Here is a 54,860-nt window from a genome sequence, read left to right on the forward strand (position 1 = left end):
CAAGGGTGGTTGTCTTTGACCGGGCCATGCGGGGATGACACGACGACCCGCACCACCCGTCATCCTTGGCGGCTCGCCCGTCCGGCGAGGACTCTTTTCTCTTCCTCACCCGCTCACACCCCACCTCACACCCCTGACGGCTCCAGCCTCACACCTCTGACGGCCAGGTGTGCACCGCCTCACCGCTGTGCATCAACTCCACGTACCGCCCCAACATCACGCTCAACGCGACCTCCCGGGACACCCCTCGCGCCTCCAGCGACGCCACCGCCTCCCGCTGCCACTGCGACCCCGTGCGCCGCGTCAGGCACCGGGCCTCGATGACCCCGAGGTACCGCTCCCGCGCCGAATCCGAGACGCCGCAGTCCTTCAGCCCCTCGTGGGCCAACGGGAGCAGGCGGCGCAGCACCAGTTCGTCCGGTGGCACCCAGCCGATGCCCGGCCAGTACAGCTGTGCGCCCATCCCGTGCCGCGAGCCCGCGTAGAGGTTCTCCTCCGCCGCGTGGAACGACATCTGGGTCCACAGTGGACGTTCGAGCGTGGTCAGCGCCCGCTGCGCCCCGTAGAAGAACGCCGCGTTCGCCATCGTGTCCAGGACCGTCGGGCCGGCCGGCAGCACCCGGTTCTCCACCCTCAGGTGGGGGACGCCGTCCACCACGTCGTACACCGGCCGGTTCCAGCGCCACACGGTCCCGTTGTGCAGCCGCAGCTCGTTCAGCGACGGCGTGCCGCCCGCGTCCAGCACGTCCAACGGGTCTTCGTCGCCGGTCTCCGGCAGCAGCGCGGGGAAGTACCGCACGTTCTCCTCGAACAGGTCGAAGATCGAGGTGATCCACCGCTCGCCGAACCACACGCGCGGGCGCACGCCCTGGTTCTTCAGCTCGATCGTGCGGGTGTCGGTCGCCTGGAGGAACAGCGGGACGCGCGTCTCGTGCCACAGCGCCCGCCCGAGCAGGAACGGCGAGTTGGCCGCGATCGCCACCTGCACGCCCGCCAGCGCCTGCGCCGCGTTCCAGTGCGCCGCGAAGTCGTCCGGTGCCACCTGGAGGTGCAGCTGCACCGACGTGCACGCCGCCTCCGGCACGATGGACTCCGCGTAGCTGAACAGCTTCTCGGCGGACGCGCCGGGCATCGGCGAGCCCTCCATCGACAGCACCGTCTCCTCGCCGCGCTCGGCGAAGATCCGGTCGTTGAGCAGGCCGTAGCGCGGGGTGCTCGACAGCCACTTGCGGTCGAAGTGCTCGTGCCGCAGCGTCGGCAGCACCCCGATCATCACGATCGACGCGCCCGCGTCGTGCGCCTTGTCGTCGGCCGACGACAGGGTCGCGCACAGCTCCTTCTCCAGGTCGAGCGTCTCGTCCCCGGCCAGCTCCCGGGGCGGGACGTTGACCTCCAGGTTGTGCTGTCCCAGCTCCAGCGTGAACGACGGGTCGCCGATCTTCTCCAGCACCTCGGCGTTGGCCATCGCGGGACGGCAGTCGTCGTCGACGAGGTTCAGCTCGATCTCCAGCCCCATCTGCTGGCGGGGGAAGGAGAAGCTGTCCTCGGCCAACATCGTCCCCAGGGCGTCCAAGCAACGCTGGACCCGCTCGCGGTAGCGCTGGCGGTCCTCCCTGGTGAACGTCCGACTGGACACATTGCTACCCATGCCGCCTCCCAATCGGTCGGGCTGCTCCGGCGGGCTCAGCGGAGGCCAACCGTGACACAGCAGCCACCGCCTTGCCAGCGTCCAAATCGGTGCTCTCTGTCACATGCCGGTAACAATCAGCGAGTACTTGCAGGTGGTGGCCCTGCGGTTCAGCCCTCTGGACTACGAGGGGTGTTCACCTGTCGGGAATGGGAGACTGCCCGGTGTGATCGAGATCGACGACCCGGCGGACCCCCGACTGGACGACTTCCGCGACCTGTCGACCGCCGACCGCCGCCCGGACCGGCCCGGTGGCCGGGGCCTGGTGATCGCGGAGGGCGTCGTCGTGGTCGAACGGCTGCTGGCCTCGCCGTACCCGGTCCGCGCGATCCTCGGCGTGCGCCGCCGGATCGAGGCCCTCGGCGAGCTGCCCGCCCCCGCCTACGCCACGTCCGCCGAGGTCATGGCCGAGGTGGTGGGCTTCCACCTCAACCGGGGCGTGCTGGCCGCCGCCGACCGCGCGCCGCAGCCCGCCGCCGACCACCTCGCCGCCACCAGCCGGACCCTGGCCGTCCTGGAGGGCGTGGGCGACCACGAGAACCTGGGTTCGCTGTTCCGCAACGCCGCCGCGCTGGGCATCGGCGGCATCCTGCTCGGGCCGGGGTGCAGCGACCCCCTGTACCGCCGAAGCGTCCGGGTCTCGATGGGCCACGTGCTCCGCGTCCCGTTCGCCCATCTGCCCGACCTCGTCGGGGGCTTGGACATGTTGCGCCACAACGGTTTCACCGTTGCCGCACTCACCCCGCGACCTGCTGCGGCGAACCTGGCCGACCTCGACCTGAGATCGGGCCGGACCGCCGTCCTGCTGGGTTCCGAGGGCCCCGGCCTCACCGAGGAGGCCCTCCGCGCCGCAGACGTCGCCGTGCGCATCCCCATGGCGACCGGCGTCGACTCCCTCAACGTCGCCACCGCCGGCGCCATCGCCTTCTACGCGATCTCCTGAACCCCTTCTCCCCCACACCGCCCCCGCACCGCTACTTTCCGAAAGCTTCTGCCCGATCGCCCGACCGACTACGGTCGAGCCAGCACCCCTGAGGAGGACATCCGTGGAACTGCGGGTCCAGGACGGCCGCGCCGTGCTGGCGGGCCACGACGACGCGGGCGAGCGCGAGGTGGACCCCCACACGCTGCCGCTCGGCGCGGGACTGGCCGACGCGCTGCACGAGTGGGCGAAGGTCGCCGAAGCGGTGCTGCGCGCCGACACCTCCGCGGACGGCTCGGCGGGCACGCTGGTGGCGCGGCGCGGCCGGCAGCTCGCCGGCCGGGTGGCCGCCGACATGGGCACCCCGGTCTCCTACACCGACCCGGTGACCGGCGAGCAGCACCTCGTGGCGGCCACCGCCGACCGCCCCACCAACTCTTCCTCCAACTCCTCCGGGACCGCCGACTCCGCCGACGCAACCGACTCGGGGACCGAACCCGACCCCCTCGCCGAACCGGGCGCGGAAGCGGCGGTGCCCCAGGAGAAGACCCCCTGGGGCACCGGTATAACGGTCAGCGTCTTCACCGCCGCCGTGGTGACGTTCATGGTCGTCACGCTGTCCCTCGGCCTGGGCGAGACCAGCCAGTGGCTCGCCCTGCTGGCGAACGTCCTGGTGGTGGGCGGCATCGCCCCTTCGGTCTGGCTGGCGCGCAAGGTGCTCGTCTGGCGCTGGGTCGCCTACGGCGTGGTGGCCGGCGTCCTGATCGCGTGGTTCTCGCTGATCATGACGCTCCTCTGACGAACCCCACCACCCCGCTCACACCACCGCCTCAACCCACCCCGCTCTCACCAACGCCTCGACCCACCCCCACCCCGCTCACGCCCACGACCCGATGCCCACTCACGCCAGCGACTCACGCCAAGCCGTGTGCAGCGCCGCGAACCGCCCACGCCCGTCGATCAGCTCCTCGGGCGTCCCGTCCTCCACCACGCGCCCACCGTCGAGGACCAGCACCCGGTCCGCGATCATCACCGTCGACAGCCGGTGCGCGATGATGAACGCCGTGCGCGAGGCCAGCACCGTCTCCAGCGCGCCCTGCACCAGTCGCTCCGACGGCACGTCCAGGCTCGACGTCGCCTCGTCCAGCACCAGCACCGCCGGGTCGGCCAGGAACGCCCGCGCGAACGCCACCATCTGCCGCTGCCCGGCCGACAGCCGACCGCCGCGCTTGCGCACGTCCGTGTCGTACCCGTCGGGCAGCGCCGCGATGAACTCGTGCGCCCCGACCGCGCGGGCCGCGTCCTCCACCTCCGCCCTCGTGGCCGACGGGCGGCCCAGCGCGATGTTGTCCGCCACCGAGCCGTCGAACAGGAAGTTCTCCTGCGTCACCATGACCACGGCCTGGCGCAGGTCGGCGTCGGCCACCGACCGCAGGTCGACCCCGTCGAGCAGCACCGACCCGTCGGACGGGTCGTAGAACCGGCCGACCAGCTTGGCCAGCGTCGACTTGCCCGCGCCGGTCGCGCCCACCAGCGCCACCGTCTGCCCGGCCGGCACGGTCAGGTCGAACGGCGGCAGCACGACCGGCGTCTCCGCCGAGTACCGGAACTCCACCCCGTCGAAGGCGACCTGCCCGCGCACGTCGCGCAGCGGCACCGGGTCGTCCGGCTCCGGCACGGTCGGCCGCTCCTCCAGCAGGCCGGAGATCTTCTCCAGCGCCGCCGTGGCCGACGCGTAGGAGTTGGCGAACATGGCGATCTCGTCGAACGGGTCGTAGAACCGGCGCACGTACAGCGTGAACGCCGCCAGCACGCCCAGTTCCAACTGCCCGTCCGCGACCCGGAACGCGCCCCACGCGAGGATCACCGCGAGCGAGACGTTGCCGATCACCCGGACCAGCGACGTGAAGGTCGCCACGACCTTGAACGCGTCGGTGTTGGCGTCGCGGAACTTCGCGTTCAGCTCGCCCATGATGGCCTCGTTGCGGCGCTCGCGGCGGAACGCCTGCACCGCGCGGATGCCGTTCATGGTCTCCACGAACTGGACGATGATCTTGGCGATCGCACCCCGGGTGCCCCGGTACGCCCGCCCCGACCGGCGCTGGAACCAGCGGATGAGCAGCAGCAGCGGCAGGAACCCGAACAGCACCACCCCGGCCAGCGGCGGGTCCAGCGCCAGCATCACGATCGAGATGCCGACCACCGACAGCATCGACGTGAAGAACCCGTCCAGCCCCTGCTCCAGCAGGTCCTGCAACGAGTCGACGTCGCTGGTCAGCCGCGAGATCACCTTGCCGGAGGTGTACTTCTCGTGGAACGACACCGACAGCCGCTGCGCGTGCCGGAAGATCCGCTCGCGCAGGTCGAGCAGCAGGTCCTGCCCGATCCGGCCGGACAGCCGCACGAACGCCCAGCGCAGCACGGTCGCGGTCAGCGCGCAGCCCACGTACCCGCCGACGCACCAGGTGAGCACGCCGGGCCGCCCCTCCAGCGCCGCCGGCACGCCCCGGTCGATGGCCGCCGCGATCAGCAGCGGCCCGGCCAGGTTGACCAGGTTCTCCGCGACCACGATGACCAGCGCCAGGACCGCCGCACGGGCGTGCGGTCGCAGCAGCGACCCGAGCAGCCTGCGCGACCGCGCCTTGAGCTTCACGCCGGTCGTGCGGTCGAGCTCCTCGACGTCCTCGGCGGCGACCCCGCGCCACTTCTCGTCCTGTCCGGGCTCGCCCGGTCCGACCTCGGTCGGCCGCGCGCCCACCGCCCCGGTGCTCACGCCGCCACCTCCTCGTCCTCCATGGTGGCCAGCAGGTGCCGGTACTCCTCGTTGTCGGCCAGCAGCTCCCGGTGCGCGCCGACCGCCGCGATCCGGCCGTCCACGAGCATCGCCACCCGGTCCGCCAGCTGCACCGTGCTCGGCCGGTGCGCGACGACCAGCGCCGTCACGCCTTTGAGCACCCGGCGCAGCGCGGCCTCGACCTCGGCCTCCGTGTGCACGTCCAGCGCGGACAGCGGGTCGTCCAGCACCAGCACCGCCGGGTGGCCGACGACCGCGCGCGCCAGCGCCAGCCGCTGCCGCTGCCCGCCGGACAGCGACAGCCCCTGCTCGCCGATCCGGGTGTCCAGCCCCCACGGCAGCGCGTCCACGAACTCCTCCGCCCGCGCCACCCGCAGTGCCTCGCGCACCCGCCGCTCGTCCACGTCCGCGCTGCCCAGCGCGATGTTCTCGGTCACGCTCGCGGAGAACAGGATCGGCTCCTCGAAGGCCATGCCGACCACCCGGCGCAGGTCGCCCAGGGCCAGGTCGCGCACGTCGACCCCGTCCACGGTCACCCGCCCGGAGGTCACGTCCGCCAGCCTCGGCACCAGCGCGGTGACCGTGGTCTTGCCGGACCCGGTCGCGCCGACCAGCGCCACCGTCTCGCCCGGCCGGATGTCCAGGTCGATGCCGCGCAGCACCTCCCGGCCGCCCGGCGAGTGCGCGAAGTGCACGCCCTCGAACCGCACGTGCCCGCGCACCCGCCCCGGCAGCGCCGAGGGCGACGCCGGCGAGGTGATGGCCACCTCCGCGTCCATCACCTCGAAGAACCGCTCGGACGCCGACGCGGTCTGGTTGGTCTCCGCCAGCAGCCAGCCGATCGAGTCGATGGGCCAGCGCAGGTAGGCGCTGACCGCGACGGCCGCGACCAGCGTGCCCGCCGTGACCGTGCCGTCGGCGATGCCGACCGCGCCGAACGCGAGCTGACCGGCGATGGCCAGCTCGGGCAGCACGATCAGCACCGCCCAGAGCAGTGCGAAGATCCGCACCTTGGCCAGCTCGGTCTCCCGCAGGTCGCGGGCCTGCCGCAGGAACTTCCGGGTCAGGTGCGGGCCCCGGCCGAACGCCTTGAGCACCCGGATGCCCAGCACGGACTCCTCGACCACCGTGGTCAGGTCACCGGACTGGTCCTGGGCCAGCCGCGCCACGACCTTGAACTTCGACTCGAACAGGTAGGACAGCACCACCAGCGGCAGCGTGCAGGCCAGCACGATCGCGCCCAGCACCGGCGACAGCCAGAACAGCACGCCCAGCCCGATGAGCACCACCAGCGTGTTCACCACCAGGAACGTGATGACGAACGCGACGAACCGGCGGACCGTGTTCAGGTCCGTCGTGGCGCGGGACAGCAGCTGCCCGGACTGCCACCGGTCGTGGAAGCCCACCGGGAGCCGCTGGAGGTGCCGGTACACGTCCGCGCGCATCCGCGCCTCGACGTCGGACGCCGGGCGCGCGATGAACCGCCGCCGCGCGAAGAAGAAGCCCGCCTCCGCGAGCCCCAGCGCCAGGACCAGCCCCACCATGGCCGGCAGGGCACCCAGGTCGCGGTCGGCGATCGGGCCGTCCACGATGCGTTGGGTGATGAGCGGAATGCCGAGGCCGCACAGCATGGCCAGCAGCGCCGCGACCATGCTGGCCGTCATCTGCCAACGGACCGGTCTGAAGTACGGCCACAGCCGGCGCACGGTCGCGGCGGTGGAGGTGCGTCGAGCAACGGTGTTGGATGGTGACTCCGCCTGCTCAGTCACTTCTGTCGTCCCCCTCAGGTTCGTCCCCACGGTACGAACCCCACTCCCGGTAAGCATCCGTTTTTCCCGCCCGACGACCATGCGGGCTCCAGTTAGGTGGAGGTCAAGATGGACGTGCGTTTCCTGCGCACCGAACCGACCATGGCGTTCCCCCGAGGCCGGTTGCTCGCCGTGCGCGGCGGCCGGCTGACCGTGCTGGCACCCGACGGCTGGGACCCGGTCGGCGGTCGGGCGGACCACGCCGAGCCGATCACCCGCGAGCAGGCGGAGGACTGGTGCGAGCGCGAGGGCTGGCCCTCGGACCTGCTGGACGCCGTGCCGACCCCGTGACCCGGGGTGGCTCTACCGCCTGCGCAGCATCGCCGGGGCGGTGAGCAGGCCCGCGAGCCCGTAGCTGGCTCCGGCGAGCAGCGTGAGCACGGTCCACTTGTCACCGAGCCCGGAGAACCGGTCGGGCAGCCCGAAGTAGTGCGCCAAGCCCAGCAGCACCGGTCCGATCAGCACGATCGGCCACACCGGGCGGACCTTGAGCACCCACAGCACTGGCCCGGCCAGCAGCGCGCTGACCACCAGCGCCACCGGCAGGCCGACCACGACCAGCAGCAGGAAACCGCTCAGCGAGGTCTCGTCGACCACGCGCTCCAGCAGCCCGTCCCGGTACGCCCAGATCCACGCGATCAGCAGCACCGCGCCGACCGCCGCCGAGACGACGACGCGTAACAGCACCCGGAACGCGAAGCCGCCCGCCGTGGGGCGCGGGATGTCAGTCACGGCCGGCATTGTGGCCGACGGGACGCCGCGCTGTCACCGGTGCGGCGAGCGCGAACCCCAGCGCGCCGGCCAGGACGCCGCTCGCCGGGATCGAGATCCACACGGTGGTCAGGGTCAGCACCGCCGCGAACGCCATGCCGACCGCGGCCATGCCGAGGGGGCGGGCCACCCGCAGCAGGGTCAGCGCGAACCACCCGAGCAGCACGCCGACCACCAGGCTGACCGGGATGGCGAACAGGCCCATGGCCAGGCAGTTCCAGTTGTCCTTGCTGCACACGGCCCCGGCGGCGATGAACTCGCGGACCGCCCACCAGCCGGCACCCAGCGCGGCCCCCACGCCCGCGCCCACCAGCACTCGACCCAGCATGAACGGTGTTTACCCACCTCACCGCCCCACCAAACGAAGCGCACGGGCTCCGCACCCCACCCAACGGAAGTCCCCGTCCCACGGAAGACCCGCCCAACGGAAGACTCCGCCGAACGGGAGGCCCCCACCGAGCCGGCGGGGGCCTCCTCGTCGTGCAGCGGTCGGTCAGCCCCGGTTGGAGCGGACGCCCAGCAGGACGTCCTCCCAGGACGGGACGATCGGGTGGTTCTTCTTGCCGCGCTTGGGCGGCTCCTTCTTCGCGGCGGCGGCCGGGTTCGGCTGCTGCTGCGCCGGCGGTGCCGGGGGCTGCTCGGCGGTCGGGACCGGTTCGGGTTCGGGCTTCGGCTCCGGCTTGGCCTCCGGCGCCTGCTTCGGACCCTGCGCGGGCGCGAGGCCCTGCCCCTTCTGCGGCTGCTTCTGCGCCTGCTTCTGGGCCGGGACCGGCGGCGGGGTCGGCTCCTCGCGGGCGAGGATCTCCGGCTCCGCCTCCTTCTCCAGGTTCAGGGCCTGCCGGGCGAGCTGGGTGACCGGCCGGACGGTGCGCAGCGTGCGGTTGGGGTTCGGGTCCATCAGCTCGACGGCCCCGTCGTCCAGCGCGGTCACCGTGCCGCCCTGCGCGCCCGGGTGGAACGCCCAGTGCGCCCGGTTGTCCGAGCGGCCCGCCGTCCAGTGCAGCTGCACCACCCAGCGGCCGTCCTCACCGCGCCACGAGTCCCAGCTCACGTCCGCGTACTCCTGGCCGCGCAGGCCGAACGAGTGCGCGACCACCTCGCCGAGGGTCTGCACGTCCGGGCCGTCCTCGCGCACCGGGTGGGCGCGCTGGGCCAGCTCGGCGGTGCGGGACCGCTCCAGCAGCACGGGGTAGGCGTAGCGCTCGACCCGACTGGCCGAGATGCCCGCCGCCGCCGCGACCTGCTCGACGGACTCGCCGGCGCGGATGCGCGCCTGGATCTCCCGGGGGCGCATCTGGCTCTCCGCCTCGATCTCGATCTGGCCGAGTCGGGTGAGGTCGCCGCGCGCAGCCGCGCGCAGCCGTTCGTCGGCGGGGAGCACGAAGCGCTCGCCGCGATCCGGGTCCTCGAGGATGACGGACTTGCCGTCCTCGTCGAGCCCGATGAGCCGCAGCGCTCGCATCATGGCCTCCCGTGTGACTTCACCTCGCCAGGTGCCGACGTTAATGCGGCGTGCCGCCTTGACGGGGGAGACTCGCCGTGACTATCGATATCTTCATGTGATCTTGCCGTATGTCGCTCGTGTTCGCACGTCTGTTACCGCAAGGTTCACCTCGGCGGCCACCCCCCACGTCCACCGCTTCGGGAACGCGAACGGGGGCTCCCCACCCGGTCGGTGCCGGACGGGGAGCCCCCGTGTTCGCCGTGGTCACGCGTCAGAGCTGGGAGACCACCCAGTCGACGGCCTTGGTCAGCGCGGTCACGTCGGCCGGCTCGATCGCCGGGAACATCGCCACGCGGAGCTGGTTGCGGCCGAGCTTGCGGTACGGCTCGACGTCCACCACGCCGTTCGCCCGCAGCACCTTGGCCACGACCGCCGCGTCGACCGAGTCGTCGAAGTCGATCGTGCCGACGACCTGCGACCGGTGGGCCGGGTCCGCCACGTAGGGCGAGGTGTACGAGGTCGACTCGGCCCACGAGTACAGCCGCGACGAGGAGTCGGCGGTGCGCTCCACGGCCCACGGCAGGCCGCCGTTGCCGAGGATCCACTTGATCTGGTCGTCGAGCAGGAACAGGGTCGCCAGCGACGGCGTGTTGTAGGTCTGGTCCTTGGTGGAGTTGTCCAGCGCGGTGGTCAGCGACAGGAACTCCGGCACCCAGCGGCCCGACGCGCCGATCTCGGCGACCCGCTCCAGCGCGGCCGGCGACATGAGCGCGATCCACAGGCCGCCGTCGGAGGCGAACGACTTCTGCGGCGCGAAGTAGTAGACGTCGAAGTCCCGCGCGTCGACCGGCAGGCCGCCCGCGCCGGACGTGGCGTCGATGGCGACCAGCGCGCCGTCGGAGCCGGCGGGCCGGGACACCGGGACCGCCACGCCGGTCGAGGTCTCGTTGTGCGCCCAGCCGACCAGGTCGGCGCCCTCGGCGTAGGCGATCTCCGGCGCGGTGCCCGGGTCCGACTTGACCACGATCGAGTCGCCCAGGAACGGGGCGTCGGAGGTGACCTTGGCGAACTTCGAGGAGAACTCGCCGTAGGTGAAGTGCTGCGCGCGCTCGCGGACCAGGCCGAACGCGGCGGCGTCCCAGAACGCGGTGGTGCCGCCGTTGCCGAGCACGACCTCGTAGCCCTCGGGCAGTGCGAACAGCTCGCGCAGGCCGGCGCGGACCGAGCCGACCAGGGACTTCACCGGCTTCTGCCGGTGCGAGGTGCCCAGCAGCTTCGCGCCCTCGGACGCCAGGGCCGCGAGGGACTCGGGGCGGACCTTGGACGGGCCGCAGCCGAACCGGCCGTCGGACGGCCGGAACTCGGCGGGCAGGACCAGGGTGGTCGGGTCGGCGGTCTGGGTCATCGCGGAGCCTCCGAGGTACCGGGGGAGGGGGTGACCGGCGCCGTTGCCGGGGTGGACAGTGTTGCAGCCACGTGACCCCGAGGTGACGGCCGGGTGTCGCTGCTCACGTTTCCCCGGCCGCCGGCCCCGGTCGGTCGCGTTCGGACCGCCACCGGAAGGCGACCGGGCACGGCGCGTGCGGTCCGTCACCACGCCCACGCCCGGGTGGAACGACGTGGAGGTGACCCCCGCGCACCCGCCGCTGCGGGGTCGGGCCGACGAACTCGGCCACCTCGTCCGGGTCGGGGTAGTAGCGGGTGGAGTGCCGGACCGCCTCGGTGGCGGTGGCCTCGCCCAAATCGGTCGCGGACTGCTGCACGACCACGATGGCGGACCGCCAGGCGCGCGGCGCGGTGGCCGGGTCGACGCCCGGCGCGAGCACCTCGCCGGTGTCGACGTCGAGGTCGACACCGGCGACGGCGGGACGTCCGCCGCAGGACTTGCGCGGGCCCCTGACCCGTGTCGCGTCCATGCCGCCGACCGTCCAACGGCGCGGCGGCCACGGGTCAGGCGATCTCGTCCCAGCCCTCGACCTCGGACGGCTTGCGCGGCCCGGGACCGACGTAGGACGCGGACGGCCGGACCAGGCGGCCGGTGCGCTTCTGCTCCAGGATGTGCGCCGACCAGCCGGCGGTCCGGGCGCAGGTGAACATCGCGGGCATCATGTGCGGCGGGACCTGCGCGAAGTCCAGGATGACCGCCGCCCAGAACTCGACGTTGGTCTCGATCGCGCGGTCCGGGCGGCGTTCCCGCAGCTCGGCCAGCGCCGCCTGCTCCAGCGCCGCCGCGACCTCGTAGCGGGCCGCGCCGAGTTCCCGGCAGGTGCGGCGCAGCACCCGGGCGCGCGGGTCCTCGGCCCGGTAGACCCGGTGCCCGAAGCCCATCAGCCGCTCACCCCGGTCGAGGATGCCGGCCACCACGCCGCGCGGGTCGCCGGTCCGCTCGACCTCCTCGATCATCGGCAGCACCCGGGCCGGCGCACCGCCGTGCAGCGGGCCGGACATCGCGCCGATCGCGCCGGACATCGACGCGGCGACGTCCGCGCCGGTCGAGGCGATCACCCGCGCGGTGAACGTGGACGCGTTGAGGCCGTGCTCGGCGGCCGACACCCAGTAGGCGTCCAGGGCCTTGACGTGCGCCGGGTCGGGCTCGCCGCGCCAGCGGGTGAGGAAGCGCTCGGTGATCGTGCGGCACTCGTCGATGCGCTTCTGCGGCACCGCCGCCCGGCCGATGCCGCGCGCGGACTGCGCCGCGTACGACAGGGCCATCACCGACGCGCGGGCGAGCTGCGCGCGGGCGTCCTCGTCGCTGATGTCCAGCAGCGGCTGGTAGCCCCAGATGGGCGCGACCATGGCGAGCGCGGCCTGCACGTCGACCCGCACGTCGCCGGTGTGCACCGGGATGGGGAACGGCTCGGCGGGCGGCAGGCCCGGCCCGAACCGGCCGTCCACCAGCAACGCCCAGACGTTGCCGAAGGTGACCTGCCCCGCCAGGTCCTCGATGTCGACGCCCCGGTAGCGCAGCGCGCCACCGTCGCGATCGGGTTCGGCGATCTCGGTCCGGAAGGCGACCACGCCCTCCAGGCCCGGACGGAAGCCGTCCTGCTCGGTCTGCTGCACCACGCTGTGCGCTCCTTGTCCGCGAGGCTCAAGAGTCGGGAGAACCTTGCTCCCCCGCAGACCCGCCGGCAACGACGGTCACCCGTGGCGTCGGTCACGATCCAGGAACCGATTCAGAAGCGAGCAGACCGGCCGCCCGGTCGTCTCCACCTGGCGACGGACGATCCCCCGGCCCGGGGTGGGCGCCGACCTCGTGGTCACGACGGCCGACGCCCACCGGGCACGCGTTCAGCCCACGCTGGTGACCTTGAGCTGACGCCCCGGGCTGACGTCGCCGGCGCAGCCGGACTGGCCGTCCAGCGGCAGGTACAACGGCGCGGTCTGGTCCGGCGGGAACACCTCGATGCCCCACACCGGCGTCTTCCGGCAGGCGTCCGGGTCGAAGTTGTCGACGTTGACCGAGCCGACCACCGACACCGCCGTCGCGCCGTGCGGCAGGGTGACCAGCGGTCCCGGATCGCCCTCGCGCACCGCCGCCGCGCCCACCCGGTTGCCCGAGGAGTCCACGTAGGACACACCCGGGAAACCCCGGAGCACGCAGGTGGCGAGGGCCCGGTTGGTGAACAGGACCTCCCGGTAGACGGTGCCGGCCGCCCCCTCCACGTGCCCGAACGCGATGTCCAGGTCGACGGACGCGCAGCCGGCGTGGACCACGCCCGCGGTCGGGATTTCGACGGCGCGCGTTTCGACGACCGGGTTTTCGGCGGGCCCATTTCCGGCGGCCCCGTTGCCGCCCTGGGCGACCGCCGTTCCGGTGATGCACCACAATGCCGCGCCAATGGCGGCGATTCCCCACAACCTCTTCATCACGATCTCCCCCGAGAATCGCGGACGGGGATTCCGTCCACCCCTCCAGACGTGTCGCGTGCCACAGGGGTTGCTCCGGCCACGGGCATCCCGGCGGCGCGACGGGCCGCCGGGCGGCGATCGCGTGGAATCGCGCAGGTCACGTCACACGACCGGTCGACCCCCGTTGTGCCGTCAACCGGGCGGGTTCCGTCACCGCTCCGGTCGATCCGCCGTGACCGTGGAGAGCGCGCCCGGCGGCGTCCGGTCGGACCGCCCCGGATCGAGTGACGTTCTGACTCGATCTCGTGCTCGATTCCGAGAACGCGCTCACACCGACAGTCACGAGCCGGGTGGTCCTCATCACCGCGCAGGCGGTTTCGCGCACGCGCGGAAACCCGTACGGTCGCTGGATCGTTGGGTGCCACGAGTGCCTTGCCGGGTAAGCCCGTTCGGGAGGTCAGGATGTCGGAGACGACGAACATCGCGCTGCCGTCGATGCGGGTGTCCTACGAACAGGGCTCGCTCACGGAGGGCGACCTCGCCGCCTCCTGGCACGAGCAGTTGCAGCTCTGGCTGGACCAGGCCACCGGCGCGGGGCTGCCCGAGCCGAACGCGATGGTGCTGGCGACCTCGGACACCGAGGGCCGGCCGTCGTCCCGCACCGTGCTGGCGAAGGGTCTGGACGCGCGCGGCCTGGTGTTCTTCACCAACTACACGTCCACGAAGAGCCACGACCTGATGGCCACCCGCTACGCGTCCGCGACCTTCCCGTGGTTCGCCATGCAGCGCCAGGCGCACGTGCGCGGCACGGTGGAGAAGGTCGGCGCGGAGGAGACCGCCCGGTACTGGGAGAGCCGCCCGCGCGGGTCGCAGATCGGCGCGTGGGCGTCCCCGCAGTCCCGCGTGGTGTCCGGCCGCCCCACCCTGGAGAGCGCGCTGAACAAGATCGAGCGGCAGTTCGCCGACTCGGACCGCGTACCGGTCCCGCCGCACTGGGGCGGGTGGCGCATCCGGCCCGAGGAGGTCGAGTTCTGGCAGGGCCGGCGCGACCGGATGCACGACCGCCTCCGCTTCCGCCTCGGCCGCGACGGCTGGGAGCTCCAGCGGATCGCCCCCTGATCCCGCTTACCCCTTCTCCCGGCACGTCTTCGGGCACGTCTTCGGGCACGCCGTAGAACGCGCTGCCGCGCCGTGCGGCCGGGTGCCCGCGCAGTGGTCCACGTCTCGGTGAAGCACTTGTTAGTTGTCGTACGCTAACGAGAGTGAGACGTCTGCTGGGCAAGGTCGCGATCGACACCCGTCCGCTGCGCATCCCGGCGTTCCGCCGGCTGTGGCTGTCGACCGTGGTCACGGCCATCGGCAGCCAGCTCACCGCCGTGGCGGTGCCCAAGCAGGTCTACGACATCACCGGCTCGTCCGGGTGGGTCGGCGTGTCGGCCGGCGTGGCGCTGGTGCCGCTGCTGGTGTTCGGCCTGTGGGGCGGCGCGATCGCCGACGTGGTCGACCGGCGCAAGCTGATGGTCGTCACGAACATCGGCATCGCCGTCACGTCGGTGCTGCTGTGGGTGCAGGCGGCGGTGGACGCGCGCAACGTGTGGCTGGTCATCGTGCTGCTGGGGCTGCAACAGGTGTTCTTCGCGGCCAACGCCCCGGCGCGCTCGGCGTCGATCGCCCGGCTCGTGCCGGAGGACCAGCTGCCCGGCGCGGTCGCGCTCGGGTCGACGGTCATGGTGTTCGGCGGCGTGTTCGGGCCGATGCTGGCCGGCGCGCTGATGCCCGTGGTCGGGCTGGCGACGCTGTACCTGGTCGACTCGATCGCGCTGACCGCGACCATCTGGGCGGTGTGGAAGCTCCCGCCGATGCCGCCGCTGGACGGCGTGGTGCGCCGGGCCGGGCTCGCCGACGTGGTGGACGGCTTCCGGTACCTGGCCGTGCAGAAGATCGTGCTGGCGTCGTTCCTGCTCGACATCATCGCCATGGTGTTCGGGATGCCGCGCGCGCTGTTCCCGGAGATGGCCGAGGTGACCTTCGGCGACCCGCCCGGCGGCGGCCTGGCGCTGGGGTGGCTGTTCGCGGCGATCCCGCTGGGCGCGATGGTGTGCGGGCTGGTGTCCGGGTGGACGTCCCGGGTGTCGCGGCACGGGGTCGGCGTGGTGGTGTCGATCGTCGTGTGGGGCCTGGCGATGGTCGGGTTCGGCCTGTCGAACGCCCTGTGGTGGGCGGTGGTGTTCCTGGCGGTCGGCGGCGCGGCCGACATGATCAGCATGGTGTTCCGCACGTCGATCCTGCAGACCGCCGCACCGGACGAGATGCGCGGCCGGATGCAGGGCGTGTTCGTCGTGGTGGTGGCCGGCGGTCCGCGCGTGGCGGACCTGCTGCACGGCACCACGGGCGCCCTGGTGGGCCCCGGCACGGCGACGGCGTGGGGCGGTGTCGCCGTGGTGGTGGGAACGGTCCTGGCCGCGATCGCGCTGCCGGCGGTGTGGCGCTACCGGGTCAACGTCGGCTCCGGCGAACGAACCTCGCCCACGAGCTGACGGGGACGCTGAGCGTGGGGACGGGGTGTTTGGAGTCCCGCGTGAGGACGCGGTCGGGGGAGTGGCCGACCTCGACGCAGTTCGCGGTGCTGTTGCTGCGGGAACTCTTCCGCCAGGTGACCTCGACGCAGTTCGCGGTGTCCGCGCTGTGAGAACTCTTCCGCCACATCGTCATGCGGCCGATGATGTCACGCCAGGCGTCGGAGGAGCCGGATCGATTCGCCGGGGTCCAGTGCCGCAGTCCGCAGGGCGTGCCAGGTCGCCTCGAACACCTCGATCTGCTCCGGCTCGTCCAGGAACAGGCTGGAGACCTTGTTCTCCAACAGCACCAGGCTCGGGTCGTTGTCGTACTGGAGGATCACGAACGGCCCGCTGAGCCCGGCGTGCAGCCCGGTCTCCGGCAGGAGTTGCACGGTGACGTTGTCCAGCTCGGCGGTGTCCGCGATGTGCCGCAGTTGACGGGCCCGTGCGCCGGCTCTGCCGAACGGCCGTTCCAGCGCGCCTTGGTCGATGATCACGTGGAACCTGAGCGGGTCGCTCCGGCTCAGCAGCCCCTGCCGGGCGATCCGGCTCGTCACGAGGGCATCGACCTGGTCGGCGGAGAGGTTGTGGCCGGTCGCCCGGATGAGTTCGCGCGCGTACTCGGCGGTTTGCAGAAGGCCGGGGATGACGAGCGGCTCGTAGTTGAACAGACCGGTGGCCTCGTGCTCGAAGTCGGCCCAGGTCTGCCAGTCGTCGGGCAGGTTGTGGTTGGTCGTGCGCAGGAGGCCGCGCTGGTCGGCGTGCCGGGCGAGGTCGGGCAGGTGGACGCGTTCCTTCTTCGTGACGCCGTAGAGGTCCAGCAGCTTCTCCAGGTCGTCCAGGTAGACGCCGATCTCCGAGGTCTCGATGCGGCTGATCTTGCTGCCCGACATCCCGACCGCCTCGCCGGTCGCGTGCGTCGACAGGCCGGAGGCGGTGCGCAGCCCAGGTGCGGGCCCTGCGGTGCGTCCTGGACGACGCCATCGCCTGCGTCGAGGCAGACCTCCACGCCGTCGCGCAGGTCGTCGCCGGGCGGGCCTGAACCTCAAGGCTTGCCCAAGCGGGCGTCCGCGAACTATCCCGGTCAGGTGTGATCCGGCACACTCATCCGGCATGGCGGAAGCGACGAGCGCACCGGCGCAACCGGAACTGAAGCGGGCCATCGGGCCCAAGCTGCTGCTGTTCTTCGTGATCGGTGACATCCTCGGCACCGGCATCTACGCACTGACCGGCAACGTCGCCGGCAAGATCGGCGGCGCGCTCTGGCTGCCGTTCCTGATCGCGTTCGTGGTGGCCTTCCTGACCGCGTTCAGCTACCTCGAACTGGTCGGCAAGTACCCGCGCGCGGCGGGCGCGGCCCTGTACACCAACCGGGCCTTCAAGATCCAGTTCCTGACCTTCATGGTCGCGTTCGCCGTCATGAGCTCCGGCATCACGTCCGCCTCCTCGGCCGCGCTCGCGTTCGGGCGGACCTACCTCCAGTCGGTCATCGAGGAGTTCTTCTCCGACACCTTCACCGTCTCCGCGACGCTCGTCGCCGTCCTGTTCATCCTCGGCCTCGCCGTGATCAACTTCCGGGGCGTCTCCGAGTCCGTCAAGGCCAACGTCGTCCTGACCTGCATCGAGCTGTCCGGCCTGGTGATCGTCATCGCCATCGGCGTCTACGCGGTCGCGTCCGGCGACGGCGACGCGAGCCGGCTCACCCAGGTCGACCCCGCGCCCGGCCAGTCGACCCTGGTGGCCGTCACCTCCGCGACCGCCCTGGCGTTCTTCGCCATGGTCGGGTTCGAGGACTCGGTGAACATGGCCGAGGAGTGCCGCGACCCGGTCCGGATCTTCCCGCGCGCCATGCTCTGGGGGATGGTGGTGGCCGCCGTCGTCTACGTCCTGGTCGCCATCACGTCGTCGCTGCTGATCCCGGCCGACGAGCTGGCCGGTGCCGGCAGCTCCGCGCTGCTGCGGGTGGTCCAGGTCGGCGCACCGGGCTTCCCGCTCTGGGTGTTCTCGCTGATCGGCCTGTTCGCCGTGATCAACTCGGCGCTGATCAACATGCTGATGGCCAGCCGGCTGATCTACGGGATGTCCCGCGAGCGGATCATCCCCAAGGTGTTCGGCACGGTGCACCCGTTCCGGCGCACGCCGTGGATCTCGATCGTCTTCACCAGCGGGGTGGCGATCATCCTGGTGTCCACGACCGACATCGCCAAGCTCGGCGGCACCACCGCGCTGCTGCTGCTCGTGGTGTTCACCATCGTCAACGTCGCGGTCCTGGTGCTGCGCAAGGAGAAGGTCGACCACCGGCACTTCCGCGCGCCGACCTGGGTGCCGGTGCTGGGCGTGGTCACCTGCGCCTACCTGGCGAGCCCGCTGTCCGGCAGGCCCGCCGACGACTACCTGATCGCCCTGTACCTCCTGGCTGCCGGCCTGGTGCTGTGGGTGGTCAACCGGCTCGTGCACGGCAAGACCGAGTTCGACGCCGAGAAGTTGTCCAAGTAGCTACCGCTCGGCGCGGTGGTGCTGGTGCCGGGCCAGTTCCACCGCGTCGTGCGCGCAGAACACGTCCACGCGGTCGCCGTGGTCGCGGACCAGCTCCCGCAGCCTGTCCTGATTGGACAGCCGCAGCTCCGGCAGCGTGTCCATGCGGCCCTGCATGACCGCGAGACCCGGCGGGCAGTGCGGTGCCGCGGCCATCTCGCCGTGGAAGAAGTAGGCGTCGCCCGCGTGCAGCAGCCAGCGGTCGCCGGTGTTCACCGCCACGCCCGTGTGACCCCTGGTGTGGCCTGCCAACGGCACCAGCAGGATGTCCGGTCGGAGTTCGCGGACGCCGTCGAAGCCGAACCACCGCTCGCCGCGCGGTTCGTGGGTGACCCACTTCGGGCCGTGCGACCACTGGGCGTCCGGGTAGCGGGTGCGGTCGTTGCCCCTCTTGCCCGGGTGCAGGGCGGCGGCCAACTCCTCCTCCAGCACGTGCACCTCGGCGTGCGGGAAGTCGCGCAGGCCGCCCCCGTGGTCGAGGTCCAGGTGCGTCAGCACGACGTGCCGCACGTCCTCGGCCCGGTACCCGAGCGCCTCGACCCGGCGCAGCGCGGTCTCCCGCTCGTCGAGCACCGGGCGGGACAGCAGCCGCCAGTGCCGGGCCAACGTCGGCCGGGGGTTGCGGACGTCCTGCACGCCCATCCCGCTGTCGACCAGCACCAGGCCGTCGTCGGCCTCCAGCAGCAGGACGTGGCAGACCAGCGTGGCGGGCCGGAAGACCGAGCCGCTCCCGTCGACCAGGCCGCCGCCCAGGGGTCGCATGGTGCCGCAGTTGAGGTGGTGGACCTTCATCCGGTGGGCCTTCCGAGGAGGACGCCGAGGCGCGCGCCGACGGCGTGGAGCGGGGCGAGGTCGCGGCGGGTGCGGGCGAGCAGCACCGCGCCCTCGACGGTGGCCAGCACGACGGCGGCCAGCTCGTCCGCGTCGGGCCGGTCGAGGTGCTCGGCGATGGCCCGCTGCCACGAGTCGTACACCTCGGCGCACGCCGCGCGGATCGGCTCGCTCTGCGCGCCCGCGTCCAGCGCGACCGTGGCGATCGGGCAGCCGTGGGCGAAGTCCGACTCCAGCAGTTGTGCGCCGAGCAGGCCGAGGACGGCGCGCAGCGCGTCCACCGGGTCCGGCTCGGCGGCCAGTGCGGACCGCAGCTCGGCGCAGAGCTGCGCACCGGCCAGCGCGACCGCCTCGGCGGCGAGCTGCTCCTTGCCGCCGGGGAAGTGGAAGTACAGCGAGCCCTTCGGCGCTCCGCCCTCGGCGAGCACCTGGTTCAGGCCGGTGGCGTGGTAGCCCTGCGCGTGGAACAGCCGGGCCGCCGTGCGGACCACGCGCTCGCGGGTGTCGGTGCGTCGTGCCATGCAGCGGACTATACAGACTGGTCTAGTTGGCAACGCGTCTTGATCGGCACGACCCCCGCGAGCGGTGCGAGGATGGCCGCCATGGTCGAAATCGTCTTTGGCCCGGCTCGCGCTGTCATCGCCCCGCAGGGAGCGGCCCTCCGGTCGTTCGAGGTCGGCGGGGTGCCGTACGTCGAGACCTACGACGACGAACCGCCCATGGGCAGCGGCGCGGTGCTCGTGCCGTGGCCCAACCGCACGGCCGGCGGTCGCTGGACCCTCGACGGCGAGCCGCAGCAGTTGGAGATCACCGAACCCGCGCGCGGCAACGCCATCCACGGCCTGGTGCGCCGGGCGGCGTGGTCCGTCACCGCGCAGACCGGATCGTCGGTGACGCTGGAGGTGCCGGTCAGCGGCCCGGGGTGGCCGGTGGAGCTGCGCACGGCCCTCACCTACGCGCTCGACGGCGTCGGGCTCACCGTCACCCACGAGGTGCGCAACGCCGGCACGGCGCGGACGCCGTTCGGCGTGGGCACCCACCCCTACCCGCGCGCCGGCACGTCGGAGACCGACGAGTCGTCGCTCTCGCTCGCCGCGACGACCGTGCTGCCGCTGGACCCCGAGACGTCCATCCCGTCCGGCCCGGCGGTGCCGGTCGAGGGCGACACGGACTTCCGGGTCGCGCGGCTGCTGGAGGGCGTCCGGCTGGACACCCCGTTCGGGGGGTGCGAACCGGTCGACGGGCTGGTGCGGCACGTGCTGCGCGGACCGGGCGGCGGGGTCGAGCTGTGGGCGGACCCGGACTTCAAGTGGGTGCAGGTCTACACGCCCGACGACTACCCCGGGCGGGGGCGCGCGGTCGCGGTGGAACCCATGACGTGCCCGCCGGACGCGCTGAACTCCGGTGCCGACCTGCTGTGGCTGGAACCGGGCGGCACGTGGTCGGGCCGGTGGGGTTTGCGCCCGTTGGGCTAGGTTGTTAGCGTCGCTAACTATGAACGTCGCAATCACGGGTGGCCGCGTCGTCCCGGTGTCCGGGGACCCCATCGAGAACGGGACCGTGCTGGTCCAGGACGGCAAGGTCGTCGCGGTCGGCGCGGACGTGGCCGTCCCGGACGGCGTGCCGGTCGTGGACGCGGCGGGCGGCTGGGTGCTGCCCGGCTTCGTGGAGGCCCACGGCCACCTCGGCGTGCACGAGGAGGGCGAGGGCTGGGCCGGCCAGGACACCAACGAGATGACCGACCCGAACGGCGCGCGGTTGCGGGCGCTCGACGCCATCAACCCCGCCGACATCGGGTTCGCCGACGCGCTGTCCGGCGGCGTCACCACGGCCGTGATCAAGCCCGGCTCCGGCAACGTGATCGGCGGGCAGACCGTCGCGGTGAAGTGCTGGGGCCGCACCGCGGACGAGATGCTGCTGCGCGAGCCGGTCAGCGTGAAGAGCGCGCTCGGCGAGAACCCCAAGCGGGTGTACGGCGACCAGAAGAAGCTCCCGTCCACCCGCCAGGGCGTCGCCGCCGTCATCCGGGACGCGTTCACCAGGACCCAGGACTACGTGGCCAGGAAAGCCGCCGCCGACGGCCCGTTCGAGCGCGACAACACCTCGGAGATCCTGTCGCAGGTGCTCGACGGGACCCTGCCGTGGTGCCAGCACTGCCACCGCGCCGACGACATCGCCACCGCGCTGCGGCTGGCCGAGGAGTTCGGCTACCGGCTCGTGGTCAACCACGGCACCGAGGGCCACCTGATCGCGGACCTGTTGGCGGAGAAGAACATCCCGGTCGTCGTCGGGCCGTTGTTCACCACGCGGTCCAAAGTGGAGCTGCGGCAGCGCACGCTGCGGACGCCCGGCGTGCTGGCGGCGGCCGGCGTGGAGATCGCCATCACCACCGACCACCCGGTGGTGCCGATCAACTTCCTGGTGCACCAGGCGACCCTGGCCGTGAAGGAGGGGCTCGACCGGGACGTCGCGCTGGCGTCGATCACCACCAACCCGGCCCGGATCATGGGCCTGGACGACCGGGTCGGCTCGCTGGCACCGGGCCTGGACGGCGACGTGGTGATCTGGTCCGGCGACCCGCTGGACGTGATGAGCCGCGCGCTGCGGGTGTTCGTCGAGGGGCGCGAGGTGTACCGGTACGAGGACGGCGAGGGCGTGGTGGCGAGCCCGTACCGGACGTCCTAGCGGCCGGTCAGTCCACGTCCTCGCTGTCCGCCAGGCTCTCCACCCCGACCGGGGCGTGGCGGTCGAACACGACCGCCAGCCCGTACGGCTCGCAGATCGGGAAACCGCCCTCCGCGAAGCGCATCAGCCAGCCGTCGGGGTAGAAGTTGAGCTGCGGGTCGCCCAGCGGGAACGCGGCGGCGTCGAAGGTGCGGTGCGGCCCGGCGTCCTGCCACCCGAAGAACGCCGGGTCCTCCAACAGCGCCGCGTGCGCGAACCGGAGCGCCGCCTCGACGTGCGCGTCGACGTCCGCCAGCACCGCCGCGACCAGGTCCAGGTCGACGCCGTCGAGGCGGTCCGAGCCCTCCACCAGGACGTGCGCGTCGACCGGGGCGTCGTACAGCGCGCTGTGCGGCGGTTCGAGCACGGTCCACATCGACAGGCCGTCGGGGCCGTGCTCGTGGTGCAGGGGGCCGATGCCGGGAACGGTTGCGGTCACCGGGTCATCCTGCCGGCCGCCCGGGGAGGTGCTGCGGACCGCCGCCCCGCCCGCCGCGCGGTTCAGCGGCGCAGTTCGCGGCCGATCACCAGGCGCTGGATCTGGTTGGTGCCCTCGAAGATCTGGAGCACCTTGGCCTCGCGCATGTACCGCTCCACCGGGAAGTCGCGGGTGTAGCCGGCACCGCCGAGCACCTGCACCGCGTCCGTGGTGACCTTCATGGCCGCGTCCGTGCACACCAGCTTGGCGATCGCCGCCTGCCGGGTGAACGGCAGCCCCCGGTCCCGGCGGCGGGCCGCCGACAGGTAGGTGGCGCGCGCCGACTCGACCGCCGCCGCCATGTCCGCCAGCAGGAACTCCAGGCCCTGGAAGTCGATGATCGCCCGGCCGAACTGGGTGCGCTGCTTGGCGTAGGCCACCGCCTCGTCCAGCGCGGCCTGGGCCAGGCCCACGGCGCAGGCGGAGATGCCCAGCCGGCCGGAGTCCAGGGCGGACAGCGCGATCTTCAGGCCGTCGCCCTCCTCGGCGATCAGCCGGTCGGCGTCGACCGCCACGTCCTCGAACCGCAGCTGCGCGGTGACCGAGCCGGTGAGCCCCATCTTGCGCTCCGGCGACGCGGCCGTCAGGCCCTCGGCGCGGCCCGGGGCGAGGAAGCAGCTGATGCCCTTGCCCCCGGTGTCGGCCGTGCGGGCCATGAGCGTGTAGAAGTCGGCCACGCCGGCGTGCGTGATCCACGCCTTGGTGCCGTTGACGGTGTAGCCGTCGCCGGAGCGCACGGCCCGCGTCGACAGCGCGCCCGCGTCGGACCCGGCGTGCGACTCGGACAGCGCGTAGCCGCCCAGCAGCTCGCCCTCCAGCATCTCCGGCAGCCAGCGGCGCTTCTGCTCGTCGGTGCCGTAGGTGGCCAGCGCGTAGCTCGACATCACGTGCACGGAGAGCCCGACGCCGACCGACATCCACGCCGACGCGACCTCTTCCAGCGCCTGGAGGTAGACCTCGTAGGGCTGCTCGCCGCCGCCGAACTCCTCCGGGTACGGCAGGCCCAGCAGGCCGCTCCTGCCCAGCAGCCGGAACGCCTCGCGCGGGAAGCGCTCCCGCTCCTCGGCCTCGGCCGCGTGCGGGGCCAGTTCGTCGCGGGAGATCTCGCGGACCAGGGCGAGCAGGTCCTCGGCCTCGGTGGTGGGCAGCAGGCGCTCGGCGGGCATCTTCGACCTCCGCGACGGACGAGCCGTCGATCAGCTTGAGCTGTACTGTCGGCAGTACTGTAGGACGTACGCCAGTACTGCCGCCAGGTGGTGTGACAGAGTCCTGCCATGACCTCCACCGCGCGCAGGCCGCTCACGCCGCGCCAGGTCGACCTGCTCGGCAGGTTGGAGTCGCTGGTGCTCGCCGAGGGGTTCGCGCACTTCACCCTGGACGACCTCGCGGCCCGGCTGCACTGCTCCAAGTCGACCCTCTACACCCTGGCGGCCAGCAAGGAGCAGCTCGCCGTCCGCGTCGTCGGCCGGTACTTCAAGGGCGCGGCCCAGCGGATCGAGCAGCGCGTGTCCGGCATCGAGGACGTGCGCGCCCGCGTCGGGACCTACCTCGCGGGCGCGGCCGAGGAGCTGCGGCGCGCGTCCGCCCGGTTCATCGCCGACGTCTCCGCGTTCGCGCCCACCCGCTCCACCTACGAGCGCAACGCCCGCGCGGCGGCCGAGCGGATCAGGTCGTTCATCCAGGAGGGGGTCGGGGAGGGCGTCTTCCGCGAGGTCCACGCGACACTGGTGGCGGAGATGGTCGGACTGCTCATCGAGGGCATCCAGACCGGCGTGCTGACCGGCCGCGCCGGGGTGTCCGACGCGGAGGCGTTCACCGCGCTCGGCGAACTGCTGCTCGACGGGCTGCACAGGGAACGGGGTCGCGAGTGATCGTCGTCGCCGGAGAGGCGCTGGTGGACCTCGTGCCCACGCCGCAGGGCGCGCTCGCGCCCCGGCTGGGCGGCGGGCCGTACAACGTCGCCGTGGCCGCCGGGCGGCTCGACGCCCCCGTCGGCTTCCTGTCCCGGCTGTCCACCGACCTGTTCGGCGACCGCCTGCTGGACCGCCTGCACGCCGCGAACGTGCGCACCGACCTCGTCCAGCGCGGGGCCGAACCGACCACGCTCGCCGTCGTGGGCCTCGCCGACGACGGGTCCGCGCGGTACTCGTTCTACGTCGAGGGCACCGCCGACCGGGAGGTCGCCGACCCCGGGCCGCTGCCCGCCGACGTGCGCGCCGTGTCCTTCGGCACGTTGTCGCTCGTGCTCGAACCCGGTGCGAGCACCTACGAACGGGTGCTGTGGCGCGAAGCCGGGCGCGGCGCGCTCACCGTGCTGGACCCCAACATCCGCGCCGGCCTGATCCACGACCCGCGCGCCTACCGCGACCGGTACGACTCGTGGCTGCCGCACGTCGGGCTGCTCAAGGTGTCGGTGGACGACGCCCGGTGGCTCGCCGACCTCCCCGAGGACGCGCCGGAGGACGCCGTGCTCGACGTCGTGCGCGACTGGCGGGGCGCGGGCCCGGCCGCAGTCGTGCTCACCCTCGGCGGAGCCGGCCTGGCCGTGCTGACCGGGGGCGGCGAGGTGGTCCGGGTCCCACCCGCCCCGGTGAACGTCGTTGACACGATCGGGGCCGGCGACACGGTGCAGGGGGCGCTGCTCGCGTGGCTGCACGACCACGACGCGCTGTCGACCTCGGCGGTGCGGGGCATGGGTACCGCGGAGTGGGGGGAAGCGCTGGCCTTCGCGGGTGCCGCGGCGGCTATTACCTGCTCCAGGGCCGGTGCGGAACCGCCGTTCAAACGCGAGCTGGGGATGACCTAGCTCTCACCCCCGTTGAGGTGGAGAAACGCGGCAAAACGGCTACGGTGGGGGGTGCACGCTAGCCACCGTGCATCCCGTGTGATGCCGGTCCCATCCCGCAGAACCGGCCCAGGCCGCGACTGTGGAGCGGGTTGGCCGCCGACTAGCGTGGCACAACTGACAGGACCCCGACGGGGTGGTGCTGCGGTGCGGGACGCTTCCGCGTCCGCGTGCACGCGCGTGCGAGAACCCGCACGAGGCCACCCCTCCCCCTAGCGTGAGAGGGACTCTGAATGCCCGACGCGACGACTGCGCCGAACGACACCCGTACCGTCGCGCTGCGCCATCAGGGCGGCGAGCACGAGATGAAGGTAGTACCGGCCACCGAGGGTGCGCCCGGTATCGATCTCGGCAAGCTCCTGGCCACCACCGGCCTGGTCACCCTGGACAGCGGCTTCGTCAACACCGCGTCCTGCTCGTCCGAGATCACCTACATCGACGGTGACGCGGGGATCCTGCGCTACCGGGGCTACCCGATCGAACAGCTCGCCGCGCGCTCGAACTTCATCGAGGTGAGCTACCTGCTCATCTACGGCGAGCTGCCGACGCAGGCGCAGCTTGACGAGTTCTCGTCCAAGATCAGCAGGCACACCCTGCTGCACGAGGAGCTCAAGCGGTTCTTCGACGGCTTCCCGCGCGACGCGCACCCGATGCCGGTGCTCTCCTCGGCGGTGTCCGCGCTGTCCACCTTCTACCAGGACAGCCTCAGCCCGTTCGACGCCAACCAGGTCGAGATCTCCACGATCCGCCTGCTGGCCAAGGTGCCGACCATCGCGGCCTACGCGTACAAGAAGTCGGTCGGCCAGCCGTTCCTCTACCCGGACAACTCCCTGGGCCTGGTGGAGAACTTCCTGCGGATGACGTTCGGCTTCCCGGCCGAGCCGTACGACGTGGACCCGGACCTGGTCCGCGCGCTCGACCTGCTGTTCGTGCTGCACGCCGACCACGAGCAGAACTGCTCCACCTCGACGGTGCGGCTCGTCGGCTCGTCCGAGGCCAACCTGTTCGCCTCGATCTCGGCCGGCATCAACGCCCTGTTCGGCCCGCTGCACGGCGGCGCGAACAGCGCGGTGCTGGAGATGCTGGAGAAGATCAAGGCCGAGGGCGGCGACGTCGCGGCGTTCGTGCGCAAGGTGAAGAACAAGGAGGACGGCGTCCGCCTGATGGGCTTCGGCCACCGGGTCTACAAGAACTACGACCCGCGCGCCGCGATCATCAAGAAGACCGCCGACGAGATCCTCGGCAAGCTCGGCGCCGACGACCAGCTCCTGGACATCGCCAAGAAGCTGGAGGAGACGGCGCTCGCCGACGACTACTTCATCGAGCGCAAGCTGTACCCGAACGTCGACTTCTACACCGGCCTGATCTACCGCGCGATGGGCTTCCCGACGAAGTTCTTCACGGTGCTGTTCGCCCTGGGCCGGCTGCCCGGCTGGATCGCGCACTGGCGCGAGATGATCCAGGACCCGGCCACGAAGATCGGCCGCCCGAGGCAGATCTACGTCGGCTCGCCGGAGCGCGACTTCGTGCCGCTCGACCAGCGCTGACCCCCGGCGTCGGCGCTCGCCGCCGACGCGCTCGCGCCGACCCGCGCGACGACACCCGAGGCCCGTGCCCGTGAGGGGCGCGGGCCTTCGTCGTGCCACCGGTTCCGTGGTCGGTGAGGTGGCGGTGCTCCGTCGTGCGGGGTGGGCGGCGCGCTCCTAGGGTTCGGGGCGTGGAATCCTCGACCGTCGTCTGGTTCCGGCGCGACCTGCGGGTGGCCGACCACCCCGCGCTGGCGGCAGCCGCCGAGCGCGCCAAGCGCGGCCTGGCCCTGTTCGTCCTGGACCCGCGCCTGCTCTCGGTCGCCGGGCAGCCGCGCGTGCACTTCATGTTCCGCTGCCTGCGCGCGCTGGACGAGGAGCTGGGCGGGCGGCTCATGGTGGTGACCGGCGACCCGGCCGACGTGGTGCCCGCCGTGGCGCGATCCGTTGGGGCGTCGTCGGTCCACGTGTCGGCGGACGCCGGTCCGTACGGCCGGGAGCGGGACGCGGCCGTGGAGCGCGAGGTCGAGCTGGTGCGCGTGGGGTCGCCGTACGCGGTGACGCCCGGACGGGTGCGCAAACCGGACGGGACGCCCTACCGGGTGTTCACGCCGTTCGCGCGGGTGTGGCGGGAGCACGGCTGGCGCGCGCCCGCCGACACCGACGCGTCCACTGTGGACTGGCTGGAGCCGGGGGAATCCGAGGCGCTGCCGGACGTCGAGCCGGTGGAGGACGTCCGCCCGAAGTGGGAGGCGTTCCGGGACGAGCGGCTGCCCGACTACGCGCGCGACCGCGACCGGCCCGACCTGGACCGCACCAGCCGGATGTCGGCCTACCTCCGGTGGGGCGTGGTGCACCCGCGCACGCTGCTGGCGGACCTCGGCGACGACGAGGGCTCGCGGGCGTACCGGAACGAGCTGGCGTGGCGGGACTTCTACGCCGACGTGCTGTGGCACCGGCCGGAGTCGGCCCGCCGCAACCTGGACCGCCGGTTCGACGGGATGGAGCTGGACCTGGACCGGTCGCGGTTCGAGGCGTGGTGCGCCGGGAAGACGGGCTACCCCTTCGTGGACGCGGGGATGCGGCAGCTCCTCCAGGAGGGCTGGATGCACAACCGGGTGCGGATGGTGGTCGCCAGTTTTCTGGTGAAGGACCTGCACCTGCCGTGGTGGTGGGGCGCGCGGCACTTCATGGCGCACCTGGTGGACGGGGACCTGGCGTCCAACCAGCACGGCTGGCAGTGGGCCGCCGGCACGGGCACCGACGCGGCCCCGTTCTTCCGGGTGTTCAACCCGGTGACCCAGGGCGAGAAGTTCGACCCGTCCGGCGACTACGTGCGCCGGTACGTGCCGGAGCTGCGGGACGTGCCCGGCAAGGCGGTGCACCGGCCGCACGACCCGATCGTGGACCACGCGCACGAACGCCGGGTCGCCCTGGCCCGGTACGCCGCGATCATGCCGTAGCGGGCGGTCGGGTGGCGGGGTGCGGCGAGGTCCCGGGTCAGCGGAGCACGTCGCGGAGCTTGACGCGGGAACCGGTGCGCAGCACGGCGTTCGAGTAGACCTTGCCGCCCAGCCAGGTGATCACCGCCACCGCGCCGAGCGCCAGCACGACCGCCACCACCACCTGCCACGCCGGCGCGAGGCCCATCGCCATCCGGCCCGGCATGAGGATCGGCGCGAACGGGGGCAGCATCGACAGCACGGCCACCAGGCCGCTCGTCCCGTCCTGGATCATCAGGTTGATCCCCACCACGAACACCACGACGATCACCGTGCTGATCGGGGTCAGCACGGACTGGAGCTCCTCCTGCCTCGGCACCAGCGACGCCGCCGCCGCGTACACCGTCGCGTACAGGAAGAACCCGAGCAGGTACCAGAGCACGCCCACGGCCAGCGCGCCGCCCGCCGCGCCCGCCACGTCGACCAGGCCCGTCACCGAGGACGCGACCACGCCGACCCCGCCGATGATCAGCAGCTGCACCAGCCCGACCAGCCCGAGGCCGATCACCTTGCCCAGCAGCAACTGCCACGGCCGCAGCGTCGAGAGCAGGATCTCCACGACCCGGCTGGACTTCTCCTCCACCACGCCCTGCGCGACCATCGACCCGTACACCAGCAGCGAGTAGTACAGCAGCGCCGCGATCACCAGCCCGATCGCCAGCCGCTGCCCCCGCTGGGCGTCGCCGGGCTCCAGCTCCACCACGTCGACCTTCGCCGCGTCGACGTTGCGCGCCACGCCGACCGGGTCGAGGCCCGCCTCGGCGAGCTGGGCGTTGAGCACCTGCTGCTTGACGATCAGGTCGATCGAGTTGCGCAGCGCGTCGTCCAGCCGCTCCTTCACCACGACCCGCAGCGCGTCCGGCGCCCCGGTGACCAGGACGTCGACCTCGCCGTCGCGCACCCGCTGCTCGGCGACGGCCGGGTCGGTCACGTCCACCACGTCGACCTCGCGGCCGAACGACCGCGCGGTCTGCCGGAGCGGTTCGGCCAGCACGGTGGCCTGCCCGGCCAGCGCCACGGTGTCGCGGCCCTCCCGGTCGACCAGCAGCGCCTGGAACAGCACGTAGCCCGCCATCACGGCGATGATCGCCAGCGTGCCGACGACGAACGACCGGGCGCGCACCTTGGTCAGGAACTCCCGGCGGGCGACCAGGAACACCGCCCGGTTCGGGGTCAGGTCGCTCATGCCTCGCGCTCCTCGGTCACCACGCTGCGGAACAGTTCGGTCAGCGAGGGCCGCCGCCGGGAGAACTCGTGCACCGGGCCGGTGGCCAGGGCGGCGTGCAGCACCGCCTGGTCGTCGGCACCCGGCGCGAGCTCCAGCACGGTCCGCGCGCCCTCGACCGCCACCACGTGCGCGCCGGGCACGTCGGCGGCCCACCCCGGCCGCGCCGCCGGGGCGTCGACCACGAGCTGCACGGCACCGCCGGCGCGCAGTTCGTCCACCGTGCCGGAGGCGACCAGCGACCCGCTGCGCACGATGCCGACGCGGTCGCACAGCCGCTCGACCAGGTCGAGCTGGTGGCTGGAGAACACGACGGGCACGCCGGCGGACGCCTTCTCCCGCAGCACCTGGCTCATCACGTCCACCGCGACCGGGTCCAGGCCGGAGAACGGCTCGTCGAGCACCAGCACGTCGGGCTCGTGCACCAGCGCGGCGGCGAGCTGCACGCGCTGCTGGTTGCCCAGGCTGAGCTTCTGCACCTCGTCGCCGCGCCGGTCGCGCAGGCCGAGCCGGGCGATCCAGTTCTCCGCCGAGCGGTGCGCGGCGTTGGTGGCCACGCCGTGCAGCTCGGCCAGGTAGACGAGCTGGTCGAGCACCTTCATCTTCGGGTAGAGCCCGCGCTCCTCGGGCATGTACCCGATGCGCCTGCGGGTCTCCAGCGTGACCGGCGAGCCGTTCCAGCGGACCTCGCCGGAGTCGGCCGCGAGCACCCCGAGGGCGATCCGCATGGTCGTGGTCTTGCCCGCGCCGTTGCTGCCGACGAACCCGAACAGCTCGCCCGCGCGCACGTCGAACGCCATCTCGCGCAGCGCGACGACCTCGCCGTAGCGCTTGGAGATCCGGTCGATCTCCAGCACGCCCTGTGCCACGGCCGATCCTTCCTGTTGCCCCAACCGCGCGGTCCCGACCGGCCGCGCGGACCCGCGTCAGCCCCGGTAGACCTGGGCCGACAGCGGCACGAACGGCTGCCGGCTGAACACCGCCTCCACCGGCAGGTCGAACACCTCGCAGATCCGCATCGCCAGGTCCAGGCTGGGGTAGTGGTCGCCCCGCTCCAGCGCGCCGATCGTCTGCGGGTTGACCTCCACCGCCCGTGCCAGACCCACTCTGCTCATACCCCGTTCGACCCGCAGCACCTGGATCCGGTTGTGGATCCGCTGCTCGGGCCCCCGGCGTGCCGGACTCATGGTACGAAGTGTTGCGAAAACCCAACAGAACGGCAAGTAAACATTTCACACAATAGACCGAACGGCGGTATCCACGTCGGGCGCACCCGGAAATCACGATTCGGTGAAACGATACGCAGCCGGGAACCGAATCGAACGTCGACCGGTCGAATGCGTCGTGGGCCGCAAAGCCCCGTTGCCTGGAGGGGTGAACTCCTATGGAGCCGAAGGAGCCGGACGAGTGGCTCGCGCAGTACGGCCAGAAGATCGAGCAGGCCAAGCAGAACGCCGAGCAGGCGAAGACCCACCTCGGTGAGGTCGGTGGCAGCGCCACGTCCCCGGACGGCCTGATCACCGTCACGGTCAACGCCTCCGGCGCGGTGACCAACCTGATCCTGCGGCCCGCGCTGCGGGGGGAGGACCCGGAGCGGATCTCCGGGGCGATCATGACGGCCATCGGCACCGCGCAGCGCGCGGCGGCCGGCCAGGTCGTGCAGATCATGACCGACTTCGTCGGGGACGGCCCGGCGCTGGACTTCGTCAAGGCGAACATGCCCCACGGCTATTCGGGTGACGGGACCGACCCGGTGGAACCGGAGCCGGAGATCCAGCGTCGAGACACCAGGCCCGACGACGACTACTTCACCAACCCACCAGACGTGATGGCCTGAGCAGGGGGTAGATGTCCATGTTCGTGTCGTTCCACGTGAGCCCGGAGGAGATCCGGGCGCACGCCGGCACGGTCGACCAGTTGACGCAGCGGATGCTCTCGGCGACCAACACCGCCGACCCGTCGCTGTCGACCGAGGCGTTCGGCGCGTTCGCGTCGTTCCTGGCCTCCTTCCTGCTCAAGACCGCCGGTGTCTCGCAGGACATCCTCGGCCAGGCCACCGAGACCATCGCCGACATGGCCCAGGGTCTCAAGGAGGTCGCCGACCTCTACGAGAACGTCGACCTGGACAACGCGTTCGGGTTCACCGGAAAGGCGCGCGGATGAGCACCCAGGCGAGCACCCAGGGGCGTGACCCGTCCTTCCTGGTCACCGACGTGCAGGGGACCGTCTCGGCGGTGGAGCGCGGCGACTGGGTGCAGGCGGGCCTCGGCATCGCCAACACGGCCATGAGCATCGTCGGCCTGTCGACCAACCCGCTGTCCGGCTTCCTGTCGGCGGGTTTCAGCTGGGCCATCCAGCACGTCAGCTTCCTCAAGGAGCCGTTCGACGCGCTGCTGGGCAGCCCGGAGCAGATCCAGAAGATGTCCGACAGCTGGGCCTCGGCGGCCAAGCAGATCGAGGGCATCGTCGCGGACTACCGGCGCACCTCCGAGCAGGAGACCAAGGGCTGGCGGGGCCGCTCGGCCGACGGCTACCGCGAGGCGAGCAAGAAGCACGCCAGCGGCCTGGAGACCCTGGCCAAGGCCGTGAAGGGCATCTCCGGCGCGGCCAAGGGCGCGGGCGAGCTGGTCGCGTCGGTCCGCAAGACCATCATGGACCTGATCAGCCAGGCCGTGTCGGACATGGTCATGAAGATCATCCAGTGGCTGGCGGCCTCGTTCCTGACCTTCGGCGCGGCCATCGCGGCGGCGATCTCGGACATCATCACGATGGCCGTGAACTACGCCAAGAAGCTGATGGACTTCCTCAAGAAGCTCGGCGAGTCGCTCAAGAAGCTGATCGACCTGGTGAAGTCGGTGCAGACGATCGCGTCGACCGCCAAGCAGATCCTCCAGGCGATCACCGCCATGACGCACTCCAACAAGGGCGGCTCGGGCGGCTCGGGCCCGCGCAACTCGTCCGGCGGCCTGGGGCTCACCGAGGACCAGCTGGGCAACATGGACCGCAACGCGCGCGACCGGTACACCCCGGGCAGCGGCGCGAGCGGCGGCGGTGGCAACACCGGCACCAGCGGTTCCTCCGGCGGTCCGGTGGTCAGCCGGCCGCCGATGCCCGGCGGCAGCAGCGGCGGCGGCGCCGACGTGGACGGAGGCCCGTACCCGGGTGGTGGTACGTACCTCGGCGGCGCGTCGGGCGGTCCCGTGGTCAGCCGGCCGCCGACGCCCGGCGGCAGCTCCGGCGGCCGGGGTGGCTCGGGCAGCGGCGGCGCGGGCACGGGCGGCCACTGGGAGCCGGGTCGCTGGGTGCCGGCCGGTGGCGGCTCCTCGCAGCTCCCGCCCAAGGTGGCGCCGATCACCTACCCGGCGGCGTCGCGCGACACCACGCACGCGACCGGCACGGCGGGCGGCAGCACGCCGTACACCCCGACGGTCCGGCCCTTCAGCTCGACCGACCTCCCGCACTCCGCCGGCGGCGGTGGCGGCGGGGGTGGCTTCGGCGGCGGTGGCGGCGGCTTCGCCGGTGGCGGCGGCGGGTTCGCGGGCGGTGGCGGTGCCGGCGGCGCGGGTTCCGGCCAGACCCTCCAGGCGGGCGGCTCGTCCGGCGTGCTGGCGGCGGGCGCGGGCGCGGCGGGTGCCGCGACCGGCGGCGCGGGCGGCGGTGCCGGTGGCGCGGGGCGCGGCGGCGTCGGCGGCATGGGCGGCGGCATGATGGCCCCGATGGCCGGTCAGCCGGGCCAGGGCGACGGCAAGGACCACCAGCGCAAGGTGCGCCTGGAAGGCGAACCGCTGATCGAGGAGCCGCCGAAGGCGGCCAAGCCGATCATCGGCGAGTGACGCGGTAGACGACGAAGGGGACTTCCCGACCGGGAGGTCCCCTTCGTCGTGCGCGGGGCGCGGCTGTCTCAGGTGTTGCGCGACGCGCGGCGGGCGCGGGTGCTGCGCCGGTCGGTGGGTGTCGCGTGAGCGCTGCGCCGGTCGGTGGGTGTCGCGTGGGCGCTGCGCCGGTCGGCGGGTCAGACCAGGGCGTCCAGCTCCTCCGCCACCAGCCGCCGCACCTCGGCTTCGCGGGCGCGGCGGTCGGCGGGCACCAGGCCGATCCGGGTGCGCCGGTCCAGCACGTCGTCCGCGTCGAGCGCGCCCTCGTGCCGCACGGCCCAGGCGAACTCGCCGATGTCGGCGACCCGGCACGCCTCCGAGCCGTACCGCGCGACCAGGTCCGCCGGACCCGCCGCCGGCCCGGAACCCACCAGCGGCAACGACTTCGTGCTCGACCTGACCGGCGTCAGGCCGGTCGCGTCCACCGCGTCCGCCGCCATCCGCCGGTAGGTGGTGAGCTTGCCGCCGACGACCGTGGTCACCGGGCCCTCGGTGAGCACGGCGTGCCGGCGCGACAGGTCCGCGCTCGGCCCCTCGCCGGTGTCCAGCAGCGGTCGCAGGCCCGCGTACGCGCCCAGCACGTCCGCCTGCGTCACCTTCCGCTCCAGCACGGAGGAGGCGACCTCCAGCAGGAAGTCCACATCGGACTGCGGCACGGTCGGCACGTCCGGGATCGGGCCGTCCACCGGTTCGTCGGTCAAACCCACGTGCACCCGGCCGTCGTGCTGCGGCAGCACCAGCGCGAACCGGTTGCGCACGCCCGGCACGGGCACGGTCAGCGCGGTCCGCGCCACGCCCAGCGCCCCGGCGTCCAGCACCAGGTGCGACCCGCGCGACGGGCGCAGGTCGACGTCCACCAGCCGGCCCGCCCACACGCCGGCGGCGTTGACCACGGCCCTGGCCCGGATGGTCAGGGACTCCCCGGTGACGCCGTCCACGACGTGCGCGGCGGGGCCGGCCAGCCGGGTCACCTCGGCCCTGGTGATGATCCGCGCGCCGAGGCCGGCGGCGGTCCGGGCCAGGGCGACGACCAGGCGGGCGTCGTCCACCAGTTGGCCGTCGAAGCCCAGCAGCCCGCCGCGCAGCCCGGCGCGGCGCAGGCCGGGCGCGAGCGCCAGCGCTTCGGCGGCCGGCACGCGGCGCGGTCCGGGCAGCACCCGGGACGGGGTGCCGGCGAGCCGGCGCAGCACGTCGCCGGCGTGCAGCCCGGCCCGCACCAGCCGGTCGTCCGCCCGGTCGTGCAACGGGACGAGCTGGGGCAGCGCGCGCACCAGGTGCGGTGCCGTGCGGGTCATCAGCACGCCGCGCTCGACCGCGCTCTCGAACGCCAGCCCCACGTCGCCCCGCGCGAGGTAGCGCAGGCCGCCGTGGACCAGCTTGCTGGACCACCGGGACGTGCCGAACGCCAGGTCGCGCGCCTCCACCAGGCACACGTCCAGGCCGCGCGCGGCGGCGTCCAGCGCGACGCCCGCGCCGGTCACACCGCCACCGACGACCAGCAGGTCCACCACGCGCCCGGCGACCTCGGCCAGGTCGCGGCGGCGGCGCGCGGCGTTGAGCGACGTGTCCGGTGGACGGGGCGCGCTCACGACAGGGCCGCGTCGAGGAAGTCCGCCAGCTCGGCGAGCAGCACCTCGAAGTCCAGGTCGGTGGTCGCCGGGCGGATCGACAGCACCATCGACTGGGTGGTCAGCAGCACCAGCCGGGCCTGGGCGACGGCGTCGCCGGGCCGGATCGAGCCGTCCGCGTGGCCCGCCTCGACCTGGTCGAGCAGGAACGCCTCGACCAGCCGCTGCGTGCTGCCCAGGCGCTGCACCAGGTACGGCAGCATCAGCTCGGCGTCCAGGTCCAGCACGCGGCGCATCAGCGGGTCGGCGGCGAGCAGCCGGATGCCCGCGACGGCCCGGCCGACCAGGCGCCCACGGGCGGTCGCGCGGGTCGCGTCGGGCTCCTCCACGCGTCGCAGCAGCGTGCCGAACTCCCTGGTCATCAAAGCCCTGACCAGGGTCCGGACGTCGGGGAACCGGCGGTAGAGGGTCATCCGGCTCACGCCGGCGCGCTTGGCGATGTCCGTCAGCGTGGTGCGGCGGACCCCGACCTCGACCACGCAGTCGCGGGCCGCGTCGAGTAGCGCGTCATCACTGTGACGTTGAGACGTCATGTGTCACACTGTAGCGGTGACCGAGCGCATCGACCACACCCTGCGGGGCCGCTGGACCCCGTCGACGGGCACTCTGCCGCCGCACGCCCTCCGCTGGCTCCGGCAGCGGACCGGGTTGGCCGAGGTCCGCACGCCCGCGCGGGCCCCGGTCGTGCCCGCCTCCGCGCTGTCCGACGCCGCGCGCACCGCGCTGGACTCGGTGGTGGGGCCCGGTTTCGTCCGGGTGGACCGGGACTCCCGCCTCGGCCGCGCGGGCGGCCTGTCCTATGTGGACATTTTGGAGCAGCGCGGCGAGGGCGCGCTCGCGGTGCCCGACGCCGTGGTGCTGCCCGCCTCGCCGGACCAGGTGGTCGACGTCCTGCGGGCCTGCGTCGAGCACGACGTGGCCGTGGTGCCGTTCGGCGGTGGCACGTCCGTGGTGGGCGGCGTCGCGGCGCTGCGCGGCGACAAGGCGGCGGTGATCGCGCTCGACCTCGCCCGGCTGGACGCGCTGGTGTCGGTCGACCCGGTGTCCCGCGTCGCCGTCCTCCAGGCCGGCGTGACCGCACCCGAGGCGGACCGGCTGCTCGCACCGCACGGCTTCACCCTCGGGCACGTGCCCCAGTCCTACGAGCGGGCCACCGTCGGCGGGTTCGCCGCGACCCGGTCGGCCGGTCAGGCGTCCGCCGGCTACGGGCGGTTCGAAGACCTGGTCGAGGGCGTCCGGCTGGCCGCGCCGGTCGGGGAGTGGCGGCTGGGCGTCGCGCCCGCGTCGGCCGCCGGACCGGACCTCAAGCAGCTCGTCATCGGCAGCGAGGGCGCGTTCGGCGTCATCACCGAGGTGGCGCTGCGGGTCCGGCCGCGTCCCGTGGTCGAGCGCTACGAGGGCTTCGTGGTCGACGGCTGGGCGCGCGGCGCGGACGTGGTCCGCTCGCTGGCCCAGCGGCGCGTGCTCGCCGACGTCACGCGGCTGTCCGACGTGGACGAGACCGAGGTCTCGCTCGCGCTGGCCGGCGGCTGGCAGACCGCCGCGCTCCGGGCGTACCTGCGCGCCCGGCGCGTCGCCCGCCCGTGCCTGCTGGTGCTCGGCTGGCACGGCGCGTCCCCGGCGGAGGTGCGCCGCAGGCGGCGGGAGGCGTTGCGCGGCCTCGACCTGCTGCCGCTCGGCCGCCCGCTGGGCGAGGCGTGGCGGCACGGCCGGTTCGCCGGGCCGCGCCGGCGCGACGCCCTGGTGGAGGTCGGCGTGTGCGTCGAGACGCTGGAGACCGCGACGCACTGGTCGCGGGTGCACGAACTGCGCGGGACCGTGCGGGCGGCGCTGCGCGACGCGCTCGGCGAGTGCCTGGTGATGTGCCACATCTCGCACGCCTACGAGACCGGGGCGTCCCTCTACTTCACCGTGCTCGCCCCCCGGTCGGTCGCCGACCCGATCGGCCAGTGGCAGGTGGCCAAGGCCGCCGCCGGCGAGGCCGTGGCCGGGCTGGGCACGATCAGCCACCACCACGCCGTGGGCCGCGACCACGCGCCCTACCTGGAGGCCGAGATCGGCGGGCTCGGGCTGGACGTGCTGGCGTCGGTGAAGAGGGCGCTCGACCCGACCGGCGTGCTCAACCCTGGCAAGCTGCTGCCGTCCGGGCTAACTTCACCGTCGTGACCGGGGACCTGCTGATCCGTTCCGTGCGGCCGTGGCCGACGAACCCCGACGTGCCCGCCGTGGACGTCCTGTGCGTCGACGGGCTGGTGGCCTCTATAGGCACCGGGGCGGACGTCCCGCCCGGCGTGCCCGAAGTGGACGGCAGGGGAGGGGTGCTGCTGCCGTCCTTCGCCGACGTGCACGCGCACCTGGACTCGACCCGGCTCGGGCTGCCGTTCCGGCCGCACACCGCCGGGCCGGGGCTCGGCGAGCTGATCGACAACGACCGGCGGAACTGGCGGTCGGCCGAGCGGAGCGTCGCCGAGCGCGCCACGCACACCCTCGGGCTCACCATCGCCGCCGGCGCGACCACCGTGCGCAGCCACGCCCAGGTCGACGTCGACTCCGGCCTGGACAAGCTGGAGGGCGTGCTGGCCGCCCGCGAGGCGCACGCCGGGCGCGCGACCGTGGAGGTGGTGGCGTTCCCGCAGTGCGGCATCCTGCGCGAGAAGGGCACCGCAGACCTGCTGGACGCCGCGCTGCGGGCCGGTGCCGACCTGGTCGGCGGCCTGGACCCGGCGGGCTACGACCGCGACCCCGTGCGGCACCTCGACGTCGTGTTCGGGTTGGCCGAGAAGCACCAGCGCGGGGTGGACGTGCACCTGCACGACGCCGGGTCGCTGGGCGCGTTCCAGGTCGAGCTGATCTGCGAGCGGGTCGCGGCGCTGGACATGCGCGGCGCGGTGACCGTCAGCCACGCCTTCGCCCTGTCGTCCGTGGACGCCGACCGGCAGCGGGAGCTGGTCGACCTGCTCGCGGAGCACGACGTGGCGGTGACCACGGTCGCGCCCGGCGCTCGCGAACCGCTGCCGTTGCAGCAGTTGCGCCGGGCCGGGGTCCGGCTGGGGCTCGGGCAGGACGGGACGCGCGACTACTGGTCGCCCTACGGCAACGGCGACATGCTCGACCGGGCCTGGCAGCTGGCCTTCCGCAGCGGGTTCCGGCAGGACGCGCTGGTGGAGATGTGCGTCGACATCGCCACCCGGGGCGGCGCGGCGGTGGTCGGCCGGCCGCACGGCCTGACCGAGGGCGCACCGGCCGACCTGGTCGTGGTCCCCGGCGACACCGTGACGGCGGCCGTCATGGACCGCGCCCCGCGCACGCTGGTCGTCCACGGGGGCCGGGTGGTCGCGGCCGGGGGCGAACTGGTCTGATCCGCTCACCGGACCGGGCCGGTGCGCCCGTTCGACCCGGGACCGGTCCGGGCACGCTCAGGCGTGCCGGCAGCCGGCCGGGTCGGTCACCGGAGCTTCCGCCGGCACAGGTCGGCCAGCTCGGCGGCGGGTGCGGCGAGGTCCGGGTGACCGGTCAGCGGTTCGACGGCGGCGAGGACGCGGGGCACCAGGTCCTCCAGCGCCAGCATCGCGCGGGCGAACAGGGCGTCGGCGAGTTCGACGTCCTCGTAGACCGCGTCCCCCTCGTCGTCCTCCTCCAGCAGCTCGGCGACCTCGGCGTCGACGTCCCGGCCGGCCGGGGCCGCCATCGCGGTGAACTCGGCGCGGTGCTCGGGCGCGACGGCCTCGACCACCTCGCCCAGGAACTCCAGCAGCCCGGGGACCGCCCCGGCGGCGCGCGGGTCGCCCACCAGCGCGACGACCTCGGCGACCACGGCCGGGGTGGCGCTCCACGCCGTGCCCTGGTGCATGATCGCCGACATCAGGTGCCTGAGCGCCGCCTGGCGGGCGGCGTCGTCCGCGCCGACGAGCGCGGCGAGGTGGGCGGGCGTGTCGGTGGCCCGCCCGTAAGCGTGCAGCAGGGTTTCCACGCGCGAGAACCTAGCGCCACCCACCGGCACGCGGGCACGCAGGCCGTCCGGTGCCCCGACGTGCCGGGAGCCCGGCACGTCGGGGCACGGGCTGTGGTGGGAGCGGGGATCAGAACGTGACGAGGGCCTTGCCGGTGTTCTCGCCGCGCAACATGCCGAGGAACGCCTCGGGTGCCTTCGCCAGGCCGCCCTCGGTGACCGTCTCGGTGTAGCGCAGCCTGCCGTCGGCGACCCAGCCACCCACCTCGCGCACGAACTGCTCGCGCAGGTGCTCGTGGTCCCAGACCAGGAAGCCGCGCAGGGTCAGCCGCTTGCCCACGGCCAGGCCGAGGTTGCGCGGGCCGGGCGGCGGCGTCGTTGCGTTGTAGACCGAGATCGCGCCGCACAAGGCCGCGCGGCCGTGGACGGTGAACGAGGCGATCGCCGCCTCCAGGTGGTCGCCGCCGACGTTGTCGAAGAACACGTCGATGCCGTCCGGTGCCGCCGCCGCCAACTGCTCGGCCACCGGGGCGTCGCGGTAGTTGAACGCCGCGTCGAAGCCCAGTTCGTCGCGCAGGTAGGCCACCTTGGCGTCGGTGCCCGCGCTGCCGATCACCCGGCTCGCGCCGCGCAGCCTGGCCACCTGCCCGGCGACCTGCCCGACCGCGCCCGCCGCGCCGGACACGAAGACGGTGTCGCCCTCCTTCAGGCCCGCCACGTCGACCAGGCCCGCGTAGGCGGTGAGGCCGGGCATCCCCAGCACGCCGAGGTACGCGTTCAGCGGGGCGCGCTCGGGGTCCACCTTCACGGCCTGCGCGGCGTCCACGGTGGCGTACTCGCGCCAGCCCAGGCCGTGCAGCACGTGGTCGCCGACCGCGAAGCCCGGCGCTCCGGACGCCACGACCTCGCCGATCGCGCCGCCTTCCAACGCCTTGCCGACCTCGTACGGGGCGACGTAGGACTTGGCGTCGCTCATCCGGCCGCGCATGTACGGGTCGACGCTCATCACCAGGTTGCGGACCAGGACCTGGCCGTCGCCCGGCGGGGTCACCGGTGCCTGCACGAGGTCGAAGTCGCCGGGGGTCGGGAAGCCCTGGGGGCGTGACGCCAGGTGGATCTCCTGCGCGGTGCTCGGCACGGTCATGCCCTGGTCAACCCCGCCGCGCCGACGAGGTGTTCCGGTCAGCCGGTGTGACCTGCGTCGCCCAGGGCCGACACGCTGCGGTAGGTGTAGCCGAGCCGCTCGTAGACCTTGATCGCCGCCGCGTTCGCCGCGTCGACCATCAGCGCGCACGCGCCCTCCTCGCGCAGCAGCGCGCCGGTCAGGGCGGCGCAGACCCGGGTCGACAGGCCCCGACCCCGGTGGTCGGGGTGGGTGGCCACGCCCGCGATGAACCCGATGCCGGGTGCCGACCACGCGTCCGCGCCCACGGCGGCGAGCGTGCCGTCCTCGGCGTGGACGCCGGTCCACCGGCGCGGGCCCGGCTCGTACGGCCAGACGTAGGAGTTCGGGTTCGCCTTGCGCAGCAACGACTCCACGTCGTCCCACGCGGTCTCGTCCAGCCAGGGCAGCTCCGGTGCGCCGAGCGTGCCGGTGCGCTCCATCCAGCCGAAGGTGGCCGCCACCAGGAGGTCGGGCAGGGCCGGTGCGACCTCGGCGAGCACCAGGGGCCGCACGCCGGGGCGGGTGCGGGCGCGCAGGATCGCCGCGATGCCGTCCACCGGTCCGACCAGCACCAGCCGGTCGTGCCGGTTGAGCCGGGGCGCGAGCACGCCGACCGCGCCGCCGTGCGCCCACGCCACCCCGCCCCGTCCGGGCAGCAGGCACTGGGCCGCCCAGCGGACGAGCGGGTCCGGGTCGGCCGCCGCCACCTCGTCCGGGTTCCGCAAAACACGCATGACCGCATCATCGCCGACGGTCTACCCTCGCCGGCGTGGAGATCCGGCGGGTGACCTCGTACGACGACGTGGTGGCGGTCGGGCACCTGTTCGACGAGCCGCCGCGCGAGGCCGCCGGCCGCCGGTTCCTCGCCGAGGCCGGGAACCACCTGCTGGTGGCGTACGCGGACGGCCGGCCCGCCGGGTTCGTGACGGGCGTGGAGACGACCCACCCGGACAAGGGCACCGAGATGTTCGTCTACGAACTCGGCGTCGAGGACGAGTTCCAGCGGCGCGGGATCGGCACGGCGCTGGTCGAGGCGTTGCTGCTGCTGGCCCGCGAGCGCGGCTGCTTCGGCGCGTTCACGGCCACCGAGCCGGACAACGCCGCCGCGCTGGCCACCTACGCCCGGACGCGGGCGGACGCCGAGCCGACCGTCTCGCTGTCCTGGACGTTCTGACCGACCGGTCCGGCACTGTTCACCGCAGCGGGCCGCACAGCCGCTCACGCAGCGTGGCCCCTCCCGGGGGGTGCTGCGCAGGCGGGTCACCAGCGGTGGGCCGTGCGGGCGGGGGGCTTTGACTCCGCCGACGCGGTGCAGGACGGTGGCCGCAGGCGGGTGCGCCGGCCCGGTACCGGATGACCTCGGCGGGCGCACCCGCCGCCAACCGGGGCGGCTAGGTGTTCTTGCGGCGCAGCAGTCCGCGCTTCTGCAGCGCGTCCTCCAGCGAGTAGTACGCCAGGTCCATCGCGGTGAAGTAGTCCTGCTGGGCGCGGGGCGGCACGGTCTCGTCCGGGTCGGGGATCGGCTTCATCTGCATCCAGCGCTCCTCCCACAGCGCCTCGACCGCCGCCTCCCACAGCAGGCGGACCGCGACGTGGGTCAGCTTCTCCTGCTCGATCAGCTCCGCCACCCGGTCCTGCGAGGCGGCCAGGCGGACCAGCAGCTCGCGCACCCGGTCGCGGTCCTGGTCGCGGACCTTCTCCACGGCTGCCGCCGCCTGGCCCACCACCTCCTTGTACCGCTCGACCGCGGAGACCGCGACCACCTCGGACCCGGTGTCGCCACTGCGCTGGGCGGGCACCACCGATGCGCGGCCGATCATGATTCCTCCCCGGTGTCGAACGGGATGACCACCTGCGGACGGGAGTGCTCGAACCGGTCGAAGAACAAACCCCGGCGAGGTCGGGGCGACCACGCCATGACCTGTTCCGGCCCGAACGACAGCAGTTCCTTGCCCTGGACGTCGAAGGCCATCCACGCGCCGATGTCGTCGTACACACCGGGCGGCAGGCTGTTCTTCAGCCGTTGCGGGCCGCGCCACCAGCCGAGCAGGTGGGTGCGGTTCTCCGGGCCGTGCTTGAGCACCGTGCGCAGGCTGTCGACGCCGGACATCCGCGCGTCGTTCTTGTGCTCCAGCAGGGTGTGCGCGCCGTCGACGGCGTAGACCACCAGGTAGTGGGGGCTCAGCGGGACCCCGGTCTCGCCCTTGACCGACCTGGTGAGCCGCTCGGCGGTCCGGTCCAGCAGGGCGCGGATGCCGTCCAGGCCGGTCAGGGTCGCCGCGTGGCCGGCGTCGCAGAGCTGCTTGCACAGCCGGTCCGCGTACGGCCAGGCGTCCTCCGACATGCACGCCAGGCTGAACTCCGCCTGGCCGGGTTCGTGCTGCCTGGCCAGGGACAGCGCGGCCCCGCCCAGCACGCCGGCGGCGTCCTCGGGCAGCGAGCCGATCACCGCGATGTTGCGTCCGGGCGTCCGGGCGAACCGGACCTTGGCCGCGCTGCCCGCCACGTCGATCACCTGGCCCAGCAGCACGGTCGGGTTGCCGTCGGAGGGCCGCAGGGCCTGGAAGTCGGGCAGCGCCTGGAGGGCGGGCACCCTGCTGCCGTCGAACAGGATCGGCTCGGACAGCTCGGCCGGGCGGCGGCCGTGCAGCTCCGCCTGGAGCGCGTCGAAGGTGCCCCGGCCGGTGGCGTCCGGGATGCGGGCGACCTCGTTGCCCGGCCGCACGCCCGACTCGTGGTTGACCACGGCGTGCCAGCGCGGCAGCTCCACGGCGGCGTCGTTGGCGGGCTCGGCCAGCACCCGGCGGGCCTTGGGCAGCGCGATGCGCACGGTGAACTGCTCGAAGATCGCCGACTTGCCCCAGAAGCCCTCGATGCCCGACACGTCCTGGCTGGACAGCACCAGGTGGATGCCCTGCGAGCGACCGCGCCGCGCCACGTCCTCCAGCAGCTGGGTGGCCTGCTGGGTGACCTGGTCGCGCTCGCCGAACAGGTACTGGAACTCGTCCACCACGGCGACGATCCTCGGCCAGTGCCCGTCCGGGTCCTCCTCGCGCAGCTGCTCCAGCTTGGTCACCTCGTGCCGCTTGGCCGCGTCCGCGCGCCGGCGCATCTCGTCGGCCAGGAACCGCAGCAGGGCCACGCCGAACTCGCGGTCGGTGTTCACGTTCACGCCGACCAGGCGCGCGTGCGGCAGCCACGTCGGGTCCTTGCGGCCCGGCGCGAACTGCGCGAACGACACGCCCTCCTTGAAGTCGAGCAGGTACAGCTCCAGCTCGTCGGGGTGGTAGCGGGCGGCGAGGCTGCCGAGCATCGCGTAGAGGAAGTTCGTCTTGCCCGACCCGCTCGGGCCGCCGATCAGCGCGTGCGGCGAGGTGTCGCCCAGCGCCACGTGCACCGGCTCGCCCTCGTCGTAGCCGACCGGCGCGACCACGCCGGCCGCCGAGCTCTCCCGCCACAGCGACTCCGGCAGCAGGTCGGCGAACGTGCTCAGCCGGGTGCGGCGCTCCTCGCGCTTCTTGGCGATCTCCGCGCACGCCAGCGGGACCTGGTTCTGCGGGAACTGCGCGTCCAGCGAGACCGCCACGTGCCGGCCGGTCATGGTGCAGGTCGCGGTCTGGTCGGCGGCGATCGACACGGTCTCGATCGGCGAGTTCACGGTGACCGGGATGTCCACGATGATCAGCTGCACGCCGCAGGCCAGGCCGTTGCGGGCCACGCGCTGGAGCTGCTGCTGGTGCTCCTCCCGGAGCGCCTGCCGGTTGCCGAACAGCACGGCCACCCGCCACGGCTCGGTGCGCCTGCCGCCGACCGCGCGCACCGACTGGTGGCCCTCCACCAGCACCCCGGTGTGCACCCGGCGGATGTGGTCGGACAGCTCGTCGAGCAGCTCGTGCAGCCGCGCCGGGTCGTGCACGGTCAGCAGGCCCGCCCGGGTCAGCGGGTAGAGGCCGGGCAGCGAGCCGGTGAGCTGGTTGACGTCCCAGACGTGGACGTGCACCAGGCCCGGCTGGAAGTAGCTGACCAGCCGCAGCAGCAGGTTCTCCACCAGGCCGTCGGCCGAGGTCCGGCTGTCGGGCACCGACGCCACGTGCAGGTGCGAGTGGTCCAGCAGCGGCACCGCGACCGGGAACGACTGCGGTTCCGGTGCGCCGCGCACCACGCCCGTCCCGATCCGCCACAGCTCCGGCACGCCGTCGCTGCCGTCCGCCGTGCCGGGCCTGCCCAGCCACGCCTCCGGCGGCCAGGACGCCGGGCCGGGCGCGACCGCGTTGACCAGGGCGGTGAGCTGCGCGGGACCGCCCTCGGACCACTCGCGGAACGCCTCGACCCGGTCGATCAGCGTCCGGGCGAGCTGTGGCGCGAACCTCTCCTCCCGCAGCGCCCTGGCGAGCACCGGGTCGGCCAGCGCCCGGTCGACGCCCTCGCCGCGCAGCATCACCTCGAACATGTCGCGCGCCCGGTCGTCCGCGAGCTGCCGCAGCTCCCGCGAGGCGTTCCCGAGGGCGGCTGCGACGGCGGTGCGGAACTCCTCGAAGGAGTTCTCGATCCGCCTGCGGCGCTCGTCGCGCTTGATCACGTCACAGCTCCACGGCCAGCCGCTGGACCAGGTCCAGGCTGCCGACGATCAGGTCGAGCTCGTCGGCGAACCGCTCCCTGGCCTTGACGAACTCGGCGGGGACGAGGGACTCGTGGTGGTTGGTGCTCGCCTCGGCGAGCAGGTCGACCGCCTCGTCGAGGGCGGCTTGCGCCTCCCGGACGCTGCGGTAGGCATCGCGGAGGAGCTCGCAGCTCCGTTCGAGCGCGAGCTTGACCTCGCCGACCGACGTCACGCGTTCACAGCCGGCCGTTGATGCTCTCGGCCTGCGAAATGCCCGCGCCCAGGAACTTCTGCAAGTCGGAGACGCCGCTCACCACCTCGGCGAACTGCCCGTTGGCCTGTTCCACGTCGGCCTGGACGCTGCCCTGGGTCGCGGTGCTGAGCAGGGCCTGGGCGTCCTCCGCCAGGTCGGCGGCCTGCTGGAGCGCCTGTTGGCTCTGGGTGGCCTTCTCGACGGCCTGGGCGATCGCGCTGCGCACATCTTCGATGCTGGCCATGTCGTTTCCCGACCCCTCCTGTAACGCTGGAGTTCCTATAGTTGAAAGTAGTACCGAAAGTCGGACGTTTCACAAGCAAGATCGGCTGACCGGGTGGTGAAGTAAATCCACTCGATCGGATTAGCAATCCTGATCTCAGTCGGGCACCGTCCACACGAATGCCGAGGCCGGTGTCGCGGTGAGTTCCAGAGCGGTGATCCCGGCTGGTGGGACGGGTGACGCCGACCAGCGCGTCGTCGCCGAAGCGCCGGCCCACTCCACGGGCGTCCACCCCGAACGGCCCAACGACGCCACCGCGTCGAGTAGCGCGCCCGAGGGTGAATTGACACTCGATCCGAGATCGACGTGCACGCTCAGTAGATGCCCGTGTGGAGCCACTCGGGTGATCTTGCCACTGCGCGCCACCCGGCTGGCTACCGCCCGCGCCTGCCACTCCGCGCCGGCGGACCGACCGGCCGCCACGTCCACCCGCAACAGCAGCCGGGTGCCCGCGTCCGGCTCGGCGTCGACCCCGGTGCCCGGCTCGGGCTCGACGGCCCGGCGCTGCGGGTCACCACCCGCCCACGCCTCCACCAGCAGCCGCTCCGCGCCCGGCACCAGCCGGCCCAGCGGCTCCGGGTCGTCCAGCACGGTCCACGCCGTCGGCGGCTCGCAGGCCACCCCCGGCACCGGGAACCCGTCGCCCAGCGACCGGACGAACGTGCGGACCGCCCTGGCCAGGGCACCTGCCACGTTGTGCGTCGCGCGCTCGTCGCCGGTCCGGCTCACGGTCACCGACCAGCACCCGGGCTCCTCGTCGGAGCAGTCGTCGGCCCGCACCACCCGGCCGCCGACGCGCTGGAGCAGGCCGGCACAGGCCGCCCGTGCCTGCCGCTCGTCGTCGGCCGCGACCACCACGGTGATCACCAGCTCCAGGTCTTCTCCCACCATCGCGGGGAAATTGTCCACGAACACCCGCGCCGGGTCTTCCCCGGCTCGGCCCAGCGGGCAGGTGCGGACGGGGTCGCGCGGGTCACCGGGTCGACCTCGCGCGCTCTCCACCGTGTTTGCTGGGGGCATGTCGAACGAGCTTGAGGGCAAGGTCGCGCTGGTCACCGGCGCGTCGTCGGGCATCGGCGAGGCCACTGCGGTCGCGCTGGGCCGGGCGGGTGCGTCCGTGGTGGTGGCCGCGCGGCGCGTGGACCGGTTGGCGGCGCTGGAACGGCGGCTGGCCGCCGAGGGCGTGCGGGTGCTGGCGCTGGAGTTGGACGTGACCGACGAGGCCGCGTGCCGGGCCGCCGTGGCGCGCACCGCCGAGGAGTTCGGCGGGCTCGACGTGCTGGTGAACAACGCGGGCGTGATGCTGCTGGGCGACATCGAGGGCGCGGACACCACCGACTGGACGCGGATGGTGTCGACAAATCTCCTCGGCGTCATGTTCCTCACCCACGCGGCGCTGCCGCACCTGCTCGACCGGCGCGGCACGGTCGTGCAGATGTCCTCCACGGCGGCCCGGGTAGGGCGGGCCGGGACGGGCGTCTACAACGCGACCAAGGTCGGCCTGAACGCGTTCAGCGAGTCGCTGCGGCAGGAGGTGACCGCGCGCGGGGTGCGGGTGGTCGTGGTCGAACCGGGCGTGGTGGAGACCGAGCTGCGCGAGCACATCACCGACCCGGCCGGCCGGGCGGCCGTCGAGCAGCGGATCGCCGAGCTGCGCCAGCTGGACCCGGAGGACGTGGCCGAGGCCGTCCTGTACGCGGTGCGCCAGCCCGACCACGTCGCCGTCAACGAGATCATGGTGCGCCCCACCGGCCAGACCTGGTGACCGGCTCCCCGGCGGGCGGCGCGGACCGCCCGCCGGGGGACGTCAGAGGTCGAGCACCCGGCGCACGAACCCGACCACGTCGTCCAGCACCTCGTCCCGGTTGGTCTCGTGGAACACCTCGTGCCGCGCGCCCGGGTACACCCGCTCCTCGAACAGCAGGCCCCGGATGCGGTCCGTGCCGGTGCGGGTGTCGGCCAGGGGGACCAGCTCGTCCGCGTCGCCGTGCAGCCACAGCGTGGGCAGGCCCTCCAGCGTGGGCCCGTAGTTCGCCTCGTCCAGCGCCCGCTCCACGGCCTCCAGCGTGGGCCGCTTGAACGGCCCGTGCCAGACCAGGGGGTCGGCCGCGTACGCCTTCCCCACCTCCGGGTCGCGGGACAGCACGTCGGGGTCGATCGGCTGGTCGGGCAGCTCGTCGAGCCCCAGCGCGTCCAGGCCCTCCCAGGTGCCGAGCACGGGGGCGGACAGCACCAGCGCCGCGACCTCGTGCTGCTGGGCGTACCGGGTGGCGACCAGGCCGCCGACCGAGTGCCCGACGAGCACGACGGGCAGGTCGACGGAGGCCGACCCGATGGCCGCGCCCACGTCGGCCACCACGCCGTCGAACGACGGGACCAGCGCCCGCTCGCCCGCCGACTCGCCGTGCCCGACGTGGTCCGGCGCGACGACCAGCGCGCCCGCCGCCACCAGCCGCTCCGCGACGTGCCCGTACCGGCCGCTGTGCTCGCCGTAGCCGTGCACCAGCACGGCGAGCCAGGTCGCCTCCAGGTTGGGCCAGGTGCGGACGGCGAGCTCCCCGGCGTGGCCGGGCACGTTCGACTGGATCACCTAGGCAGGGTAGAACGCGCTGATCTCGATCTTCCCGCCGCCGCACACCGGGCCGAAGCTCCAGGCCACCGCCATCGGCTCGGTCTCGTCGGGCGGGATGGCGGCGGCCTTCGCCGGCTCCGACTCGCACGGGCCCCGCACCGGCTCGTCACCGGTCGGCACGACGGTCCAGCGCAGGTTCGCCGCCGCCTTCGCGCCCGGTTGCAGCGTCACCGGCGAGGGGCCGGGGTCCTCGGTGCGCTGGAGGTCCGTGGGCAGCGGCTGCCCGCTGCCGTCCTGCAACTGGAACCCGCTGTAGCCGCTGAGCGTGCACATCGCGGAGCCGGTGTTGGTCACCACGAAGGTGGCGTACCGGTTGCCCGCGCCGGGGTCCACCGAGCCGACCTCGCCGGCCAGCGACGCGGCGGTGCACCGGGTCGACACCGGGGTCGCGGGCGCGGGGCTGGTGGGCGGCACGGGCGCGGCGCTGCCCGCCGACGACGTCGTCGTGGAGGGCGCGATCGGGATGGCCGAGGTGTCCGCTGCCTGCTGGGGGCTCCCGCACGCGGAGCCGAGCAGCACCAGGGCCCCGCACACGACGAGTCGCCTCATGTCCACCTCCTGGGTCGTGGTCCTACCAGGAGGACGTACCCGTTCGGCCGGTGGTCGGCCCCCTTCGGCAGGAATTCACCGTATCGGGCGCATCACAGTCGGTTTTCGACGGTGTCGACCCATCCGCCCGGAAGGGGGCTCAGCCCGTCCACCGCCGCCGCCCACAGGTAGGTCCAGCACACCCCGCCGTCCGGCGTGGTCACCCGGGTCCGCCGGTACTCCGGGCCCTCGTACTCGTCCAGCACGGGCAGGGCGTCCTCGGGCGACTCCAGGCGCAGCACGTGGCCGGGCACGCCGGGGCCGTCGCCGGGGCGCAGCGCCGGGTAGCCCCGGCCGGTGTCGAACAGGGTGCCGGGCAGCCGCGCGGGCTCAGGGTCGCCGACCACGTGCGGTCGGACGAGATGCCAGGCCCGCATACCGGGCTGGAGGGTGCCGTAGACGAACACGCGGTCCGGCCAGTCGTCCGGCGACGGGTCGCCGTGCACGGGGGTGACGTCCAGGCCGTCGCTGTCGGCGGCCCGGCCGCCCAGGGTGCGCGCGCCGCGCTGGTCGACGTCCGCGCAGCGCACCGGCCGCCCGGCGGACAGCAGCGGCATCCGGCGCGAACCCGCCCCGGTGTAGGCGAGCACGGAGTCCACCACCGCGCCGTCGAAGAGGGTGACCCGGCCGGTGTGCACCCGGACCAGGCGGTAGCGCAGGCCCCGGCCCTCGCAGCGGTCCAGGACGCGGAGCTGGTCGGCGGTGGCGAACCACACGGCGTGCTCCTCCTCGACGCCGGGCGCGGCGGCCAGCGTCGCCGGGCGCTGCCCGTCGGTCTTGCGCAGCCCGGCGGCCCACACGGCGGACAGGCCCTCGCAGCGGGCCCGCAGCACGACGACGGGGCCGGTGAGGCCGAGTTCGTCGCGCAGCCAGGTGACCTTGGCCGGGTTGGCGTTGGAGCCGTAGGCGAGCACCGGCATCCGGTGCGCCAGGGGCGGCTCACCGTGCCCGGCGAGCCAGTCGTCCAGGTCGTGGCCGCCGGGCGCGACCCGCCACCCGGAGTCGGCGGCCGGGTCCGGTGCGACCGGCCAGCCCGCCCCGTCGAGGTGCACGAAGCAGTGTCCCGGCCGAGCGCCCGGGTAGGGCTCGGCCGGGTGGGTATCGTCCGTGAAGGGCTGCGTCATGGGTCCATTCTGGCAAGGCTCACCCGGAATTCACGCCCCGTTGTGATTCTTCGACGGGCCAGAGGTCCGATCTCTGTCCGAATCGTCTTGGGTCTCGTGGTGTACCGATCTGGGTTGGACCGATCCAGATCGGAGGGGTCGACGTGACCTGTCACACGTTTTCGGCACGTCGCGCGTCATACGCCTCGTGGGCCGCGATCAGGGCGGGCAGGTTCTCCTCGACCCACGCGAACAGTCCTCGGATCTGTTCCGCGATCTGGGTACCCGTCGGTGTCAGCGAGTAGTCGACGCGCCGCAGTTGGCTGACCGCTGCGTGCCGTGCAGCAGTGCTGCTCGTGTCGGCGGACGGCCCCGACGCGGTGCGCCTCGGGCAACGGCATGTGCCACGAGAACTACACGCGCGCCCTCGGCCACGGCCCGGTCGTCACCGCCGCCGGCGACGGCCGCATCGCCGGCACCGTCCGCGACGACCTGGCGCAGGCCGCCGTGATCGCGCTGACCGCACCTGGCCACGAGAACGCGGTCCACGAGCTGACCGGCCCTCGGGCGTGGGGCTTCGACGAGTTCGTCGCCCTGGCGGCGATCCTCGGCCGGCCCGCCACGCCCGTCGAGGACGCCGTGCGGTCGGCGCTGCGCTGAGGCCCCGCGAACGCGGGAACCCCGCCCTCGGGAGGGCGGGGTTCCGGTGCGGATGGGTCGTGTTGCCGGTCAGCGGTCGCCCGCCTGGAGCAGCGCCGCGTCGATCTCCGGGTGGGACTGGGGGTTCTCCGCCCACCACTTGGCGTAGCGGGGGTTGCGGGGCAGCACGGCGTGGTAGGCGCGGGCCGCGCAGGCGAACACGTCGTGCGCCCGCCCGGCGGCCGGCCCCTCGCGGCGGGTGGCCAGCATCAGGTCCACCACGAGCGGAGCCCCGCGCAGCGGCTTGATCACGATCCCGTCGCCGCTGCGCGACTGCGGCAGCGCGAACGACACCGCGCCCTTGGCGACCAGGCTGCGGGCACTGGACGCCTCGTTGACGTGGTGCGTCAGCCGGGGCGTGAAGCCCGCCTCGGCGCACACGCTGAAGATCTGCAGTCGGTTGCCGACCAGCTCGTCCGGCGGCGAGACCCAGTCCCGGTCGGCGAGCTGGGCCAGGTCGACCTCGTCCTGCTCGCCCAGCGGGTCCCAGTCGGGCAGGGCGACGAATTGCGGTTCGGCGATCAGCCTGCGGATCTCCAGGCCGCGCAGCTCGCGGCGCTCCATGCCCTCGAACCGGTCGACCAGGCCCAGGTGCACCTGGCCGCTGACCAGCAGTTCCAGCAGGTCCGAGCCGCCGGGAGCGATCTCGGTGCGGACCTCCGAACAGGGGATGCTGCGCCGCAGCTCCTCCACGAAGTGGCCGAAGAACAGGGTGGGCACGCCACCCACGATGAGTGGTCCGGGTGTTCCGTCGCGGGTCTTCTCCTTCGCCAGGCTGACCAGTTGTTCCACTTCGTCGAGCACCAGGCGGGCCGTGCCGACGACCTGTTTTCCCAGGTCGGTGGCGACGCTGCCGCCCGGTGTGCGGTCGAAGAGCTGTCCGCCCACGATGCGTTCGACCGTCCGGAGCTGGGCGCTCATGGCGGGCTGCGTCAGGCCCAGCCTGATCGCGGCCTTGGTGAGACTTCCCTCTTCGGCGATGGCGCACACCGCGCGGAGGTGGCGGAGTTCGAGCTCGGGCATAACGCTCTTCTATCCCCCTTTTGAATGAGCCGCCACCCCTCACGGCCGCCATAGTTGGCGAAGTCCCCGTGGAGTGGAGAGGAAGCCATGCGCGCCAGCCAGATCTACTGAGTGTGGGAACCCCACAGCTGTGGCCGTCCCGTCCCTTGCCACGCCCCCTGCCGGGGACGTGGTCGTGCGACCCGAACACCGTTTACGCGGGCGGAGGTTCGGGGGACGCCGGGGAGCCGGTGACCGGCCGAGGGGGTGCGAGGCGGACGTCCCCACCCCGTTGCGGGCCGCCGGTCGTGACTGCGGAGTAGCGACCGGCGGCCCCGCCGCGTTCTGAGTAGCTTCGAGGCCATGGCAGTAGTGGACAGCCCCGTCGACTGGGTGAACCAGCACATCCGCAACTACGTCGAATCCGATGGCTCGAACGGCCACGAGTGGCGGTCGGGCGTTTACACCCTCCTGCTCACCACGATCGGCCGGAAGTCCGGGCAGCCCCGGCGCACGGCCCTGATCTACCAGCCGCACGGCGACGCGTACGTGGTCGTGGCGTCCAACGGCGGCGCGACGGACCACCCGGCCTGGTACAAGAACCTGGTGGCGAACCCGGCGGTCGAGGTGCGGGTGGGCGCGGACGAGTTCGCCGCCACCGCGCGCACGGCCACCGGCGACGAGCGCGCCGGGCTGTGGGCGCTGATGAACGAGGTGTGGCCCGACTACGCGGGCTACCAGGAGAAGACCTCGCGGGAGATCCCCGTCGTGGTGCTCGACCGGACCTGACCCGGCACCGGCCGCGCCGGGAAGCCCGGCGCGGCCGGCGCGCAAGTCGGTCGAGCGGTGTCGAGTGAGTCGGGTCGGCCGGGCGGTGTGGACGCGTCGGGTCGGTCCCGTGGTGTCGTTGCGCAGGGTCGCGGTCCGGCGGTGTGCGGTCAGAGCCGCACGGCCGCGCCGGTCACCCGCACGCGGTCCCCGTCGTGCCGCACGTCCACCTGCAGGACGCTGGGCCGCCCCATGTCGTCGCCCTGGTGGATGGTGAGCCGGCGGTCTCCGGTCACGTGGCCGGTGGTCCGCAGGTAGCCGCCGAACGCCAGGGCCGCCGCGCCGGTCGCCGCGTCCTCCACGACACCGCCCACCGGGAACGGGTCGCGGGCGTCGAACACGTCCTGCTCGCGCTGGAACACCAGGTGCGCGGTCAGCGCGTCGTGGGCGGTCAGCAGGTCGCGCAGGCCGGCGAAGTCGTAGTCGAGGTCCGCGAGCCGCTGCCGGGTCCGCGCCGCGAGCACCAGGTGCCGGGCCCCGCCGGACGCCCAGTGCGCCGGGTAGCGCGGGTCCAGCTCGTCGTGCCGCCAGCCCAGCGCGGCCAGGGCCCGGTCCAGGTCGTCGGCGCTTACCGGGGTGGAGGAGGTCGGCACGCTGGTCAGCGTGGCGGTCCTGCCGTCGGTGTCGACCGCCACGGGACCGGCGGGGGTGTGGAACGTCAGCGTCCCGACGCGGTCGAGGGCCACGGCGGTGGCCACGGTGGCGTGCCCGCAGAACGGGACCTCGACCTCGGGGCTGAAGTACCGCACCCGGTACGAGTCCGGGTCCTCGTGCGGCAGCACGAACGCCGTCTCGGAGTAGCCGACCTCCGCCGCGATCGCCAGCATCTCCCCGTCGTCGAGGCCGGTCGCGTCCAGGACGACGCCCGCCGGGTTGCCGCCGGCCGGGTCGGTGGTGAAGGCGGAGTAGCGCAGCACGTCTGTCATGGGTCCAGCCTGCGCCACGCACGGCATCGGATCCAACGATTCTCTGCGATGGCTCTGATCGGTATTGTCGATGGCATGGACACCCGCCTCCTGCGCACGCTCCTCGTCCTCGCGCGCACGGGCAGCTTCACCTCCACCGCCGCCCACCTGCACCTGGTGCAGTCGACGGTGACCAGCCAGGTCAAAGCCCTCGAACGGCACCTGGGCGTGCGGCTGTTCGACCGGCTGCCCTCCGGCGCCCGGCTCACCGAGGCCGGGCGGCAGGCCGTCGAGCACGCCCGCGAGGTGCTGGCCGCCGAGCAGCGCCTGCGCGACGCCGTGCGCGGCAGCACCGAGGTCGAGGGCGACGTCCGGATCGGGGCGCCGGAGTCGGTGTGCGCCTACCGGCTGCCGCAGCGGATCGCCGACGTGGCGCTGCGCTGGCCGGGCATCACGGTGCACCTCATCCCGGTGGGCACCCGGGAGGCGATCGCGGGCGTGCGCGGCGGCGGCCTGGACCTGGGGCTGGTGCTGGAGGACGCGGTGGTGGCACCGGGCCTGCGGGTCAACGCGATCGCGGTCGAGCCGATCGAACTGGTCGCCGCGCCCGGCGTGCCGCCGGCCGAGCGCTACTTCCTGCTGGAGGAGGGGTGCTCCTACACCGACCGGTTCGTCCGCGAGCTGTCCGCGACGCCCACCATCACCCGCTTCGGCAGCATCGAGGCGGTCCGGTCGTGCGTCGTGGCCGGCCTGGGCTGGACGGTGCTGCCCCGGGTCGCGGTCGCCGAGCAGCTCGACGCCGGCACCCTGCACCGGGTGCGCGAGCTGCCCGACAGCACGCTGTTCCTGGTCACCGACCCGCGCCGGACCCCGTCGACGGCGGTCCGGGCGGTCGCCGACGCCGTCACCTGACCGCCCGCCGCTCCCGGCGGCGGGCGGCCCGGCGTCACGACGAGCCGGTGCGGGCGGGTGCCCCGAGCGCGTCCAGGCCGGTCAGCGCGGCCGGCAGCGGGGTGCGGTGCAGGACGCCCAGGCGCTGCGTGGCGCGGGTGAGGGCGACGTACAGCTCCGCCGCACCGCGCGGGCCGTCCGCCACGATCCGGTCCGGGTCGACGACCAGGACCGCGTCGAACTCCAGGCCCTTGGTCTCCGCCGCCGGCACCGCGCCGGGCACGTCCGGCGGGCCGATCACGACGCTGGTCCCCTCGCGGCCCGCCTCCTCGCGCACGAACTCCGCGACCGAGGCGGCCAGCTCCCCGTCGGCGACCTGCCGCGACCACGGCCGGACGCCGCACGCGCGGACCGACTCCGGCGGCCGGACCGCCGGCGCGAAGTCGGCGAGCACCGAGGCCGCCACCGCCATGATCTCGGCCGGGGTGCGGTAGTTCACCGTCAGCGACCGGTACGCCCAGCGGTCCGGCACGTACCGGTCCAGCACCGCGCCCCACGACCTCGCCCCGGCCGCAGACCGGCGCTGGGCGAGGTCGCCGACCACCGTGAACGAGCGCCCCGGGCAGCGCCGCATGAGCACCCGCCAGTCCATCTCGGACAGCTCCTGCGCCTCGTCCACGACGACGTGCCGGTAGGTCCAGTCCCGGTCGGCGGCGGCGCGCTCGACCAGCGTCCGGGTGTCGCGCTCCACGAAGCGGTCGGCCAGCTCGCCGGCCTCGATCAGGTCGGTGGCGAACAGGTGGTCCTCGTCGTCCATCGAGTCCTGCCGGCCGACCAGGCCGTCGAGCACCTGGGCGGCGTACGCGGCCTGGGCCCGCTGCTCCCGCCCGGCGGCGGCGTCGGCTGCTTTGTCGCGGCCCAGCAGGTCGACCAGCTCGTCCAGCAGCGGCACGTCCG

General features: G+C 73.2%; 57 protein-coding genes (1 of these 57 running past the window's edge). 22 read left to right on the forward strand and 35 right to left on the reverse strand.

Translation table 11 applies throughout. The features are described 5' to 3' along the window. Nucleotides 1-148: 148 nt before the first annotated feature. Nucleotides 149-1,648, reverse strand: a complete 1,500-nt coding sequence (locus tag AB0I60_RS24865) for a glutamate-cysteine ligase family protein (protein WP_360733385.1) — start codon at nt 1,646-1,648, stop codon at nt 149-151. 205 nt (nt 1,649-1,853) lie between these two features. Here AB0I60_RS24865 and AB0I60_RS24870 point away from each other — a divergent pair, with 205 nt between their 5' ends. Beyond that, nucleotides 1,854-2,630 (forward strand): RNA methyltransferase, encoded by a 777-nt coding sequence (locus AB0I60_RS24870; RefSeq protein WP_360733387.1) that lies wholly within the window; start codon nt 1,854-1,856, stop codon nt 2,628-2,630. Between the two features lie 103 nt (nt 2,631-2,733). Continuing rightward, a complete protein-coding gene (locus AB0I60_RS24875; RefSeq protein ID WP_360733389.1) occupies nt 2,734-3,408 on the forward strand; it encodes a DUF2537 domain-containing protein in 675 nt (224 codons plus the stop codon). 102 nt (nt 3,409-3,510) lie between these two features. Here the strand turns inward: AB0I60_RS24875 and AB0I60_RS24880 are convergent, their stop codons facing one another. Together AB0I60_RS24880 and AB0I60_RS24885 are read right to left on the reverse strand one after the other, a co-directional pair. Then, nucleotides 3,511-5,382, reverse strand: a complete 1,872-nt coding sequence (locus AB0I60_RS24880) for an ABC transporter ATP-binding protein (protein ID WP_360733391.1) — start codon at nt 5,380-5,382, stop codon at nt 3,511-3,513. Beyond that, nucleotides 5,379-7,067: an ABC transporter ATP-binding protein gene (locus AB0I60_RS24885; RefSeq protein ID WP_360733393.1), complete on the reverse strand. Its 1,689-nt coding sequence runs from the start codon at nt 7,065-7,067 to the stop codon at nt 5,379-5,381. Before AB0I60_RS24885 ends, AB0I60_RS24880 begins: the two co-directional genes overlap by 4 nt. A gap of 213 nt (nt 7,068-7,280) precedes the next feature. Between AB0I60_RS24885 and AB0I60_RS24890 the strand changes: the two genes are divergently transcribed. Continuing rightward, a complete protein-coding gene (locus AB0I60_RS24890; RefSeq protein ID WP_360733395.1) occupies nt 7,281-7,502 on the forward strand; it encodes a hypothetical protein in 222 nt (73 codons plus the stop codon). A 12-nt stretch (nt 7,503-7,514) separates the two neighbouring features. Here the strand turns inward: AB0I60_RS24890 and AB0I60_RS24895 are convergent, their stop codons facing one another. From AB0I60_RS24895 to AB0I60_RS24925, 7 genes are all read right to left on the reverse strand, one after another. Next, nucleotides 7,515-7,943, reverse strand: a complete 429-nt coding sequence (locus AB0I60_RS24895) for a hypothetical protein (RefSeq protein WP_360733397.1) — start codon at nt 7,941-7,943, stop codon at nt 7,515-7,517. Further along, on the reverse strand, nt 7,936-8,310 hold the full coding sequence (locus AB0I60_RS24900) for a hypothetical protein (protein WP_360733399.1): 375 nt from the start codon (nt 8,308-8,310) through the stop codon (nt 7,936-7,938). Before AB0I60_RS24900 ends, AB0I60_RS24895 begins: the two co-directional genes overlap by 8 nt. 165 nt (nt 8,311-8,475) lie before the next feature. Continuing rightward, entirely contained in the window at nt 8,476-9,444 is a 969-nt protein-coding gene (sepH, locus tag AB0I60_RS24905) for a septation protein SepH (protein WP_360733842.1), read from the reverse strand. Nucleotides 9,445-9,697: 253 nt separating this feature from the next. Next, nucleotides 9,698-10,831, reverse strand: a complete 1,134-nt coding sequence (gene serC / locus AB0I60_RS24910) for a phosphoserine transaminase (RefSeq protein ID WP_360733401.1) — start codon at nt 10,829-10,831, stop codon at nt 9,698-9,700. A 103-nt stretch (nt 10,832-10,934) separates the two neighbouring features. Next, nucleotides 10,935-11,342, reverse strand: coding sequence for a hypothetical protein (locus AB0I60_RS24915; protein ID WP_360733403.1), 408 nt, complete (start codon nt 11,340-11,342; stop codon nt 10,935-10,937). 34 nt (nt 11,343-11,376) lie between these two features. Further along, the gene (locus AB0I60_RS24920) at nt 11,377-12,492 is read right to left on the reverse strand and encodes a citrate synthase 2 (RefSeq protein WP_360733405.1); all 1,116 of its coding nucleotides are present in this window, start codon (nt 12,490-12,492) and stop codon (nt 11,377-11,379) included. 225 nt (nt 12,493-12,717) lie between these two features. Next, nucleotides 12,718-13,296, reverse strand: a complete 579-nt coding sequence (locus AB0I60_RS24925; protein ID WP_360733407.1) for a DUF4232 domain-containing protein — start codon at nt 13,294-13,296, stop codon at nt 12,718-12,720. 444 nt (nt 13,297-13,740) lie between these two features. Here AB0I60_RS24925 and pdxH point away from each other — a divergent pair, with 444 nt between their 5' ends. Then, a complete protein-coding gene (pdxH, locus tag AB0I60_RS24930) occupies nt 13,741-14,397 on the forward strand; it encodes a pyridoxamine 5'-phosphate oxidase (RefSeq protein ID WP_360733409.1) in 657 nt (218 codons plus the stop codon). A gap of 143 nt (nt 14,398-14,540) precedes the next feature. Continuing rightward, nucleotides 14,541-15,815: an MFS transporter gene (locus AB0I60_RS24935; protein WP_360733411.1), complete on the forward strand. Its 1,275-nt coding sequence runs from the start codon at nt 14,541-14,543 to the stop codon at nt 15,813-15,815. Here AB0I60_RS24935 and AB0I60_RS24940 read toward each other — a convergent pair. Together AB0I60_RS24940 and AB0I60_RS24945 are read right to left on the reverse strand one after the other, a co-directional pair. Further along, nucleotides 15,775-15,990, reverse strand: coding sequence for a DUF397 domain-containing protein (locus AB0I60_RS24940; protein ID WP_360733413.1), 216 nt, complete (start codon nt 15,988-15,990; stop codon nt 15,775-15,777). The genes AB0I60_RS24935 and AB0I60_RS24940 overlap by 41 nt on opposite strands. Nucleotides 15,991-16,003: 13 nt before the next feature. After that, nucleotides 16,004-16,780, reverse strand: coding sequence for a helix-turn-helix transcriptional regulator (locus tag AB0I60_RS24945; RefSeq protein WP_360733845.1), 777 nt, complete (start codon nt 16,778-16,780; stop codon nt 16,004-16,006). Nucleotides 16,781-16,949: 169 nt separating this feature from the next. On the opposite strand from AB0I60_RS24945, the gene AB0I60_RS24950 reads away from it, so the two are divergent. Next, the gene (locus AB0I60_RS24950; protein WP_360733415.1) at nt 16,950-18,332 is read left to right on the forward strand and encodes an APC family permease; all 1,383 of its coding nucleotides are present in this window, start codon (nt 16,950-16,952) and stop codon (nt 18,330-18,332) included. Here AB0I60_RS24950 and AB0I60_RS24955 read toward each other — a convergent pair whose 3' ends face one another. Next, nucleotides 18,333-19,163: an MBL fold metallo-hydrolase gene (locus tag AB0I60_RS24955; RefSeq protein WP_360733417.1), complete on the reverse strand. Its 831-nt coding sequence runs from the start codon at nt 19,161-19,163 to the stop codon at nt 18,333-18,335. Continuing rightward, nucleotides 19,160-19,723 (reverse strand): TetR/AcrR family transcriptional regulator, encoded by a 564-nt coding sequence (locus tag AB0I60_RS24960; RefSeq protein WP_360733419.1) that lies wholly within the window; start codon nt 19,721-19,723, stop codon nt 19,160-19,162. Before AB0I60_RS24960 ends, AB0I60_RS24955 begins: the two co-directional genes overlap by 4 nt. Before the next feature lie 81 nt (nt 19,724-19,804). Here AB0I60_RS24960 and AB0I60_RS24965 point away from each other — a divergent pair, with 81 nt between their 5' ends. Next, complete coding sequence (locus tag AB0I60_RS24965; RefSeq protein ID WP_360733421.1) at nt 19,805-20,677, forward strand: aldose 1-epimerase family protein; 873 nt, start codon at nt 19,805-19,807, stop codon at nt 20,675-20,677. A 19-nt stretch (nt 20,678-20,696) separates the two neighbouring features. After that, complete coding sequence (locus tag AB0I60_RS24970) at nt 20,697-21,887, forward strand: amidohydrolase (RefSeq protein ID WP_360733423.1); 1,191 nt, start codon at nt 20,697-20,699, stop codon at nt 21,885-21,887. A 7-nt stretch (nt 21,888-21,894) separates the two neighbouring features. Here the strand turns inward: AB0I60_RS24970 and AB0I60_RS24975 are convergent, their stop codons facing one another. Together AB0I60_RS24975 and AB0I60_RS24980 are read right to left on the reverse strand one after the other, a co-directional pair. Further along, on the reverse strand, nt 21,895-22,365 hold the full coding sequence (locus AB0I60_RS24975; RefSeq protein WP_360733425.1) for a hypothetical protein: 471 nt from the start codon (nt 22,363-22,365) through the stop codon (nt 21,895-21,897). A 62-nt stretch (nt 22,366-22,427) separates the two neighbouring features. Beyond that, entirely contained in the window at nt 22,428-23,570 is a 1,143-nt protein-coding gene (locus AB0I60_RS24980) for an acyl-CoA dehydrogenase family protein (protein ID WP_360733427.1), read from the reverse strand. Nucleotides 23,571-23,678: 108 nt separating this feature from the next. On the opposite strand from AB0I60_RS24980, the gene AB0I60_RS24985 reads away from it, so the two are divergent. The 4 genes from AB0I60_RS24985 to AB0I60_RS25000 all read left to right on the forward strand — a co-directional run bounded on the left by AB0I60_RS24985 (nt 23,679) and on the right by AB0I60_RS25000 (nt 28,238). Then, on the forward strand, nt 23,679-24,275 hold the full coding sequence (locus tag AB0I60_RS24985) for a TetR/AcrR family transcriptional regulator (protein ID WP_360733429.1): 597 nt from the start codon (nt 23,679-23,681) through the stop codon (nt 24,273-24,275). Further along, complete coding sequence (locus tag AB0I60_RS24990) at nt 24,272-25,210, forward strand: carbohydrate kinase (protein ID WP_360733431.1); 939 nt, start codon at nt 24,272-24,274, stop codon at nt 25,208-25,210. Before AB0I60_RS24985 ends, AB0I60_RS24990 begins: the two co-directional genes overlap by 4 nt. A 272-nt stretch (nt 25,211-25,482) precedes the next feature. Further along, nucleotides 25,483-26,796: a citrate synthase gene (locus AB0I60_RS24995; protein WP_360733433.1), complete on the forward strand. Its 1,314-nt coding sequence runs from the start codon at nt 25,483-25,485 to the stop codon at nt 26,794-26,796. A gap of 170 nt (nt 26,797-26,966) precedes the next feature. After that, the gene (locus AB0I60_RS25000) at nt 26,967-28,238 is read left to right on the forward strand and encodes a deoxyribodipyrimidine photo-lyase (RefSeq protein ID WP_360733435.1); all 1,272 of its coding nucleotides are present in this window, start codon (nt 26,967-26,969) and stop codon (nt 28,236-28,238) included. A gap of 37 nt (nt 28,239-28,275) precedes the next feature. Here the strand turns inward: AB0I60_RS25000 and AB0I60_RS25005 are convergent, their stop codons facing one another. From AB0I60_RS25005 to AB0I60_RS25015, 3 genes are read right to left on the reverse strand one after another with little or no spacing between them, the layout of a single operon-like run. After that, complete coding sequence (locus AB0I60_RS25005; RefSeq protein ID WP_360733437.1) at nt 28,276-29,463, reverse strand: ABC transporter permease; 1,188 nt, start codon at nt 29,461-29,463, stop codon at nt 28,276-28,278. Further along, on the reverse strand, nt 29,460-30,371 hold the full coding sequence (locus AB0I60_RS25010) for an ATP-binding cassette domain-containing protein (RefSeq protein WP_360733439.1): 912 nt from the start codon (nt 30,369-30,371) through the stop codon (nt 29,460-29,462). The genes AB0I60_RS25005 and AB0I60_RS25010 overlap by 4 nt, the downstream gene beginning before the upstream one ends. A gap of 57 nt (nt 30,372-30,428) precedes the next feature. Continuing rightward, the gene (locus AB0I60_RS25015) at nt 30,429-30,689 is read right to left on the reverse strand and encodes a helix-turn-helix transcriptional regulator (protein WP_360733441.1); all 261 of its coding nucleotides are present in this window, start codon (nt 30,687-30,689) and stop codon (nt 30,429-30,431) included. 197 nt (nt 30,690-30,886) lie between these two features. On the opposite strand from AB0I60_RS25015, the gene AB0I60_RS25020 reads away from it, so the two are divergent. From AB0I60_RS25020 to AB0I60_RS25030, 3 genes are read left to right on the forward strand one after another with little or no spacing between them, the layout of a single operon-like run. Continuing rightward, nucleotides 30,887-31,339, forward strand: a complete 453-nt coding sequence (locus AB0I60_RS25020) for a YbaB/EbfC family nucleoid-associated protein (RefSeq protein ID WP_360733443.1) — start codon at nt 30,887-30,889, stop codon at nt 31,337-31,339. An 11-nt stretch (nt 31,340-31,350) separates the two neighbouring features. Beyond that, entirely contained in the window at nt 31,351-31,665 is a 315-nt protein-coding gene (locus AB0I60_RS25025) for a type VII secretion target (protein WP_360733445.1), read from the forward strand. Next, complete coding sequence (locus tag AB0I60_RS25030) at nt 31,662-33,335, forward strand: hypothetical protein (RefSeq protein WP_360733447.1); 1,674 nt, start codon at nt 31,662-31,664, stop codon at nt 33,333-33,335. Before AB0I60_RS25025 ends, AB0I60_RS25030 begins: the two co-directional genes overlap by 4 nt. Nucleotides 33,336-33,514: 179 nt before the next feature. On the opposite strand, the gene AB0I60_RS25035 is transcribed toward AB0I60_RS25030, so the two are convergent. Then, nucleotides 33,515-34,966, reverse strand: coding sequence for a glycerol-3-phosphate dehydrogenase/oxidase (locus AB0I60_RS25035; protein WP_360733449.1), 1,452 nt, complete (start codon nt 34,964-34,966; stop codon nt 33,515-33,517). Next, on the reverse strand, nt 34,963-35,538 hold the full coding sequence (locus AB0I60_RS25040) for a TetR/AcrR family transcriptional regulator (RefSeq protein ID WP_360733451.1): 576 nt from the start codon (nt 35,536-35,538) through the stop codon (nt 34,963-34,965). Before AB0I60_RS25040 ends, AB0I60_RS25035 begins: the two co-directional genes overlap by 4 nt. Before the next feature lie 16 nt (nt 35,539-35,554). Between AB0I60_RS25040 and AB0I60_RS25045 the strand changes: the two genes are divergently transcribed. After that, the gene (locus AB0I60_RS25045) at nt 35,555-37,171 is read left to right on the forward strand and encodes an FAD-binding oxidoreductase (protein WP_360733453.1); all 1,617 of its coding nucleotides are present in this window, start codon (nt 35,555-35,557) and stop codon (nt 37,169-37,171) included. Next, nucleotides 37,168-38,364 carry an amidohydrolase gene (locus AB0I60_RS25050; RefSeq protein WP_360733455.1) on the forward strand — a complete coding sequence of 399 codons (1,197 nt, stop codon included), beginning with the start codon at nt 37,168-37,170 and terminating at the stop codon, nt 38,362-38,364. The genes AB0I60_RS25045 and AB0I60_RS25050 overlap by 4 nt, the downstream gene beginning before the upstream one ends. 86 nt (nt 38,365-38,450) lie before the next feature. On the opposite strand, the gene AB0I60_RS25055 is transcribed toward AB0I60_RS25050, so the two are convergent. From AB0I60_RS25055 to AB0I60_RS25065, 3 genes are all read right to left on the reverse strand, one after another. Beyond that, nucleotides 38,451-38,975 carry a hypothetical protein gene (locus AB0I60_RS25055; RefSeq protein ID WP_360733457.1) on the reverse strand — a complete coding sequence of 175 codons (525 nt, stop codon included), beginning with the start codon at nt 38,973-38,975 and terminating at the stop codon, nt 38,451-38,453. Between the two features lie 109 nt (nt 38,976-39,084). Then, nucleotides 39,085-40,098: an NADP-dependent oxidoreductase gene (locus AB0I60_RS25060; protein WP_360733459.1), complete on the reverse strand. Its 1,014-nt coding sequence runs from the start codon at nt 40,096-40,098 to the stop codon at nt 39,085-39,087. Nucleotides 40,099-40,136: 38 nt separating this feature from the next. Next, nucleotides 40,137-40,853: a GNAT family N-acetyltransferase gene (locus tag AB0I60_RS25065; protein WP_360733461.1), complete on the reverse strand. Its 717-nt coding sequence runs from the start codon at nt 40,851-40,853 to the stop codon at nt 40,137-40,139. A 35-nt stretch (nt 40,854-40,888) separates the two neighbouring features. On the opposite strand from AB0I60_RS25065, the gene AB0I60_RS25070 reads away from it, so the two are divergent. Further along, a complete protein-coding gene (locus AB0I60_RS25070; protein ID WP_360733462.1) occupies nt 40,889-41,293 on the forward strand; it encodes a GNAT family N-acetyltransferase in 405 nt (134 codons plus the stop codon). Between the two features lie 217 nt (nt 41,294-41,510). Here AB0I60_RS25070 and AB0I60_RS25075 read toward each other — a convergent pair whose 3' ends face one another. From AB0I60_RS25075 to AB0I60_RS25095, 5 genes are all read right to left on the reverse strand, one after another. After that, nucleotides 41,511-41,939: a hypothetical protein gene (locus AB0I60_RS25075; protein WP_360733463.1), complete on the reverse strand. Its 429-nt coding sequence runs from the start codon at nt 41,937-41,939 to the stop codon at nt 41,511-41,513. Then, on the reverse strand, nt 41,936-44,698 hold the full coding sequence (locus AB0I60_RS25080; protein WP_360733465.1) for an FtsK/SpoIIIE domain-containing protein: 2,763 nt from the start codon (nt 44,696-44,698) through the stop codon (nt 41,936-41,938). The genes AB0I60_RS25075 and AB0I60_RS25080 overlap by 4 nt, the downstream gene beginning before the upstream one ends. 1 nt (nt 44,699) lies before the next feature. Beyond that, nucleotides 44,700-44,951, reverse strand: coding sequence for a hypothetical protein (locus AB0I60_RS25085; RefSeq protein ID WP_360733466.1), 252 nt, complete (start codon nt 44,949-44,951; stop codon nt 44,700-44,702). A gap of 4 nt (nt 44,952-44,955) precedes the next feature. Beyond that, a complete protein-coding gene (locus AB0I60_RS25090; RefSeq protein ID WP_360733468.1) occupies nt 44,956-45,216 on the reverse strand; it encodes a hypothetical protein in 261 nt (86 codons plus the stop codon). Nucleotides 45,217-45,351: 135 nt separating this feature from the next. Next, nucleotides 45,352-46,146 (reverse strand): hypothetical protein, encoded by a 795-nt coding sequence (locus AB0I60_RS25095; RefSeq protein WP_360733470.1) that lies wholly within the window; start codon nt 46,144-46,146, stop codon nt 45,352-45,354. Nucleotides 46,147-46,273: 127 nt separating this feature from the next. Here AB0I60_RS25095 and AB0I60_RS25100 point away from each other — a divergent pair, with 127 nt between their 5' ends. Next, complete coding sequence (locus tag AB0I60_RS25100; protein ID WP_360733471.1) at nt 46,274-47,020, forward strand: SDR family NAD(P)-dependent oxidoreductase; 747 nt, start codon at nt 46,274-46,276, stop codon at nt 47,018-47,020. Between the two features lie 42 nt (nt 47,021-47,062). On the opposite strand, the gene AB0I60_RS25105 is transcribed toward AB0I60_RS25100, so the two are convergent. The 3 genes from AB0I60_RS25105 to AB0I60_RS25115 form a co-directional block, all read right to left on the reverse strand. Beyond that, nucleotides 47,063-47,845 carry an alpha/beta fold hydrolase gene (locus tag AB0I60_RS25105; protein ID WP_360733472.1) on the reverse strand — a complete coding sequence of 261 codons (783 nt, stop codon included), beginning with the start codon at nt 47,843-47,845 and terminating at the stop codon, nt 47,063-47,065. Next, complete coding sequence (locus AB0I60_RS25110; RefSeq protein ID WP_360733474.1) at nt 47,846-48,436, reverse strand: DUF4232 domain-containing protein; 591 nt, start codon at nt 48,434-48,436, stop codon at nt 47,846-47,848. A 92-nt stretch (nt 48,437-48,528) separates the two neighbouring features. Continuing rightward, entirely contained in the window at nt 48,529-49,599 is a 1,071-nt protein-coding gene (locus AB0I60_RS25115; RefSeq protein WP_360733475.1) for a gamma-glutamylcyclotransferase family protein, read from the reverse strand. A gap of 378 nt (nt 49,600-49,977) precedes the next feature. On the opposite strand from AB0I60_RS25115, the gene AB0I60_RS25120 reads away from it, so the two are divergent. Beyond that, nucleotides 49,978-50,238: a hypothetical protein gene (locus AB0I60_RS25120; protein WP_360733477.1), complete on the forward strand. Its 261-nt coding sequence runs from the start codon at nt 49,978-49,980 to the stop codon at nt 50,236-50,238. A 69-nt stretch (nt 50,239-50,307) separates the two neighbouring features. Here the strand turns inward: AB0I60_RS25120 and AB0I60_RS25125 are convergent, their stop codons facing one another. Next, a complete protein-coding gene (locus tag AB0I60_RS25125) occupies nt 50,308-51,300 on the reverse strand; it encodes a LysR family transcriptional regulator (RefSeq protein ID WP_360733479.1) in 993 nt (330 codons plus the stop codon). Between the two features lie 342 nt (nt 51,301-51,642). Here AB0I60_RS25125 and AB0I60_RS25130 point away from each other — a divergent pair, with 342 nt between their 5' ends. Beyond that, on the forward strand, nt 51,643-52,068 hold the full coding sequence (locus AB0I60_RS25130) for a nitroreductase family deazaflavin-dependent oxidoreductase (protein WP_360733480.1): 426 nt from the start codon (nt 51,643-51,645) through the stop codon (nt 52,066-52,068). A 149-nt stretch (nt 52,069-52,217) separates the two neighbouring features. Here AB0I60_RS25130 and AB0I60_RS25135 read toward each other — a convergent pair whose 3' ends face one another. After that, nucleotides 52,218-53,033, reverse strand: coding sequence for a PhzF family phenazine biosynthesis protein (locus tag AB0I60_RS25135; RefSeq protein WP_360733482.1), 816 nt, complete (start codon nt 53,031-53,033; stop codon nt 52,218-52,220). Between the two features lie 75 nt (nt 53,034-53,108). On the opposite strand from AB0I60_RS25135, the gene AB0I60_RS25140 reads away from it, so the two are divergent. Further along, entirely contained in the window at nt 53,109-53,924 is an 816-nt protein-coding gene (locus tag AB0I60_RS25140; RefSeq protein WP_360733484.1) for a LysR family transcriptional regulator, read from the forward strand. A 34-nt stretch (nt 53,925-53,958) separates the two neighbouring features. Here AB0I60_RS25140 and helR read toward each other — a convergent pair whose 3' ends face one another. Beyond that, nucleotides 53,959-54,860 carry the 3' portion of an RNA polymerase recycling motor ATPase HelR gene (helR, locus tag AB0I60_RS25145; RefSeq protein WP_360733486.1) on the reverse strand. Its footprint extends 1,291 nt past the window's final position, so 902 of the gene's 2,193 nt are visible here — the last part of the coding sequence; the start codon falls outside the window, past its right edge; it ends in the stop codon at nt 53,959-53,961.

The sequence above is a fragment of the Actinosynnema sp. NPDC050436 genome (genome assembly GCF_040655415.1).
Lineage (GTDB): Bacteria > Actinomycetota > Actinomycetes > Mycobacteriales > Pseudonocardiaceae > Actinosynnema.

What these genes read in the sequence shown, in the direction of transcription:
- AB0I60_RS24865 (WP_360733385.1), bottom strand. Translation starts at nt 1,648, where the DNA reads ATGGGTAGCAATGTGTCCAGTCGGACGTTCACCAGGGAGGACCGCCAG.
- AB0I60_RS24885 (WP_360733393.1), bottom strand. Translation starts at nt 7,067, where the DNA reads ATGACGGCCAGCATGGTCGCGGCGCTGCTGGCCATGCTGTGCGGCCTC.
- AB0I60_RS24890 (WP_360733395.1), top strand. Translation starts at nt 7,281, where the DNA reads ATGGACGTGCGTTTCCTGCGCACCGAACCGACCATGGCGTTCCCCCGA.
- AB0I60_RS24900 (WP_360733399.1), bottom strand. Translation starts at nt 8,310, where the DNA reads ATGCTGGGTCGAGTGCTGGTGGGCGCGGGCGTGGGGGCCGCGCTGGGT.
- sepH (WP_360733842.1), bottom strand. Translation starts at nt 9,444, where the DNA reads ATGCGAGCGCTGCGGCTCATCGGGCTCGACGAGGACGGCAAGTCCGTC.
- serC (WP_360733401.1), bottom strand. Translation starts at nt 10,831, where the DNA reads ATGACCCAGACCGCCGACCCGACCACCCTGGTCCTGCCCGCCGAGTTC.
- AB0I60_RS24915 (WP_360733403.1), bottom strand. Translation starts at nt 11,342, where the DNA reads ATGGACGCGACACGGGTCAGGGGCCCGCGCAAGTCCTGCGGCGGACGT.
- AB0I60_RS24925 (WP_360733407.1), bottom strand. Translation starts at nt 13,296, where the DNA reads ATGAAGAGGTTGTGGGGAATCGCCGCCATTGGCGCGGCATTGTGGTGC.
- pdxH (WP_360733409.1), top strand. Translation starts at nt 13,741, where the DNA reads ATGTCGGAGACGACGAACATCGCGCTGCCGTCGATGCGGGTGTCCTAC.
- AB0I60_RS24940 (WP_360733413.1), bottom strand. Translation starts at nt 15,990, where the DNA reads ATGACGATGTGGCGGAAGAGTTCTCACAGCGCGGACACCGCGAACTGC.
- AB0I60_RS24950 (WP_360733415.1), top strand. Translation starts at nt 16,950, where the DNA reads ATGGCGGAAGCGACGAGCGCACCGGCGCAACCGGAACTGAAGCGGGCC.
- AB0I60_RS24955 (WP_360733417.1), bottom strand. Translation starts at nt 19,163, where the DNA reads ATGAAGGTCCACCACCTCAACTGCGGCACCATGCGACCCCTGGGCGGC.
- AB0I60_RS24960 (WP_360733419.1), bottom strand. Translation starts at nt 19,723, where the DNA reads ATGGCACGACGCACCGACACCCGCGAGCGCGTGGTCCGCACGGCGGCC.
- AB0I60_RS24965 (WP_360733421.1), top strand. Translation starts at nt 19,805, where the DNA reads ATGGTCGAAATCGTCTTTGGCCCGGCTCGCGCTGTCATCGCCCCGCAG.
- AB0I60_RS24970 (WP_360733423.1), top strand. Translation starts at nt 20,697, where the DNA reads ATGAACGTCGCAATCACGGGTGGCCGCGTCGTCCCGGTGTCCGGGGAC.
- AB0I60_RS24980 (WP_360733427.1), bottom strand. Translation starts at nt 23,570, where the DNA reads ATGCCCGCCGAGCGCCTGCTGCCCACCACCGAGGCCGAGGACCTGCTC.
- AB0I60_RS24985 (WP_360733429.1), top strand. Translation starts at nt 23,679, where the DNA reads ATGACCTCCACCGCGCGCAGGCCGCTCACGCCGCGCCAGGTCGACCTG.
- AB0I60_RS24995 (WP_360733433.1), top strand. Translation starts at nt 25,483, where the DNA reads ATGCCCGACGCGACGACTGCGCCGAACGACACCCGTACCGTCGCGCTG.
- AB0I60_RS25005 (WP_360733437.1), bottom strand. Translation starts at nt 29,463, where the DNA reads ATGAGCGACCTGACCCCGAACCGGGCGGTGTTCCTGGTCGCCCGCCGG.
- AB0I60_RS25015 (WP_360733441.1), bottom strand. Translation starts at nt 30,689, where the DNA reads ATGAGTCCGGCACGCCGGGGGCCCGAGCAGCGGATCCACAACCGGATC.
- AB0I60_RS25020 (WP_360733443.1), top strand. Translation starts at nt 30,887, where the DNA reads ATGGAGCCGAAGGAGCCGGACGAGTGGCTCGCGCAGTACGGCCAGAAG.
- AB0I60_RS25025 (WP_360733445.1), top strand. Translation starts at nt 31,351, where the DNA reads ATGTCCATGTTCGTGTCGTTCCACGTGAGCCCGGAGGAGATCCGGGCG.
- AB0I60_RS25030 (WP_360733447.1), top strand. Translation starts at nt 31,662, where the DNA reads ATGAGCACCCAGGCGAGCACCCAGGGGCGTGACCCGTCCTTCCTGGTC.
- AB0I60_RS25040 (WP_360733451.1), bottom strand. Translation starts at nt 35,538, where the DNA reads ATGACGTCTCAACGTCACAGTGATGACGCGCTACTCGACGCGGCCCGC.
- AB0I60_RS25060 (WP_360733459.1), bottom strand. Translation starts at nt 40,098, where the DNA reads ATGACCGTGCCGAGCACCGCGCAGGAGATCCACCTGGCGTCACGCCCC.
- AB0I60_RS25065 (WP_360733461.1), bottom strand. Translation starts at nt 40,853, where the DNA reads ATGCGTGTTTTGCGGAACCCGGACGAGGTGGCGGCGGCCGACCCGGAC.
- AB0I60_RS25075 (WP_360733463.1), bottom strand. Translation starts at nt 41,939, where the DNA reads ATGATCGGCCGCGCATCGGTGGTGCCCGCCCAGCGCAGTGGCGACACC.
- AB0I60_RS25090 (WP_360733468.1), bottom strand. Translation starts at nt 45,216, where the DNA reads ATGGCCAGCATCGAAGATGTGCGCAGCGCGATCGCCCAGGCCGTCGAG.
- AB0I60_RS25095 (WP_360733470.1), bottom strand. Translation starts at nt 46,146, where the DNA reads ATGGTGGGAGAAGACCTGGAGCTGGTGATCACCGTGGTGGTCGCGGCC.
- AB0I60_RS25100 (WP_360733471.1), top strand. Translation starts at nt 46,274, where the DNA reads ATGTCGAACGAGCTTGAGGGCAAGGTCGCGCTGGTCACCGGCGCGTCG.
- AB0I60_RS25110 (WP_360733474.1), bottom strand. Translation starts at nt 48,436, where the DNA reads ATGAGGCGACTCGTCGTGTGCGGGGCCCTGGTGCTGCTCGGCTCCGCG.
- AB0I60_RS25115 (WP_360733475.1), bottom strand. Translation starts at nt 49,599, where the DNA reads ATGACGCAGCCCTTCACGGACGATACCCACCCGGCCGAGCCCTACCCG.
- AB0I60_RS25120 (WP_360733477.1), top strand. Translation starts at nt 49,978, where the DNA reads ATGTGCCACGAGAACTACACGCGCGCCCTCGGCCACGGCCCGGTCGTC.
- AB0I60_RS25125 (WP_360733479.1), bottom strand. Translation starts at nt 51,300, where the DNA reads ATGCCCGAGCTCGAACTCCGCCACCTCCGCGCGGTGTGCGCCATCGCC.
- AB0I60_RS25130 (WP_360733480.1), top strand. Translation starts at nt 51,643, where the DNA reads ATGGCAGTAGTGGACAGCCCCGTCGACTGGGTGAACCAGCACATCCGC.
- AB0I60_RS25135 (WP_360733482.1), bottom strand. Translation starts at nt 53,033, where the DNA reads ATGACAGACGTGCTGCGCTACTCCGCCTTCACCACCGACCCGGCCGGC.
- AB0I60_RS25140 (WP_360733484.1), top strand. Translation starts at nt 53,109, where the DNA reads ATGGACACCCGCCTCCTGCGCACGCTCCTCGTCCTCGCGCGCACGGGC.